Source organism: Pandoraea aquatica (assembly GCF_902459565.1).
In the GTDB taxonomy this organism is placed as follows: Bacteria; Pseudomonadota; Gammaproteobacteria; order Burkholderiales; family Burkholderiaceae; genus Pandoraea; species Pandoraea aquatica.
On the sequence record NZ_CABPSN010000001.1, the window covers coordinates 57672 to 115342 of the forward strand.

The 57671-nt window shown below is 63.1% G+C and carries 42 protein-coding genes (2 of these 42 cut by a window edge); 30 read left to right on the forward strand and 12 right to left on the reverse strand.

Features of this window, described 5'->3' with window-relative positions; genetic code table 11:
- The 7 genes from fdhF to PAQ31011_RS00255 form a co-directional block, all read left to right on the forward strand.
- A protein-coding gene (fdhF, locus tag PAQ31011_RS00225; protein WP_150573947.1) for a formate dehydrogenase subunit alpha crosses the window boundary here: on the forward strand, positions 1-116 show its end. 2770 nt of this gene lie to the left of the window's left edge; only the last 116 of its 2886 coding nucleotides appear in the window; its start codon lies beyond the left edge, outside the window; its stop codon occupies positions 114-116.
- A gap of 40 nt (positions 117-156) precedes the next feature.
- Positions 157-1089, forward strand: coding sequence for a formate dehydrogenase accessory sulfurtransferase FdhD (gene fdhD, locus PAQ31011_RS00230; RefSeq protein ID WP_150573948.1), 933 nt, complete (start codon positions 157-159; stop codon positions 1087-1089).
- A 33-nt stretch (positions 1090-1122) separates the two neighbouring features.
- On the forward strand, positions 1123-1356 hold the full coding sequence (locus PAQ31011_RS00235) for a formate dehydrogenase subunit delta (RefSeq protein WP_150573949.1): 234 nt from the start codon (positions 1123-1125) through the stop codon (positions 1354-1356).
- Between the two features lie 82 nt (positions 1357-1438).
- Positions 1439-1690 (forward strand): hypothetical protein, encoded by a 252-nt coding sequence (locus PAQ31011_RS00240; protein WP_150573950.1) that lies wholly within the window; start codon positions 1439-1441, stop codon positions 1688-1690.
- Between the two features lie 183 nt (positions 1691-1873).
- Entirely contained in the window at positions 1874-2242 is a 369-nt protein-coding gene (locus tag PAQ31011_RS00245) for a hypothetical protein (RefSeq protein ID WP_039398577.1), read from the forward strand.
- Positions 2243-2395: 153 nt separating this feature from the next.
- Positions 2396-3157: a phytanoyl-CoA dioxygenase family protein gene (locus PAQ31011_RS00250; RefSeq protein WP_150573951.1), complete on the forward strand. Its 762-nt coding sequence runs from the start codon at positions 2396-2398 to the stop codon at positions 3155-3157.
- 231 nt (positions 3158-3388) lie between these two features.
- On the forward strand, positions 3389-4777 hold the full coding sequence (locus PAQ31011_RS00255; RefSeq protein ID WP_150573952.1) for a sodium-dependent transporter: 1389 nt from the start codon (positions 3389-3391) through the stop codon (positions 4775-4777).
- A 76-nt stretch (positions 4778-4853) separates the two neighbouring features.
- Here PAQ31011_RS00255 and gor read toward each other — a convergent pair whose 3' ends face one another.
- A complete protein-coding gene (gene gor / locus PAQ31011_RS00260) occupies positions 4854-6215 on the reverse strand; it encodes a glutathione-disulfide reductase (RefSeq protein WP_150573953.1) in 1362 nt (453 codons plus the stop codon).
- 819 nt (positions 6216-7034) lie between these two features.
- Here gor and PAQ31011_RS00265 point away from each other — a divergent pair.
- The 4 genes from PAQ31011_RS00265 to PAQ31011_RS00280 all read left to right on the forward strand — a co-directional run bounded on the left by PAQ31011_RS00265 (position 7035) and on the right by PAQ31011_RS00280 (position 11011).
- The gene (locus PAQ31011_RS00265) at positions 7035-7559 is read left to right on the forward strand and encodes a hypothetical protein (protein WP_150573954.1); all 525 of its coding nucleotides are present in this window, start codon (positions 7035-7037) and stop codon (positions 7557-7559) included.
- Positions 7560-7988: 429 nt separating this feature from the next.
- Positions 7989-9479, forward strand: coding sequence for a DASS family sodium-coupled anion symporter (locus PAQ31011_RS00270; protein WP_150573955.1), 1491 nt, complete (start codon positions 7989-7991; stop codon positions 9477-9479).
- 36 nt (positions 9480-9515) lie between these two features.
- The gene (locus tag PAQ31011_RS00275; protein ID WP_150573956.1) at positions 9516-10568 is read left to right on the forward strand and encodes an Ldh family oxidoreductase; all 1053 of its coding nucleotides are present in this window, start codon (positions 9516-9518) and stop codon (positions 10566-10568) included.
- 17 nt (positions 10569-10585) lie between these two features.
- A complete protein-coding gene (locus PAQ31011_RS00280; RefSeq protein ID WP_150573957.1) occupies positions 10586-11011 on the forward strand; it encodes a F0F1 ATP synthase subunit epsilon in 426 nt (141 codons plus the stop codon).
- A 72-nt stretch (positions 11012-11083) separates the two neighbouring features.
- On the opposite strand, the gene PAQ31011_RS00285 is transcribed toward PAQ31011_RS00280, so the two are convergent.
- From PAQ31011_RS00285 to PAQ31011_RS00295, 3 genes are read right to left on the reverse strand one after another with little or no spacing between them, the layout of a single operon-like run.
- Positions 11084-13969 carry an RHS repeat-associated core domain-containing protein gene (locus PAQ31011_RS00285; protein ID WP_174989834.1) on the reverse strand — a complete coding sequence of 962 codons (2886 nt, stop codon included), beginning with the start codon at positions 13967-13969 and terminating at the stop codon, positions 11084-11086.
- A gap of 16 nt (positions 13970-13985) precedes the next feature.
- Positions 13986-17975 (reverse strand): SpvB/TcaC N-terminal domain-containing protein, encoded by a 3990-nt coding sequence (locus PAQ31011_RS00290; protein WP_150573959.1) that lies wholly within the window; start codon positions 17973-17975, stop codon positions 13986-13988.
- A gap of 13 nt (positions 17976-17988) precedes the next feature.
- Positions 17989-18915, reverse strand: coding sequence for a hypothetical protein (locus PAQ31011_RS00295; RefSeq protein WP_150573960.1), 927 nt, complete (start codon positions 18913-18915; stop codon positions 17989-17991).
- Positions 18916-19241: 326 nt separating this feature from the next.
- On the opposite strand from PAQ31011_RS00295, the gene PAQ31011_RS00300 reads away from it, so the two are divergent.
- From PAQ31011_RS00300 to PAQ31011_RS00330, 7 genes are all read left to right on the forward strand, one after another.
- The gene (locus PAQ31011_RS00300) at positions 19242-20042 is read left to right on the forward strand and encodes an enoyl-CoA hydratase/isomerase family protein (RefSeq protein ID WP_150573961.1); all 801 of its coding nucleotides are present in this window, start codon (positions 19242-19244) and stop codon (positions 20040-20042) included.
- A 153-nt stretch (positions 20043-20195) separates the two neighbouring features.
- A complete protein-coding gene (locus PAQ31011_RS00305; protein WP_150573962.1) occupies positions 20196-21278 on the forward strand; it encodes an ABC transporter substrate-binding protein in 1083 nt (360 codons plus the stop codon).
- A gap of 73 nt (positions 21279-21351) precedes the next feature.
- Positions 21352-22449: an ABC transporter ATP-binding protein gene (locus PAQ31011_RS00310; RefSeq protein WP_150573963.1), complete on the forward strand. Its 1098-nt coding sequence runs from the start codon at positions 21352-21354 to the stop codon at positions 22447-22449.
- A 41-nt stretch (positions 22450-22490) separates the two neighbouring features.
- The gene (locus PAQ31011_RS00315; protein ID WP_150573964.1) at positions 22491-24242 is read left to right on the forward strand and encodes an ABC transporter permease subunit; all 1752 of its coding nucleotides are present in this window, start codon (positions 22491-22493) and stop codon (positions 24240-24242) included.
- Between the two features lie 17 nt (positions 24243-24259).
- Entirely contained in the window at positions 24260-25939 is a 1680-nt protein-coding gene (locus tag PAQ31011_RS00320) for an AMP-binding protein (protein WP_150573965.1), read from the forward strand.
- 156 nt (positions 25940-26095) lie between these two features.
- A complete protein-coding gene (locus PAQ31011_RS00325; protein WP_246179245.1) occupies positions 26096-26908 on the forward strand; it encodes an IclR family transcriptional regulator in 813 nt (270 codons plus the stop codon).
- 325 nt (positions 26909-27233) lie between these two features.
- Positions 27234-28508 carry a GGDEF domain-containing protein gene (locus tag PAQ31011_RS00330; protein ID WP_150573966.1) on the forward strand — a complete coding sequence of 425 codons (1275 nt, stop codon included), beginning with the start codon at positions 27234-27236 and terminating at the stop codon, positions 28506-28508.
- A gap of 13 nt (positions 28509-28521) precedes the next feature.
- Here the strand turns inward: PAQ31011_RS00330 and PAQ31011_RS00335 are convergent, their stop codons facing one another.
- On the reverse strand, positions 28522-29310 hold the full coding sequence (locus tag PAQ31011_RS00335) for a hypothetical protein (protein WP_246179247.1): 789 nt from the start codon (positions 29308-29310) through the stop codon (positions 28522-28524).
- Between the two features lie 251 nt (positions 29311-29561).
- Between PAQ31011_RS00335 and PAQ31011_RS00340 the strand changes: the two genes are divergently transcribed.
- Positions 29562-31028, forward strand: a complete 1467-nt coding sequence (locus PAQ31011_RS00340) for a DUF1254 domain-containing protein (protein ID WP_217424819.1) — start codon at positions 29562-29564, stop codon at positions 31026-31028.
- Positions 31029-31110: 82 nt separating this feature from the next.
- Complete coding sequence (locus PAQ31011_RS00345) at positions 31111-32628, forward strand: DUF1254 domain-containing protein (protein WP_150573967.1); 1518 nt, start codon at positions 31111-31113, stop codon at positions 32626-32628.
- Positions 32629-32672: 44 nt separating this feature from the next.
- On the opposite strand, the gene PAQ31011_RS00350 is transcribed toward PAQ31011_RS00345, so the two are convergent.
- Positions 32673-35378 (reverse strand): autotransporter family protein, encoded by a 2706-nt coding sequence (locus tag PAQ31011_RS00350; protein WP_150573968.1) that lies wholly within the window; start codon positions 35376-35378, stop codon positions 32673-32675.
- 167 nt (positions 35379-35545) lie between these two features.
- On the opposite strand from PAQ31011_RS00350, the gene PAQ31011_RS00355 reads away from it, so the two are divergent.
- Positions 35546-35935 carry a hypothetical protein gene (locus PAQ31011_RS00355; RefSeq protein ID WP_150573969.1) on the forward strand — a complete coding sequence of 130 codons (390 nt, stop codon included), beginning with the start codon at positions 35546-35548 and terminating at the stop codon, positions 35933-35935.
- A gap of 44 nt (positions 35936-35979) precedes the next feature.
- Here PAQ31011_RS00355 and PAQ31011_RS00360 read toward each other — a convergent pair whose 3' ends face one another.
- Both PAQ31011_RS00360 and PAQ31011_RS00365 read right to left on the reverse strand, forming a co-directional pair.
- Complete coding sequence (locus tag PAQ31011_RS00360; protein ID WP_150574815.1) at positions 35980-37503, reverse strand: MDR family MFS transporter; 1524 nt, start codon at positions 37501-37503, stop codon at positions 35980-35982.
- A gap of 131 nt (positions 37504-37634) precedes the next feature.
- Entirely contained in the window at positions 37635-38123 is a 489-nt protein-coding gene (locus PAQ31011_RS00365; RefSeq protein ID WP_150573970.1) for a MarR family winged helix-turn-helix transcriptional regulator, read from the reverse strand.
- 388 nt (positions 38124-38511) lie between these two features.
- Between PAQ31011_RS00365 and PAQ31011_RS00370 the strand changes: the two genes are divergently transcribed.
- The 8 genes from PAQ31011_RS00370 to PAQ31011_RS00405 all read left to right on the forward strand — a co-directional run bounded on the left by PAQ31011_RS00370 (position 38512) and on the right by PAQ31011_RS00405 (position 53698).
- On the forward strand, positions 38512-39411 hold the full coding sequence (locus PAQ31011_RS00370) for an N-acyl amino acid synthase FeeM domain-containing protein (RefSeq protein ID WP_150573971.1): 900 nt from the start codon (positions 38512-38514) through the stop codon (positions 39409-39411).
- Positions 39412-39628: 217 nt separating this feature from the next.
- Positions 39629-42643, forward strand: coding sequence for a putative bifunctional diguanylate cyclase/phosphodiesterase (locus PAQ31011_RS00375; protein WP_150573972.1), 3015 nt, complete (start codon positions 39629-39631; stop codon positions 42641-42643).
- A 510-nt stretch (positions 42644-43153) separates the two neighbouring features.
- Complete coding sequence (locus tag PAQ31011_RS00380; protein ID WP_150573973.1) at positions 43154-44176, forward strand: hypothetical protein; 1023 nt, start codon at positions 43154-43156, stop codon at positions 44174-44176.
- A gap of 188 nt (positions 44177-44364) precedes the next feature.
- Entirely contained in the window at positions 44365-48150 is a 3786-nt protein-coding gene (locus PAQ31011_RS00385) for an FtsK/SpoIIIE family DNA translocase (protein WP_150573974.1), read from the forward strand.
- Positions 48151-48613: 463 nt separating this feature from the next.
- Positions 48614-49840: an ABC transporter substrate-binding protein gene (locus PAQ31011_RS00390; RefSeq protein WP_150573975.1), complete on the forward strand. Its 1227-nt coding sequence runs from the start codon at positions 48614-48616 to the stop codon at positions 49838-49840.
- 229 nt (positions 49841-50069) lie between these two features.
- Positions 50070-50948: a branched-chain amino acid ABC transporter permease gene (locus tag PAQ31011_RS00395; protein WP_039398550.1), complete on the forward strand. Its 879-nt coding sequence runs from the start codon at positions 50070-50072 to the stop codon at positions 50946-50948.
- A gap of 2 nt (positions 50949-50950) precedes the next feature.
- Positions 50951-52939: a branched-chain amino acid ABC transporter ATP-binding protein/permease gene (locus PAQ31011_RS00400; RefSeq protein WP_246179250.1), complete on the forward strand. Its 1989-nt coding sequence runs from the start codon at positions 50951-50953 to the stop codon at positions 52937-52939.
- A 36-nt stretch (positions 52940-52975) separates the two neighbouring features.
- Complete coding sequence (locus PAQ31011_RS00405; RefSeq protein WP_150573976.1) at positions 52976-53698, forward strand: ABC transporter ATP-binding protein; 723 nt, start codon at positions 52976-52978, stop codon at positions 53696-53698.
- Positions 53699-53767: 69 nt separating this feature from the next.
- Here PAQ31011_RS00405 and PAQ31011_RS00410 read toward each other — a convergent pair whose 3' ends face one another.
- Positions 53768-54391, reverse strand: a complete 624-nt coding sequence (locus tag PAQ31011_RS00410) for a LysE family translocator (RefSeq protein WP_150573977.1) — start codon at positions 54389-54391, stop codon at positions 53768-53770.
- A gap of 115 nt (positions 54392-54506) precedes the next feature.
- On the opposite strand from PAQ31011_RS00410, the gene PAQ31011_RS00415 reads away from it, so the two are divergent.
- On the forward strand, positions 54507-54959 hold the full coding sequence (locus tag PAQ31011_RS00415; protein ID WP_150573978.1) for an Lrp/AsnC family transcriptional regulator: 453 nt from the start codon (positions 54507-54509) through the stop codon (positions 54957-54959).
- Positions 54960-54995: 36 nt separating this feature from the next.
- Here PAQ31011_RS00415 and acuI read toward each other — a convergent pair whose 3' ends face one another.
- The 3 genes from acuI to PAQ31011_RS00430 all read right to left on the reverse strand — a co-directional run.
- Complete coding sequence (gene acuI, locus PAQ31011_RS00420) at positions 54996-55982, reverse strand: acrylyl-CoA reductase (NADPH) (protein ID WP_150573979.1); 987 nt, start codon at positions 55980-55982, stop codon at positions 54996-54998.
- 105 nt (positions 55983-56087) lie between these two features.
- Positions 56088-57200, reverse strand: coding sequence for an NAD(P)H-dependent flavin oxidoreductase (locus PAQ31011_RS00425; protein WP_150573980.1), 1113 nt, complete (start codon positions 57198-57200; stop codon positions 56088-56090).
- A gap of 14 nt (positions 57201-57214) precedes the next feature.
- Positions 57215-57671: the 3' end of an NAD(P)H-dependent flavin oxidoreductase gene (locus PAQ31011_RS00430; protein WP_150573981.1), read on the reverse strand. 677 nt of this gene lie beyond the right edge of the window; 457 of the gene's 1134 nt are visible here — the last part of the coding sequence; its start codon lies beyond the right edge, outside the window — the gene reads right to left on this strand; the stop codon is at positions 57215-57217.

Here is a 57671-nt window from a genome sequence, read left to right on the forward strand (position 1 = left end):
TGCTGCCGGTGGTGCAGCCGTCGGCATGGCAGGCCAAGTATTCGTCCTTCAACCGCACCCAGCTCGAATTGCTCGATGCGGCCCGCAATCCTGCCGAGCCGGTGTCGGCGAAGTAGGGGCGCGAACCTAGGAATGACCTGGAGTCAGTGTTTGACGATGTCCAACCCGTTACTTGAAGTGGCTGAAGCCCGCGAAGCCATTGAATCGGCACGCGATGTCAGCGATGAGATCGATGGCGTCGTCGCGCCCGTGTGCGACGTCGCGCCGACCGCCATCGACCCGGAAAGCCTCTCGCCGCACGCAACATTCGCCGTTCGGCGTTTCCGTCATGGCGCGTGGCAGGCGGCGAGCGACGAACTCGCCGAGGAAGTGCCCGTCGCGCTGGAATTCAACGGCATTTCGCACGTGGTGATGCTGGCGACGCCGGCCGATATCGAAGACTTTGCGCTGGGGTTCGCGTTGTCGGAGGGCATTCTGAACGACCGGCGCGAGTGTTACGGGGTGGACGTCTCGGCGACCTCGCTGGGCATTACCGCGCACCTCGAAGTGTCGTCGCGTGCGTTCGCCGGACTCAAGGAGCGGCGTCGCAACCTGACCGGGCGCACCGGATGCGGACTTTGCGGCACCGAGAGTCTCGACCAGGTGTTGCGGCCGTTGCCGTCTGCGGGTGAGCCGTTGCGCGTGACCCATGCGGCATTGGCCGCGGCGCATGCGGGGCTCGCAGCGCATCAGGCGCTCAATGGCGTCACCGGCGCGGTGCATGGTGCCGCCTGGTGCTCGCCACAGGGCGAGATCGTCTGCCTGCGTGAAGACGTCGGCCGACATAATGCGCTCGACAAGCTCATCGGCGCACTCGCGCGCGAGGGGCGTGCGTTCGACAGCGGCTTTGTGCTGATGACGAGTCGCGCCAGCGTCGAGATCGTGCAGAAAGCGGCGCAGGTTGGCATTCCGATGGTGGCGGCCGTATCGGCGGCCACGGCGCTTGCGGTGCGTACGGCACAGGCCGCAGGTGTGGCGCTCGTGGGCTTCGTGCGTGGCGAACAGTGCGTGATTTACACCGGCGGGGCGGCGCTCGACGAGCGCGTCTGACGGCCTTGACCCTGACGGAGCGGGAGATTTTCGATGGACGGCAACAACCTCGTGCGTATGGCCAACCGCATTGCAGACTTCTTCGAATCCTTGCCTGATCGCGAAGAAGCGCTGGATCAGGTCGCCACGCATCTGCATAAATTCTGGGATCCGCGCATGCGTTCGCAGATTCTGGCCCTTGTCGACGCCCCAGATGGCGAAGAAATGCACGCGCTCGTGCGCGAAGCCCTGACGCGCCACCGAGCGCGTCTGACGCCGGCGGCCTGACACGACGCGCGGGTCTACGCTGCTCGCGGTATAGTAGGGGCGACGGTCGCGCACCGGCGCGGCTTTACCAGCGGAGGACTTGATGAGCGATACCCCCACGCGCAAGCCCGGCCCACAGCATCCTCACAAGGAGGACGCGGTGGAACGCGACCTCGACGAAGCGCTTGAGGAGACGTTTCCGGCGAGCGATCCCGTGTCCATCGAAGTCGACAAGCCGAGGCGGGTTCCTGCATCGCGACCCAGCGAGACGAAGCGTCTCGACAAGGGGTTGGAGGAAACCTTCCCGGCAAGCGATCCGGTTTCCATCGACACCGGTAAGCCGCCGAAGCCGTAACAATTGCTGTGCAATGCCGGGAGATTGCGTCCCGATGCTTCCACAACCTGCTCGCAGCCCCGTCCGGCGGGGCCGCGGGCGAAAAATAAATCTCCGCTTCGGCATGGGTTTGCTGCCCGGGCGGAGCGAATTCGTGGCAAAATGCCGCGCCTGACTCTCTCAGGCTGGGACTGTAGGAAATAAATGGCGGCAGGTACGGTAAAAAAAGTTCGACGCTACGCGCTGGAAACCATCGACGTGATGGGACAGAGCGGGCTTGGCGTCGTCGAACGCCCGGATGGGCGTTTCGTCATGTATCCGGAATACTGGACACAGACGCAGGCGCTCAGCCAGAAAATGCGCACGCTGTATCGCCGTAACTGCCAGCTCGAATACCAATTGGCAAAGCTCACGCGTGAGCTCGACCGTCTGCGCAGCGTGGTCGACACGCCGCGTCCCGCCGGCAATCCGCAGGCGTCGCTGCCCGGTACCGACGTGCCGCAGCCCGAACCCAAGCTCGAACGCAAGACGGCTGGCGATCTGCCGCCTCGACGACGTAAACGCGCCGCCTGAGCGCCATTGCCGTACGACGTCATGAAATGCAGTAACGACGTCAGCGGCCATGACCCTGCAAGTCCTCCCGATTCATCCCGTTACACAGAAAAACTCTCAAGTCCCCGTCATTTTCCATTAACAGCCAGCTTATTGCCCGCTTCGCCGACCATCATGGCGCTTACCGCATCGCAACTCGAAACCTTCCATAACGACGGTTATCTGATCCTTCCGCGCTACGTCGCGCAGGCCGACTGCGAGGCGATTCTGGCCGATGTGCGAGCGCAGTTGGCGGCGGCCACGCTACCGCTCGAGTTCGAAGCCGATGTGGGTTATGAGGGTGCACCGCAATCGCGCGACGCTGAGGGCGGCCAAACGGTTCGCCGTCTGCTCAAGGCTTACGATCGCGGCGATGCGCTTCGCAACTGGGCCACGCGCCCGGACCTGATCGAATCGCTTGCGCAGATCTTCGGCGAAGACGTGGTGCTGACGCTTGCGCACCACAACTGCGTGATGACGAAACACCCGCACTTCGGTACCGCGACCGGCTGGCATCGCGATATTCGCTACTGGTCGTTCCCCGAGAACTCACTGGTTTCGGTGTGGCTGGCGCTGGGGCCGGAGACGCGCGACAACGGCGCGCTTCGCTTCATCCCGGGCTCGCACCGCGAGCAGCTTCAGACACATCAGCTCGATTCGCTGGACTTCCTGCGTCCCGACGAACCGGACAATCAGCCGCTCGTTGCGCGTGGCAAGCAAGTGGAACTCGCACAGGGCGACGTCGTGCTCTTCCATAGCGGCCTGTTTCACGCGGCTGGCCGCAACGAGGGCGATACGACCAAGTTCTCGGTCGTGTTTGCCTACCGGGGCGAGAGCAACCCGCCGAAACCGGGAACGCGCTCTGCCTCGGCAGGCGAGGTTGACCTCGGCCACTGATGCTGATTTGGGTGCTTTCCTAAACCGGTAAGCACCTTTTCCCGCGTAGACTCTCCGGCCACCCTTGTGGTGTCATGCGCTGGCTCACGTGAGCCGCATCGTGTCGACATCGATGCCGTGCCGCGCCAGTAATCTGCCTGACGCCATTCCATGAACCAGTGACGTGTCGCTCCCGCGCGGTGCAAAGCCGCGTGGAACGAGCCGCTGCACGTCCGTTTCCGGAGGAGACACGTGTCCCATTTACCCATCTCACCTGCTGCCCCAGCGACATCGCCCGCTGCAACCGATGCTTCGGGGGGAGCGAGTCGTGCCACCTGGGGATCGCGGCTGGGTTTCGTTCTTGCCGCCGCTGGCTCTGCTGTTGGCCTCGGCGCGGTCTGGAAATTTCCGTACGTCGTTGGGCAGCACGGCGGAGGTGCGTTCCTCGCCGTCTATCTAGGCTGTGTGCTGACGCTCGGCGTCGCCCTGTTGCTGGCAGAGATGACGGTGGGCCGTTTGACGGGGCAGTCCATCACGACCGCGTTGCACACGCTCGGCGGACGCGCCTGGGCCTGGGTCGGTCGCATCGCCACGTTCAATGCGTTCGCGATTCTCTCGTTCTACGTCGTGGTTGGCGGTTGGACGGTGACCTACCTGATGCGCGCGTTCACCGGCTCGGTGCTGGCGAACGACACGCAACGGCTGGTCACCGAGTTTTCGGCGTTCACGGCGAATCCTGTGGCGTCGCTCGCGAGCATGGGCGTGTTTCTCGGTCTGACGGCACTGATCGTCGCCGCCGGTGTGCAGAAAGGCATCGAGCGGGCGGGCAAGTGGCTTATGCCCGCGCTGTTCCTGCTGATGTTGCTGGTCATTGCCCGGGCGCTCACGCTGCCCGGCGCGATGGCGGGCGTGGCATGGTTCCTCACGCCTGACTTTTCGATGATCTCCGGCGACACGTTGCTCGAAGCACTGGGACTGGCGTTCTTCTCGCTGTCGCTGGGGGCGGGGATGATCGTGGTCTACGGATCCTATCTGCCTCGCGACGCACGGCTCGCCGGTTCGGCCGTCTGGGTGGCCACGCTTGCCACGCTCGCGTGCTGCCTTGCTGGCCTGATGATCCTCCCTGCCGTTTTCGCCTTCGGCGTACCGCCCGACGCCGGTCCCGGCCTCACATTCATCACCATGCCGGCCATTTTCGCGCAGATGCCGTTCGGCCATGCGATTGCCATCGCATTCTTCCTGCTGTTGCTGTTCGCCGCGCTCACCTCGGCGGTGTCGCTGTTCGAGCCGGTCGCGGCCTTTCTGATCGACGAATATCAATGGCAGCGTGGTCCGGCGGTCCTCGCTGTCTTCGTCGCGACATTCCTGTTCGGTGCGCCGGCGGCACTGTCGTTCGGCGTCTGGTCGGACGTGCGACTGTTCGATCGCACGATCTTCGATCTGATGGACTATGTCACCGTCAATCTGCTGATGCCGGCGGGCGGGCTGTGCATCGCGATCTTCGTCGGTGCGTTCATCTGGCCCAAGGCGCGTACCGTGCTGGATGGCTCGCGCGCGCAGTGGTTCGTGCCAGTCTGGCGCGTGTTGTTGCTGGTGCTCACCCCGATCGCCATCTTCGGCGTCTGGTACCAGACGTTCTAAAGTTCTAAAGCTTCGACACGGATAACCCGTCGCGGGCGCTGATCACGACAGTGACTTCAGCGCCCGATCAACCGATTTACGCCACGGGTGTGCGCATCGTCACCCATTCTTCGGCGGCCGTCGGGTGCACGGCCAGCGTGCGGTCGAAGTCGGCCTTCGTGGCACCCATCGACAGCGCGACGCCCAGCAACTGCACCTGTTCTCCTGCGTGATCCCCGACCATATGCGCGCCGACGATCTTGTCGGTCGCGCCGTCGACGAGCAGCTTCATCAGCATCTTTTCCTGACGGCCCGACAGCGTTGCCTTGAGCGGGCGGAAGATGGCCTTGTACACCTTGAGCTGTGCGTATTGCGCACGCGCCTCACTCTCGGTGAGTCCCACCACGCCGATTTCCGGTGTGCTGAACACCGCCGTCGGAATCAGTTTGTGATCCACGCGTGTGGTGCGCTCCCCGAATACCGTATCCGCGAACGCCTGACCTTCGCGAATCGCCATCGGCGTGAGATTGACGCGATCGGTGACATCGCCCACGGCGAAGATCGACGGCACGTTCGTGCGCGAGAACTCGTCGACGATCACTGCACCCTTGTCGTTGAGCGCCACGCCACTGGCCGCGAGTCCGAGTCCTTGCGTGTACGGCACACGCCCGGCAGCGCTCAGCAGCACATCCGCATCGTGCGCGCTGCCGTCCGACAGCGTAATGCGCAATCGGTCCTGAATCTTCTCGGCTCGCTGAATCGTGCGCTCAAGCAGGATCTCGATGCCTCGCTCGCGATACGCGGCTTCGAGCGACGTCCGGACTTCCTCGTCGAATCCGCGCAGCAAATGCGGCCCGCGATGCACGACCGTCACCTTTGAGCCCAGTCCAGCGAAAACACCCGCGAATTCCAGCGCAATGTAACCGCCGCCGACGATCGTGATCCGCTCGGGGAGCGATTCGAGATGAAATACTTCGTTTGACGAAATGGCGTGCTCGCGTCCGACGAAGTGCGGCTGATCTGCCGGACGGCCGCCTGTTGCGATCAGGATGTTGCGTGCGGTAATGCGCTCACCGGTCGCGGGCAGCACGACCGTATGCGGGCCTTCGACCACGGCGCGCGCGGCGACGAGTTTCGCACCCGCACGTTCGAGGTTGGTCTTGTAGATGCCTTCGAGTCGCGCAATCTCGGTGTCTTTGCGGGCGATCAGCGTTTTCCAGTCGAACTTGGGAGAGGGGACTTCCCAGCCGAAACCGGCGGCATCTTCGAACTCGTCAGCAAAACGGCTGGCGTAGACGAACAGCTTCTTCGGTACGCAACCGCGAATGACGCACGTGCCACCCACGCGAAACTCTTCGGCGACTTTCACGCGCGCGCCGTATTGCGCAGCGACGCGCGCGGCCCGCACGCCGCCCGAACCGGCACCGATCACGAACAGATCCACATCGAACTGGGACATTGCTGACTCCTTTATGTCATTGGGCTCACCGGACAGTCGGTCGATGGCCCTGTGCTTCTAGGGTCTGTTCACATTAATACGGGTTCGTGAACGTGTTCTACCGGCTGGCTGGCAAGGCGCCCGCAGCGCCGCTTGGTCACTCCAAGCAAGCTGCGGGCAACGCCGCCAGACGGCCGGTAGGGCACGTTCCCTTCGGGTTGTCCACCCAAAGGGGCGATCGCGGCGTCATGATCCTCGCGAATATTCCCGATATTCGCTTCGGCTCATTCCTTGCGCTCGCCCCTTTGGCCGGGCAACACGAGCCCGTATTAATGTGAACAGACCCTAACGTTGAGCGATTGTGCCAGAGACATGCTCCCTACATCGGGCGGCCGTCGGCATTTTCGGAAGCGTCCGAGTCCCGGGTGAGTCAACGCCGCATTGACCACCGTGACTACCGTTACTACCGTCGAAACGCCGTCGGCCCTCGCCATAAGGCACATCGTCCGTCAATTCGGGTTTTCGCGCGGTCGTACGCTTTTCTTGATCCACATCAATGCGTCAGATGAAACGCGGGACGACAATCGAAGCGTCGAAAGTCGATCAATGCTTCACCGGCGAGCGCGGACACCGGCCCACAAGGCGGTCAAAGCGTATCGTCGATGATCAATCGCGGCTGCCGGATGTTTCTGAAGTGAAACAGATCTCGGGAATTCTTCGGACATCTGCGAATGGTGGAATAAGAAGTGCATAAGAATCAAACGGTTGTCTCTCATGGTCCGAAATTTGCTCTGACTATCCCAAGACAGGCGGGGATCACCGCCGATACACGAGGATGTCATGACGAAGTCGCTTACCCGCCTGATGGGCGCCAGTGCGGCGCTGGCGTTGTTGTGTTGCTTCTGGATGGTGGCATCGGCACATGCCGCCAGTCCGCCGCACACCGTGAATCCCACCGGTGTGACGGCGGCGACGAAGGCCGCAACGGCGCAAGCCAAGCCTGGCGTCCGGCCGACACGGGCCGCACGTTCGAAGCGTGCGGCCCGAGCGTCGGCCCGAGTGTCGCCCCATACGCCGCCGGGTTCGCCGCCGGCGGCGCTCGTTGGTGTGGCTCCCGCACCGTGGCACGACGTTTTCGCGGATGCAGGCGCGTGGGCGTCAGACCCGGTCATCGTCAGCGGTCGGACGTTAAGCGGCACGCTCGGCAATGCCGGGCTGACGTCGGGCACGGACGCCATGGTCACCGGACCGCGCGCTGGTCTGACAGGGCTGTATCAGACGCTCTGGCATCGCGCGTTGACCAATCCTGTCCTCAATACCCAGCTTTTTGCGGGTGCACCGGAATACTTCGGACTGCATTTCTAAGCGTTTGCGCTTCGCGGATCGCATCGCCGTTTCATTTGCGATGCATTTCCGGCACCCCGATCGTCCGGATCTTCGAAGGCCCGGTACACCCTGAATACCTCGCGTGCGGCATTCACCGCCGCGTTGATCGTCGTCCCGTGCACCCGAATGCACGCTGGACTGCCTCACTTCGCCTCGCACTTCGCCTCGCACTTCACCTCGCACTTCACCTCGCATTTCGCCTCGCATTTCGCCTATTCCCCGCCACGCTTGCCTATGCCGTGCCCATGCTGCCTCACGTTGAGTTGGGGCCGGCCGCCAGCGGTACACGCCTATGCCCCGTGCTTGCCTCGCCAAGTTCAATGCGGGTAGGATTGATCCGCAGTTCAAGCGTGGCATTTCCTCAAGACATGCCGACTGCCGGCATGCCATTCCGTTCTGGAGCCCCCTATGAGCACGCCTGACGTTTCTGTGCAAAGCCCTCCCCAGAAGAAAGCGATACCCATCGGGCTGATTGCCGGTGTGGTCGTGATGATTGCCGTGCTCTTTATTCCGATGCCCGACGATCTGCCGGTCGCAGGCCATCGCATGCTGGCGATTCTCGCCTTCGCCGTGGTGGTGTGGATTACCGAGGCCGTGTCGTACGAGGCCAGCGCCATCATCATCACGTCATTGATGGCGTTTCTCGTGGGCACCGCGCCCACGGTGCAGGATCCGAGCGTCGAGTACGGCACGTCACGCGCGATCAGCATGGCGCTTGCCGGGTTCTCCAACTCGGCGCTCGCGCTGGTGGCTGGTGCGCTCTTCATCGCTGCGGCGATGACACTCACCGGGCTCGATCGTCGCATCGCACTCGTGACCCTCTCCAAAATCGGGACCAGCACGCGCCGCGTGATGATCGGCGCCGTTGCCGTCACCATCCTGCTCTCGCTTGTCGTGCCCAGCGCCACCGCCCGTAGCGCCTGTGTGGTGCCGATCATGATGGGGGTGATTGCCGCGTTCGGCGTCGACAAGCGCTCGAACATCGCCGCCGGCATCATGATCATCGTGGCGCAGGCGACCAGTATCTGGAACGTCGGTATTCAGACGGCGGCCGCCCAGAACCTGCTGACCGTGGGCTTCATGGACAAGATGCTCGGCGACCGTATCACGTGGGCCGAGTGGCTCGTCGCCGGCGCGCCGTGGGCGATCATCATGTCGGTGGTGCTGGTGGTGCTCGTGCTCAAGCTGATGCCGCCCGAGGCGGACGCCATCGCCGGTGGCAAGGAAGCCGTGGAAGCGCAGCTGCGCGAAATGGGCCCGATGACGAGTTCGCAGAAGCGTCTGCTGGCCGTGTCGATCGGACTGCTGCTGTTCTGGGCGACGGAAGGCAAGCTGCACCGCTTCGATACCACTTCGGTCACGTACGTCGGTCTTGTGGTGCTGATGTTGCCGCGCTTTGGCGTGATGACCTGGAAGGACGTGCAGTCGCGCATTCCCTGGGGCACCGTGATCGTGTTCGGGGTCGGTATCAGTCTTGGCACCGCATTGCTTACGACGCAGGCAGGGCAGTGGCTGGGCAATCACGTGGTGGCCGCAACGGGCCTCGATTCTCTGCCGACGCTGTCGATCTTCGCGATTCTTGCCGCATTCCTCATCCTCATTCACCTGGGTTTCGCGAGCGCCACGGCGCTGACGTCGGCCATGCTGCCGATCCTGATTGCCGTGTTGCAAACCTTGCCGGGCGACTTCAACCGGTTGGGCATGACCATGTTGCTCGGCTTCACGGTCAGCTTCGGTTTCATCCTGCCGATCAACGCACCGCAGAACATGGTGTGTCTGGGCACCGACACGTTCACTGCCAAGCAATTCGCCAAGGTGGGGATCATTGTCACCGTGGTGGGTTACGCCTTGTTGCTGGTGTTCGCTGCGACGTACTGGCGCTGGCTGGGCTGGTTGTAATGCGCGCCTGCTGCGCTCGATGAATAAGGAGTCACTATGCGAATCCCCCTGAAAGACGCCGTCGACTTCGGCAAACAACTGCTGCTCGCGCAAGGCGTGCCGGACGACATCGCGCTCGACGTCGCCGAGCATCTCGTGGAATCGGATCGTGTCGGCTATGCGAGTCACGGACTGTCGATTCTGCCGACCTATCGCAAAGTGCTTGAGGACGGTCAGGTCAACCCGACCGGACGCCCGACCGTGCTCACTGACCACGGCAATCTGTTGTTGTTCGAGGGCAATCGCGGCTTCGGTCAGCACGTGGGCAAGTTCGTGGTGGAGCATGCGATTGCGCGCGCCTTCGACAAAGGCGTGGCGATTCTGACGCTGCGCAACAGCCACCATCTGGGCCGCATGGGGCAGTATGGCGAGATGGCTGCCCATCAGGGGTTGGTGTTCATGGCGTTCACGAACGTGACGAACCGTCAGCCGATGGTTGCCCCGTTCGGCGGCAGCGAGCCGCGTCTCACGACCAATCCGTTGTGTTTTGCGGGGCCGTTGCCGAACAATCGTCCGCCATTGGTGGTCGACATGGCAACGAGCGCCATCGCCATCAATAAGGCGCGTGTGTTGGCGGCCGAAGGCAAACAGGCCCCGCCGGGCTCGCTGATCGACGGCTACGGCAATCCGTCCACCGATCCGAATGCGCTCTTCACCGAACCGTTCGGTGCATTGCTGCCGTTCGGCGGTCACAAGGGCTACGCGCTAGGCATCGTGACGGAGCTGTTGGCGGGCGTGCTTTCGGGGGGCGGTACGATTCAGCCGGAGCATCCGCGCGCGGGTGTGGCGACGAACAACATGTTCGCCATCGTGCTCAACCCGCAGGTCGACTTTGCGGCGACGTGGCGCTCGCATGAGGTCGAGGCGTTCATCGATTATCTGACGTCGTGCCCACCGCAGCCGGGCTTCGACCGTGTGCAGTATCCCGGCGAGTACGAAGCGGACAATCGCAAGAAGCACCACGATCACATCGATCTGACGACGCCGATCTGGGAGTCGCTGATGAAGATGTCGACAGAGCTTGGTGTCGCTACGCCACGAACGCTGTGATGGGAGAAGTGAAATACATGGCATTACTCAAGGTAGATGTGGTCAGTACCGAGCGTGCGATTTTCTCGGGCGAGGCGCGCTTCGTCGAAGTGCCCGGCTCGTCGGGGGAGTTGGGTGTGTTGCCGGGCCACACGCCGTTGCTTACAGGCGTGCGGCCGGGCACGGTGCGCATCGAGGGCGCAGACGGGACCGAGACGTTTCTCTACATCGCCGGTGGTTTCGTAGAAATCCAGCCGGATCGCGTGACGGTGCTGGCTGACACGGCGATGCGCGCCGACAGCCTCGATCACGCGCGTGCCGAGCGAGCGCGTGAGGCCGCCGCCGCATTGCTGGAGCAGCAGACGGGCGACATCGACTACGCGAAGGCGCAGGCCGAGTTGGCGGAAGCGGTCGCGCAATTGCAGGCGATCCGGCGTGCGCGCAAGCAGAAGGCGTCGTCGTAGTGGCGGCGTGCGCCGATGCGTGTTCATCTGCGCACCCAGTTCACGTCGATTCGATTTGTTCCCCCATCACGGTCACCACCATTTAGGGGGCTTCATTCCGCCGCGCTCCTTGTGATAGTCGCCAATACCGTGAACCAGCACTTGCTTCGACGCGTGGTCTCGCGTGTAGATGAGTCGCTGCACACCACGGCCCTTGTTGGTCAGTCCGATGACGTCCTCGGAATAGAAACTGTCGTGCCCGGGAATGATCCCTTTGACGTTCTCTCGTTTGCCGGGCGTGTCGCCAGTCAGCAACTTCTTCATGATCGCTTCGATGTTCTTCTGCGCGGTTTCCGGAGTTTTATCCTTCTTTTTGGGGCTCCGCTGCTTGATGAATTTTGGAGATTCGACGATATGCCATAGGCTGCCCGGCGGTGTCTTTGGGCGATCCTGCTCTTCTGGAATCGGCGTAGGTTGCGATGGCCGGGGACGCTTCTTTGAGGCGGGGGCGGCTCCTGCGGCTGCTGCGGCAGCCTTCCTGTAACTGTGCCCCGACATTGCGCTGCGGCTAGACGTGTCCGTTTCGAAGCCGATACTGAGATCGGTAGATTGAAGGCTGCTGTGAGAGCCGATACTGGACTGACTGGCGATGCTGCGGATGGAGCCCCGCAGGTTGTCGCGTTCGAACTGCGACAGGGACGATTCACTGTCGAGACGCTTGCGTCTCGATGGCGGTGTGTCGACGATTCCACTTTGATGCGTGGATGCCAGGGCGTTCACGCGGCTTTGTTGGCCGCTTGCTCCGGATTCCCCGGCGCTGGACGCGGCGTTGGGCATATCCGGAGATGGACGTTTCGGAGAGTCGTTATCGCGTGCTTTCCCCTTGGAACGGAAAAACGCCACGGTGGCAATCACGCCGACCAGGAAAGCAGCGAGCATATACGCGGCCACCTGCGCGCCGCTGAACGCTTCGCCGCTCAATCCCTCCCGGTCGGTCATCGTGATCGGGTTGTTGCTGACCAGGGCAAACACGTTCAGCCCATCGATATCCCCCGCAGGGTCGGGGTTGATCCAGCGATGCAGCCACGGCGCTAAATATCGGAAGCCGTAGTAGTAGAGCCCGGTGGCGTCTCGCTCACGTCCGGCATAACGCAGCACCCGGTACTTCACTTCCACGGCATGACGGCTCGCCTGCCACGCGGTGCCGCCGAACGGATAAAAGCCCTCGCGACTGGTGACGTTCGCGTCGGCATCCACCTCACAAACCCCGCTTCCAAGATGATCGTCGAGCCGGTAGCGCAGGCTATCGTTGTCGATGCCCTCGGGCGCGTCGCTTTCCCAATGCAGCAAACGAACTGCCGTCATGCCTCCCGAGATCGATACGACATCCAGCGTGGTGCCGGTCGCCGTATCGGTGCGGTGCTCGAGCCCCGGCAAGTACCGGACCTCGGCCGTATGCGTGACCCGCTGCGCCAGTCGTCGCGTGATCTTGCGTACGCGTTGTCCGCCGCCGTCATAGACGTAACGTTCATCGTCGTCCTCGTTCGCCGTGCCCGGCGTGTCCGATGTACGCGTGATCTGCGTCACGCGGCACAACTGGTTGCGCGTGGTCCATTGCATCGCTTGTCCGGGCGCAAGGGTTTGCAAGTTGCCGTTCGCGTCGAAACTGGCGTCGAAGTCCGGCGGCGCGGTGTCTTCGATGCGTTGTAGCGCGCGGTTGCTGCGGGGGGCGACATCCATCGTGCTCGTAAACGACCGCGCGCCCGTGTGATGCATCTTCGTCAGGTTGTCGCCGTCGTCGTATTCGTATTCCCGCACATACGGCATGAGTTGCGTCTCGTCTCCGGGATCGGGCAGACCCGGGCCATGGCTGGGGCGATCGCTTTCCCGGCCAGTCGCCGAGGCGAGTCGCGAGAGCGTGTCGTACGCGTACGTGATCACGCCATCGGTTCGACGGTGACGGTGAAAGCGCGCTTCGACGTTCATATCCTCGACGCGAACGACATTCCCGGCGGGGTCATAGTCGTAGACCAGCGCCTGCAAACCGGTGCCATCCGCTTTTCGTGAATGCAGACTGACGAGTCGTCCGTCCGCTTCGCTATAGACGCGTTTGCTGAGCACGCCGTTGCCCGCCAACTGTTGGCACAACCGGCCCGTCGCGTCGTAGACGAGATCCCGAACGACGATCTGTTCGCTGGCATCTCCCGCCAATTGCAGCGCGACGCTTGCCAACTCACCCGACAGCGTCAGTGTTTGCGTCGAAACGTTGCCGCGTGCGTCGGTCTGACGCAGCGTCGTGCCGAGCGCGTCATACGCCCATGCGGTCGTCCAGTTGGCGGTCTCGAGCAGTGCGTCGCGCTCGGGGACGGAGGGTGGCCAGTCCGGCGCGTCGGCTTCAAGCAGGAAGCGTCGTGTCTCGGCCAACGGCTGTCCGTCTAGCGAAAAACTGGCGAAGGTCAGTGTGCCGGCGGGATCGTCATGACGCGTGCGCTGTCCACAGGCGTTCGAACTGGCACCTTCAGGTCCGCCGTAAGTCAGGCGCTCGGCACAACGTTCGGTGGTCTCGCCGGTTGTCTGTTCGAACACGGCAGACAGCCGCCCGAGGGGGGCATGTTCGGCACGCTCATGCGTGCCGCGCGCGTCCCACTGGTGGCGGGGCAGGCCGGCATCGTCGAAGAGGCTCAGCCGCCAACCGGCATCGACGCTCTGCGTGCGCACTGCACTCCCGGACAGGCTGTGCCATGACGCCTGATTGGGCGGCACATCTGTCTCGCCGTCGTTTGCCATCTGCCAAAGTCGCGGATCCTGTTGTGACGCGATACGTCCGCCTACGCTCACGGTCTGATGCGTGACGAGACGCGTGGCGTCGTCTCGCGTCGTTCTGCGCAAGTACTCGATGGTGCGCAGGGCGAGGCCTCGGGCGTCGACGCACGAGACTGACGGCGTATTGGCGTGGAGGATGGCCTGAGCAGTGTTCATGGCATTGTGTCTTCCTTCACCCGACCCCGTCCGACGTTGCATCGAGTTCATGCGCCGTATCGTTCTCGTCTTCCGATACCGTGTGCCACGGCCAGTAAGTTTCGCGACGCATATAGCCGTGGGCTGTCAGCGTCACCGTGGGACGGCCCAGCGGATCGTAATACTGGCGGTCGCAGTAGCCCGATTCGCGCAATGCCGTGTCGTTGACGTACCGGTGCGTACTCGCGAAGTAGGGCCGGTACACGCGCACCGTCAGCCCCTTGTTGTTGTACTCGACGCGCTCGCTCACACGCCAGCGCGGATCGGCGGGCGACACGACGGGCCGGCCCTCGTCATCGAGGGCGAGCGTGCCGTCGTCCTGAACTTCATAAGCGTCGCCCGGCGGAACGAGTTGCTTCTCTTGCAGCACGCGACCGAAGCCGTCGGAATCGACGATTTGTATGCGGATCTGACGTTTCGGATCGTTCGGATAACGGTCGGCCTGCAATTGCAGACCGTGCGGTGGCCGCCGCGTGGCACCGAGCAACGTTTGCGCGACGTCGTTCGACATGGCGGGGGTGGCGTCCGTCGATGCGTGTTCGCTTGCAGAGGTGCCATCCACGGCTCGCGAGGCGAGTGCTGCATGAGCCGCAAGACGTCCGCTGGACCTGACGCGCCCATCCGGCATAACCCAGCGGCGCTCGACCCAACTGCTTAACGACGACCGCGAGCTTTCTTCCACGCTCCCCATCCATGCCAGCGCATCGAAAAACCACGCGCTGGCCACGTCTTGCAGTGCGGACTCTGGCTCGGCGAGCGCGTCGTCCGGCGAGTCGAACTCTCGCACGTAGTCGGATAACGGCATGAATCCGGCGGGTTCCCCGTCGACGGTGCCATGAAAGCTGCTCGCCACAGGACGTCCGAGGCCGTCGTATCGCATCTCCTGACTGTTCCCATTGGGGTCGACAATGTGCGCCGGTTGCATCGCGCGATAGTCGAGTGTGGCCTGCGTGGCGCAGCCGTCCGGCGCGATGACGCGCTTCGGCGCGCACCGATAGGCGTCGTACTCGACGGCTGTGTCGCCAAGCGAGCGCGCCGCACGCCACGCGCTCGGCAGGTAGAAGGCGTCCAGCCCGTCATAGATGAAGCACTCCCGATGGACCGACCAGAGTGTCATCGGCGTGTCGGGAAGAAACGGCGTCATGCGGTGATAACCGGCGGCTTCCAGTTCGCTTTCGAGTTCGGTGGCGGCGAGGACATCTTCATAGGCAAGCAGCGCGAGGTCGTCGAGTTCGGCGTGCTCCTGATACTCGACGAGACCGGCGAGCGCAAGCCACTCGCTGGGGTCTTCCAGCGGGTAATGGTTTTCGGACATCGCGACCAGCGCGCGTTCGTCACCGCCGTTCAACGGTCCGTCCGTCGCAATGAACGCTTCGTAATGGATTTTTGCCGGATCCAGACTGAGGTCGTGGAACGCGATAGCGTCGGCACGAGTGCGCGCGGGCAATGCGGGATGCCACCGGTCGTCGTGATCGACCGCGCGCCACGTCTGTTGAGTCTGCGTGACGTACGTCGTGCGCTGGGCGTCGTCGTGGGCGTCTTCCCACCATTTGATCTGCCAGACGTCTTCCGCGTCGAAAGGCGGTGGGCCGTTGCGACGGGCATAGTGCACCTGCGCGGCGAGCAGCGGTAAGCCCATTGCATTCCAGCGCAATCCGATGACGTGGTCACACTGCGGATCGGACGGCTGGCGTTCATAGCGATGAGTACGGGACTCGACAGTCAACGGCCGGACGACGGCGTATCGGGCGTGCGCACTGCGCGGTTGCATGACGCGTACCAGATAGCGGGTCTGTGCGACGGCATACGGCGGCCGACTTGCATCGTCCAGCCCGAAGGTTTCGACGCGCCGCACCGACCCGCTCAACGCGCGGGCCATGTCGCGCGCGGTGTCGTCGTCCCAATCGTCGGACGGCGTATCGGTGTTCGTGTCCGGTGCGAATGCGCATCGCAGGACGGGGCGGAGCGGCAGAGCGTCCGGATCACTGGTGTCGAAGCCGGGGTCGGAGTTCGGTTCGGTGTCACGCCCGACGTGATGCCAGGTCCGCGTCTGCACCGGCGCGGTGAACCCGTCCTCGGGCGGCAAACCGTCCGGTGGCATCTCGGCATCGCTTTGCAGCAGCAATCCGAAGCCGCGCAGTTCCCGCTCATGTGGGTCGTAATAACCGTGGCGGTATTGGAATTGCTGGCACAGCGCGTTACCGGTGATCTGATCGAGCTGCGTTTGCTGCGCGACAAGATGCAGCGCGAACGGAATGCCGCTGACCGCTGGCAGGCCCTGTGCTTGAAGCGCATGCTTCTCGTCGAGCCATTCCTGCGCAGAACTGCGGTAGCGAAGGGTGCTCGACAGGCCCATGTTGTTGTCCGTCGCTTCGAGCAGATAGGGTTTGACGTCCGTCACGAAGTCGCAGCGCCAGTGGCGTGGCGTCATATGTGGCACCGTGAGGACGAGGCTCGCGCAGCCGAGGCCGTTCAGGTCGGCGAAGGTGACTTCGCACGTCGGGTCGTACATCACACCCTCCGGCCATGGCACGCGAAACGGTCTTGCCCAGCCGTTGCCGCCGGCGTTGTGGAGGATCTCGATCTGGGTGGGGTACAGGTAGATGAAGTCGACTGCGCCAGAGCCGTCGAGGTCGGCGAGCCGTACGCGTGCGGCGTCGAAGTCCGTTGCCTTGTACGGCAGTTTGGCGAAGAGGCGCGGTGAGCCGAAGCGGCCGTGACCGAGATTGGGCCACAGCGTCACTTCACTGTGACGGATACGTACGAGTTGCGGCTGACCGCATCCGAGGAAATCTGCGAACGCTACAAGCTCGCTGCGGGCATCCGCCAAGCCGGGCAGGGGCGAGTCCTGAGCGACGTCGACGGGCGGCGCGAATCCATCCTCGCGACGATTGGCGTACAGACGCACGCTGCGCGGCCCGATCATCGCAAAATCTTGCAGACCTTCACCCATCAGATCGGCGAGTTGTCCGTTCAGATGGGTGAACTCGGTCGGGAACGCCGCGAAGGGAATGAAGTTCGACCACGTGCGGTCCGGCGCAAGCGTGAAATAACCCGCGAATCCGGGCTGCACGACGAGCCAGTCGAGCCGTCCGTCGCCGGTGAAATCCGTCAGCGTTTGCCGGAGCGCGCCGTCCTCCGCTGATGGCCAACGTGAGGGCGGCACCTGTGGCAGCGCGACGGGCGGACCGAAACTCACGTCGTTTGCGTGTGCGGTATCGGCGCGTATCGGTTCGCGGTAATACCACGCGCCGGCTGCACGGTGCAGGACACCGGCCATGCCGTCACCGTACAGGTCGACGAGTTGATATTGCTCGCCATCGTTCAGACCGGGCATCGCGGGCATCTGCTCGCCATTGGGTGCGACGGACTCGTCAAGCCACCATTGCGCAATGCGAGGGGTATCGTTCGGTGCGATGCCCGGGGCTTCGGTGCGCGTCAGCTTGCCGTAGATGTGAACGGCACCGCCATCGTCGTGGACGACCCAGAACTGCTCGCCATCGTCATCGCCGTGCCAGAACTCGATACGCTCAGCGCTGCTGAGCACTCGGGCGAAGTAGCGCGTGACGGTGTAGCGCTGCGCAAGTTCGACGCCACGGAATTCGCTCATCGGATGGGTGACGGGTTGCCCGCTGCGGTCGATCTCGGGCACCAGCACCTCGCCGCCGGGGCCGAGGATGTCGTCGGTGTCGTCGAACACCGGCGTGCCCTTGCCGGTACGACGCGCGAAATGCGGCACGACCATCTGCCAGCCCTGACCGAATGCAGATTTGCCTGACTGGCTGCTGTAGGCAAGCGCAAGCGACGGCGCGAAGCCCCGGCCAGCCGAGACCGGCAGCGCGACGGAAAGCGTCGCCGCACCGGTCACGCCTACAGTGCCCAGTGTATTGCCGATGCTCTGAATCGCGCCGCCACCCTTGGGGAGGGCGGGAGGGGCAATGGCGATGTTGGCTGAGGGATCGTTCATTTCGTCCTCTACATCATCCGCGCCAGCTGTTGCCTAGGTCCATTGCAGTTGCATGCGGGCGAATGGCACGCCGGTGTTTTCGATCCAGCGACTTAGCGTTATCGTCGTCGTTAGCGGGGCCGAGTGCATGATTCTTACGCCTGCACTCCATCGGGTATCGCGTGGCAGTCTCATTGCCGATGATTGTGAATTCACTCAGCGGATAAAGAGGCTTATTAGTTACATATCTGATCGGGATTTCCGCTCGCCCTTCGGCGTCTGTGAGTACGGTCACACCGAGCGGCAATTGCAGCGCGCCTTCGACCACCGCAGTATCTGGATATACCTCGCCAATGCCGCAGGGGATACGCGGTATCGGCATGCCGTTGAGCGAGTCCCTGGCTTCGATAATGATCCCGCGCACGGATCCGTCGAGATCATAGGTCGGGCCGAAAACGAAGACGTCGTCGCGCATACATGTATTGGGCATCGGTAGCGCGCGGAGTTCGAAGGCGGTGGAGTGTGCAATGCCGTATGCCGTAGGTCCCACCTTCCACGGAGCGCAGTCGAAGCCAATCTCAAATGGAAAAGCCGAAATGTCGGCGTTTGCACTCACGGTCCATTCGAGACCCTCTGCGGTCAGTGTTCTTGCCACCCCGGAGGGAGGGTCGAACGTCAGATCGCCGTCGGCTAACGAATCTCCGGGGGGGGCATAAGTCAATGCACAGGCTTTGTCGAGGGAGACGCTGGTTGATGTGGGCTTAAGCACGAGCTTAGGCGTACGCGCTTCAATGAGAATGCCGCGGTCGGCACCGTAAGTTGGCCCAAACACGAACATCTCTCCCCACATGAAGCTGGTCTTCGGCATCGGCTTCGCGGTGACCTGGTAAATCAGTGACTCGGTCCACAGCACTGTCGAACTGGTTTGGTTTTTTGTCTTGCGATCGCTTTCGGTCGTCATGGCGTCCTCCGATGAAAAGCCCCACGGTTTTGCGCGCTTGTCCGTAGCAATGGTCCGGCATCGCCAGATTGCGGCTCACAGCCAGCGCTCAACAACTGTCAACGTTGACAGGTCACCCACAGCACCTCCTGCCTATGACCCCAGGTGCAACCGCCTGAGGTAAACCCTGAAACGATTCCGCTTGCACCATTTTTTTGGAATAACTATATTGCTTTCAGATAACAGTTATTGCACTGAGATAACTGTTTAGCGATAAATGCGTTGATCGCATTGTCGCCATCTCAATGCACGCGTGATGTCCACGCGTCGGTGCCCTTGGAGTTCAAATGAGCGAGACAGCAAAGCAAACGGAGCAGGAAGTTCTCTTCACGCAGGTTGGCAAGGTGGCCGTGATCACCTTGAATCGTCCGCAGGCGCTTAACGCCTGGACCATCGCCATGCGTGAACTGATCATCGATGCGCTCCAGCGTTTCAATGCCGACGACAACGTGGCGGCCGTGATCATGACCGGTGCCGGTCGTGCGTTCTCGGCCGGTCAGGATCTGGCCGAAGCCAAGCACTTCGACGGCGACACCGCCATCGAGTGGATCAAGGGCTGGGAGCATTACTACGACGTGATTCGCAGCCTGAAGAAGCCGCTGGTGATGGCGCTCAACGGCACGGCCGCAGGCTCGGCCTTCCAGGTCTCGCTGCTGGGCGACATTCGTGTTGGCCACCCGGGCGTGCGCATGGGCCAGCCGGAAATCAATGCCGGTATCGCGAGCACGACCGGCCCGTGGATCATGAATCACATGCTGGGGCTGTCGCGCACGATCGAGCTGACGCTGACGGGCCGTCTGATGGATGCCGACGAGAGCCATCGTCTTGGCCTGATCCATCACCTCGTGCCGGAAGACAAAGTATTCGAAAAGGCGCTGGAAATCGCGACGGAACTCGCAGAGAAGCCGCCGGTGGCGATGCGTCTGGACAAGCAACGCTTCCGCGAAATGACCGAAGGCACGTTCCAGGACGCCATCGAAGCCGGCATGCGCATTCAGCGCGAGTCGTACGAGTCGGGCGAGCCGGCACGCATGATGGCCGCGTTCTTTGCCAAGCGTGCCGCGAAGGCCGAAACGGCAAAGGCCTGACGCGCTCACCCCGGCCGATCCGCAAGAGGTCGCCATCGACTCAAGCGTGACCCCCGTCGCTGCCTGCGAACACATCGTCACAACGGCGCGACGGGCGGCAACCCACACAGGGCAGGCGTGCAGCGTCTGTCCATCGCACAAGCGGAGTTCTTTATGTCTTACTCGCACGACCCGCAAAATCCGTCCCGCCGCCGCCTGCTTCAAATGGCCGGTGTCACCGCATTGGCCGGCTCGGTGCCGATGCTGACGTCGCACTCGGCGTTCGCTCAGGCCAAGCAGTTGATCGTCTCCGATCCGGGTGGCCCGTACACCGCCGCATATCGCCGGGCGTTCTACGACCCGTTCGAGAAGGCGACCGGCATCAAGGTCGTGAGCGTGGCGCGCGATTCGCAACCGGTGGCGCAGTTCGCGGCCATGGTGCAGACGAAGAACTTCGTGTGGGACGTGACCACGCTCACGCTGTCGGCCGACATTCCGTATCTCGAATCGAAGGGCTTTCTCGAGCCGGTCGGCATGAAGGCTTCCGACTTCCCCGGCATCATGCCCGAGGCCGTGACGGCCGACTGGCTGGGTGTCGACGTCTACTCGACCGTGCTGGCGTATCGCACCGACAAGTTCCAGAAGGAAACGCCGCAGACGTGGGCCGACTTCTGGGACGTGAAGCGTTTCCCGGGTCGCCGTTCGCTGCGCCGCAGCCCGCTCGACACGCTGGAACAGGCGCTTATGGCGGACGGCGTGCCCATCGACAAGCTGTATCCGCTCGATCTCGACCGCGCGTTCAAGTCGCTCGACAAGATCAAGCCGCACATCAACCTCTGGTGGACCTCGGGGGCACAGGCCATGCAGGCCATCCAGAGCGGCGATGTCGACATGATGTCGACGTGGAACGGACGTGCGCAGGCGGCGATCGACAACAAGGCACCGGTGAAGATCGTCTGGAATCAGGGGCTGTATTCCATCGAAGGGTGGGGGATTCCGAAGGGCACGCCGCGCGCCGAGTTCGCGAAGCAGTTCGTGCGCTTCTGCGGCGACCCGGCCCGACAGGCACTGATCACGCAGGACCTCGCGTACGGTCCGACCAACCTCAAGGCATTCGACGGCATTCCCAAGGAACGCGCGCCGCTGCTGCCGACCGCACCGGCCAACCTCAAGGGCATGCGTCTGCCGAGCCCGCAGTGGTGGGCCGAGAACCGTACGAAGGCCACCGAGCGTTTCAACGCCTGGCTGCTGTCGTAAGCGTCGATGCAAGTGTTGTGAATGTTGTCGTGTTGTTAGGCGTTGCGAATACCGGAGCAGGATGAGCACGAATATGAGCACCAAACTGGAAACCATCGGTCTTGCCAAGACGTACCGCGAGACTCCCGCGCTTCTGCCGACGGATCTGCGCGTCGCGGCAGGGGAATTTCTCACGTTGCTCGGGCCTTCGGGCTCGGGCAAGACCACGCTGCTGCAAATGATCTCGGGGCTGGTCGAGCCGAGCGCTGGCCAGTTGCTCATCGACGGGCGCGACGCCACGCACGACGCACCGGGCAAACGTGGCATCGGGATGGTGTTCCAGAGCTATGCGCTCTTTCCGCACATGACGGTCTGGGAGAACGTGGCGTATGGCTTGCGCATGCGCAAGCTGCCGCGCGCCGAACTCGGCCCGGCGGTCGACTCGGCGCTCGCCATGGTGAAAATGCAGGCGTTCGCACAACGCCTGCCGTCGGAGTTGTCGGGCGGTCAGCAGCAACGTATCGCGCTGGCACGCTGCTTCGCGTTTCGTCCGTCGATCATCCTGCTCGACGAGCCGCTCGGTGCGCTCGACAAGAAGTTGCGCGAGCACATGCAGCTCGAGATCCGGCGTCTGCATCAGGAGCTGGGTGCGACGTTCATCTACGTGACGCACGATCAGGACGAGGCGCTGACGCTGTCGGACCGCATCTGTCTGATGAACCAGGCGCGCATCGAACAGATTGGCACACCGGCGCAGTTGTACGACCGTCCGGCCACGCGCTTTGCCGCCGACTTCCTCGGACATTCGAATCTGCTCGACGGCGTGGTGGAACGTCTGGCGGACGGGCGCGTTGCGCTTCGCGTGGGTGATCGTCTGGTGCCCATTGGCCCGAGTCCCGATTTGCCTGCGGCCGGTGCGGCGAGCCTGCTCGTACGCCCGGAAGCGGCACGACTGACCACGCCGGAAGACGGTGCGCTCGCCGGCACGATTCGCGAAGTGGTCTTTCTCGGCTCCGACACGCGCGCGATCGTCTCGCTGGGGCAGGGCGGTGAATCGGCCTCCGCTGCCGACGCCACCGATGCCGAGCGTGCGCATTTCACCGTGCGTTGCCCGCGTGAGCTGACGCCACGCGTGGGCGAGCGCGTCGGGCTCGCGTGGGATCACGGCCGCGCCACATTGCTCACGCGCTGAGTCTTCTTTCGCCCAAGTCATCCGCTTCAGGAGTATTTGCCATGTGGCTTGTTCAACGCCTGCCTCAGGCGGGGGCCCGTATTGCCTGGCCGAAACATCTGGCCCGGTGGTTGCCGGCGCTGCCCGCGTTGCTGTTCCTCGCTGTGTTCTTCATCGTGCCGGTCGTCGAGATCTTGCAAGGCGGCCTTTACGATGGCGACGGCGTGCTGTCCGTCGCGCAATTCGCGCGCATGACGCACTCGGCCGTCTATATCAAGGTGCTTGGCTCGACCTTCTGGATCGCGTTTCTGACGGCCGCGTTGTCGGTGCTGCTGGGCTATCCGGTGGCGTATTTGCTGGCCCGGCTGTCGGCACGTTCGCGTGAGCGCTGGCTGTTGTGGATCGTGCTGCCGTTCTGGACGAGTTATCTCGTCAAGACCTACGCCTGGATGTTGCTGCTCTCCAAGACGGGCCTGCTCACGACGCTCGCCACGCACCTCGGCCTGCTCGACAGTGCGGACACGCTCGCACCGTCGATGACGGGCGTGCTGATCGGCATGGTGCACGCGATGCTGCCGCTCGCGGTCATGACCATGCTGCCGATCATGCGCGGCATCAACATGCAACTCGTACAGGCGGCGCAAACGCTCGGCGCGGACCGCTCGACGGGGTTCTTCACGGTGTTTCTGCCGTTGTCCGGACCGGGCGCGGCGGCCGCCGGGTTGCTCGTTTTCATCACCAGTCTCGGCTTCTTTATCGTGCCGGCGCTGCTTGGCTCGCCACGCGAATCGATGGTGGCGCAACTGGTCATCTCGTCTGTGCTGGAGTTGTTCGACCTGCGGTTTGCGGGCGCACTGTCGACGGTCCTGCTGCTGTGCTCCATCGTCGTGTTCTTCGTGTACGACCGTGTGGTCGGCCTGTCGTCGCTGGCCGGAGAAGCGCCGGAACGACGCGCAGGGGCGGGCGGCCGCATGCTGCCGGTGCTGATGGCCGTCGGACGTCTCGCGGGCAAGCTGTCGTTCTCGCGCGGCGGCGAGCAGGCAGGGGGCGGTCTGGGTCTGAAGGCCTATACATGGGCAGTCGTGCTCGCGCTGGTGCTGCCGATTGTGTTCGTTGTGCCGCTGGCGTTCACGAAGCAATCGTTCGTGTCGTTCCCGCCGGAGCTTTTCACCTTCAAGTGGTTCGTGGCGTTTCTCGAATCAAGTGTCTGGCAAGCGGCGTTGTGGCGCTCGCTGGGCGTGGGCTTCGCGACGGCTGCGCTCGCGCTCGTGCTCGGTTTCGGGGCGAGTCTGGCGCTCGTCCGGTTGCCGTCGCGCTGGCGCAAGCCGTTGTTCGCCGTGTTCATCGCACCGCTGATCGTGCCGCGCATCGTCGTCGCCGTCGGTCTGCTGTATCTGTTTGCGCGGTGGGAACTGGCGGGCACCAATGCGGGCCTCGTCATCGGTCACACCGTGCTGGCGATTCCGTACGTGGTCGTCACCTTGTCGGCGAGCTTCAAGCGCTTCGACTGGCGGCTTGACGATGCGGCCAAGATGCTCGGCGCGTCGGCCTTCACCCGCGTGCGCACCGTGTTGTTGCCATTGCTCGCGGCAAGCCTCGGCTCGGCGTTCCTGTTCGCTTTCATCGTGTCGTTCGATGACCTGACGATTGCCATCTTCGTGTCCGGTGGGATCAACACCACGCTGCCCAAGCAGATGTGGGACGACATCCAGCTGGCCGTCACACCGACATTGGCCGCTGTCGCCACGTCGCTGGTCTTCCTGATGGTGTTCGTCGTCTGGTTGTCGTCCATTTTCAAACGCAAGAGCTACTGATACCTGCGGATTTTCGTATGTCCATGTCTAACGTTGCCCGAGTTGCGCCGGTGAGTGCGCAGACGTCTTCGACGTCGGAATCGTCACATGCTTCACAACCGTCGTCGCATCCTTATCTTCAGTATTTCCCGCAGCGGGCCGAGGGCGACCGGCTCGATGTCGTGCCGCTGCTCATGGCGGGGCTGAATCGACGTGAGGTTGGTGAGGGGGCTTCAGCGAAGCCGGTCGTCGTGTTCGAAGGCGAGGCTATCGACCGTGCGCAGATGGCCGCACGGGTCGGCGCGATGCAGGCGTGGTTTGCCGCGCAGGGACTCGTGCCGGGCGATCGCGTGGCGGTCATGCTCGGCAACAGTGCTGCGCAAGTCGCCTTGATCTACGCACTCATGCTCTCGGGGCTCGTGTGGGTGCCGGTCAACACGCGTCTGAAGGGCGACGGCATCGAGTATCTGCTGGGGCATGCCAAACCGAAGCTGCTCATCGCCGAGCCGTCGTTTGCCGAGGTCCTTGATGCCGGCGTTGCGCTGGCCGCCGGGCAGCCGGAGCACCACGGCACGCAAGTAGTGCGCTACTGGCTGTCGGACGTCATGGCGCAGGCCGCTGTACATGCGGGGAAGGCACCGGTTGCGGCGGCCGTCACCCCGGCATCGGTGCTTTGCATCATCTACACGTCGGGGACGACGGGTGCGCCCAAGGGCGTGCTGTTCACGCACCGCATGATGCGCATTGCCAGCGAGGCGGCCATGCAGGTGGCCGACGCGGGCGACGGCGACCGCTTGTTCCTGTGGGAACCGCTGTGTCACATCGGCGGTGCGCAAATGCTGTTGCTCCCATTTCTGGCAGACGTCGAGATGCATGTGGTCGAGCGATTCTCCGCAAGCCGCTTCTGGCAGCAGTGCGAGCAGTCGCAGGCCACGCACCTCCACTATCTCGGCGGCATTCTGGACATCCTCATGCAGTTGCCGCGTGACGCGCAACCGGCGACGAATTCCCTGCGTGTGGCGTGGGGGGCGGGCGTTTCGGCGAGCGCCTGGCAGGCGACGCGCGAACGTCTGGGCTGTGTGCTGCGGGAGTGCTACGGCATGACCGAGTGCTCAAGCTTTGCCACGCTGAACGACGCCGATCAGCCCGGCTCCATCGGCCATGCGTTGCCCTGGTTGACGTTGGAGTTGCTCGATGACGCAGGCGAGCCGGTGGCGGATGGAGAGCCGGGAGAAATCGTGCTGTCGAGCGACGTCGAAGGGGTGTTCCTGCCGGGGTATCTCGATAATCCGGACGCCACGGCGAAAGCACTTCGCGACGGCAAGCTTTACACGGGCGACAGCGCGCGTCGCAATGCCGATGGCAGTCTGGTGTTCATCGGACGTCGAACCGACAGCATGCGCGTGCGGGGCGAGAACGTCTCGGCATGGGAAATCGAGCGGGTGTTTGCGCGACATCCGGCCGTCGCGGCATGTGCGGCGATTGGCGTGGCAAGCGAGATCGGCGAGCAGGACGTCATGTTGTATGTGCAGTTCCGCGAATCGGCCGTCGACTGGACGGCGTTGTCGAGTTGGGCGGCGGAGCGTCTCGCCAGCTATCAGCGGCCGCGCTACTATCGCGAGACCGCGCAATTCGAAACGACGCCATCGGAGCGAATCCGCAAGCACCTGTTGTCGCGAGACACGCAGGACGCGTGGGAGTGGGTCGCAACGAAATGAGGCAGCGCGTGCGCGAGGGCTGACCGTGGATTTAGAGTTATCGCATAAAGATAGATGTCTATTTTTATGCGATAATCAAGCCAAATCTGTCAAAACACCCATCTGACTGTGGCCACCACCAAAACCCCGCGCAGCCGCGCGAAAGACAAGACCGCCGTGACGTCCGTCTCAGCAGAGACGCCTTCGGTGGCGTCGTCGACGGAGTCTACGCTGTACGTCAATTCCGTCGAAAAGGCGATGAAGGTGCTCACCGCGTTCGACGGATCGAAGCGCCATCTGTCGCTGTCCGAGATTGCAGTGGCGACCGGTCTCGACATCAGCGCCGCGCAGCGTTTTACGTTCACGCTCTCGGCATTGGGCTATCTGCTCAAGGATCCGCAGAGCAAGAAGTATGAACTCTCGCCCAAGCTGCTGGACTTCACGTATCACTATCTCGTCTCGAACGAACTGGTCAGTCGTGCGGCACCCTATTTGCAGCAGTTGGCGGCGGAGACGGAAGAGGCGACCAATCTGACCGTGCGTCTCGATACGGATATCGTTTTCGTGTTGCGTATCGTCAGCCGGAGCGTGTTCAATGCCAACGTCATCGTCGGCTCACGCCTGCCGGCGTATTGCACGGCACCGGGGCTGGCGATGCTCGCCACGCTCGACGACGCCGAGATGGACGATATCCTGGCGCGCACCAACCTCGTCCAGTTCACCCCATCGACGGTGTCGCAGCCGCGCAAGATCAAGGAGCGGCTCGCCCGCATCCGCAAGCAGGGCTACGCCCACACCGAAGACGAGTTCTTCATGGGTGACATTTCCACCGCTGCGGCCGTCGTCAATCAGGATGGCCGGGCCATCGGTGCAATCAACATTGCCGTGCCGCGTGTGCGCTGGAATGCAGAGCGTGACGAGCGCCGCTTTGCCGATCTCGTCATTCAGACGGCAGGCGCATTGTCGGCGCGGCGGCGTCAGGAAATGTGAGAAAGGCAGTGTAAGGAAGGTTGAGACGTCTTTGTCTGGCGGGGCTAAGCGTCCCTTGCCGTCTCATTTTGACGTGCTAGAATCCCGCCGCATGGACATGGAGCAGTGCTGAATTCAGGGAATTCCTTTAGAGAAACCGATGGCCGGACCGGGGCGGCCAGACGGTGCGCCGCATACGGCGCGCAAGCGGCTGCCGCGTTTTGCCATCTCCAAAATAACGAACCGCTGATCATTCAGTCAGGTTTTACTCCCCCGTATTTCAAACTGCGCATGTGCCCGGGACGGTAATGACCGCCCGTCGGCTGTGCGTACGGGGGACAGAGCCATGGCTCTTGGTTTGTCGCTGCCGGCGCTAGACCTGCCGACGCTACAGTTTGTGACCTTCTTGTTGAGTATTGCGACAGGCATCCTGTTCATGCTCGACGCTTTGCGCCGCGACGAAGCCGAATCGCCACGATGGTGGAGTCTGGCCTTCCTGCTCGCGACATTCTCTCCCGTGCTCTATCTGTTGGCCTCCCGAAGCGCTCAGCTCGCGGTGCTCTATCCGCTGGGCAATGCCGTCGCCACACTGGCGTTCGCCATGGTGTGGAGCGGCGCGCGGCGCTTTTACGGTCGAAGTGTTCAGTGGGTCGCGGTCTTCGGTGGCCCGGCAGCGCTGCTCTGGGGGACATGGCTGTTCGCGCGGCCGCTCGATTCCTGGAGCGGCGGCGTGCTGTTCTTCTCGTTGCTGGCGTTATACAGCCTGATGGCGGCCAGAGAGTTCTGGCAGGCCTCGGGGCTGCGGTTGCCGAGTAGCATCGTGCTGGCGGTCGTCGCGGTCCTGCACGGGTCGTTCTACACGGCGCGGGCCGTCGCGCTCGTGTGGCTCGGTCCGACCGACTCGCAATTCCTTGCCTGGTTCGGACCGCAGGTCTCCACGACCGAGATGCTCGTGCTGATCGTCGTGGCGAGCTTCCTGATGGTGTCGCTGGGTAAGGAGCGCTCGGAAATTGCGCTGCACCGCGCGGCGACCCGCGACGGCTTGACGCAGGCGTTCAACCGGCCTGAGTTCACACGGCTAGCCCGCGAGCAGTTGCGACGCCACGGGGCAGCGCGAGCGCCCGTTGCACTGCTGCTGCTCGATCTGGATCACTTCAAACGCATCAACGACACTTACGGCCATCCGTTCGGCGACACGGTGCTGCTGCTGTTCGCACGCACGGCGTCGCAACAACTTCGCGCGGACGATATCTTCGGACGTTACGGCGGCGAGGAGTTTGCGTTGTTTCTGCCGGGCGTGGGTGCCAACGAAGCGCAGACCATCGCGGAGCGCGTGCGTGAAGCGTTCGAGCGCTCGGCACGGATGGTGCAGGGCGAGACGGTCGCCGCGACGGTCAGCATCGGTATCGCGTGCGACGAACGCTCACGTGGCGAGCTGTCATCGCTGGTGCAACGGGCGGATCGTGCGTTGTATCAGGCCAAGGCTGCCGGACGAAATCGCTGTGTGCGCTACACGCCGGAGGCGGCGATGCCCGTCGTCGATCCGTCTACCCACCGCACTGACCGTGCTGAAACCGCCGGGGCGGCGACGCCCTCGTTGCCGGCGGTGGTGGGTGGCTGAAGGTCACGTGGGCTCAATGCCCGAACGTGAAGTTCACGCCCGCGAAAATCTGCCATTTGGGGACGTTGCCCGAGTGCGCGACGGAATACTGCGGTTCAATGAAGGCATTGACGATGGTCGTCCCCATTTTCCACGCCTTGCCCGCGCCCAGACCCACGGGAATGTAATAGCTTCCGTGCTGTAAATCGAATGTCCAGATACCGGTCGAGCGCAGATACCAGCCTTCCGGCAGGTTGAAGATGAGGAACGGCTGACCGGTGAGCGTTTCTACCGTCGGACGATCTCCCTGACCGGCGAACGAGTGTTGCCACTGCACTAACGCACCCAGCAATCCCGTCTTGCTCGCGTGTATCCCCACGGCGGCCAGACCCGCCTGCCACTTTCCTGTCCCCAGAGATTTGTCCGTCGCCGTGGGTATCGTGACCAGCGGACCGACGCCGAATTGCACCGCGCCGCCCGGGTTCAACAAGAAGATATCGAACAGGTTGATGTCGCCTAGCCCTGTCTTGTAGCCCCCATTGGGATCGGGGCGGGTACTGATCGGAATCGTGCCGCGCAGAATTTGCGGTACCGGCACGATGCCATTCGGGCCAATCGGCATCGTGGGACGTAAAAGGAAGTCGTTCGAATGCGTGTCGGTCCCGAAGAGGGACGGCGTGTAGTAGTTCTGCACATTGAACGAAGCCGCCAGATTCAGCGGGTTATTGCTCTTGTTGGAATCCTCGGCAGAGGTCTGGGCCTGAGCCGCGGCCATGCCCAACATCAACCCTCCCGCAACAAGGTACCGACGGTTTGGCGTCATCGTGGTCTCCTTCGATGAATGACCGGTTTTGTTTATGTCGATGGAGTCGGATTTTAGATTTGTTGATAATGAATTGCGACGCTTATTTAAATTTTATGATCGAGTAATAATTAAAATTATCAAGTGTTGTGTTTGACTTTTTCTTTTCTTTGTCGGAATATTGATCGGCGAAATTAATTTAAAGAATGTAATTTAAATTACTTTAAAAATTATCCGGGATTTATATTCCGATAAAAGTCAAAGGATCCTCCATGCGCCGAATCAATCGTTGTGTCTGTACGCTTGTGACCCTCGGAATGTTCGGCGCAACTGCGCCGTCGTATGCGGCCGAAGCCAACCCTTACCCGTTCAAACAGGGCTATCCGACACCGGCTGCGTCGCAGCACGTCCGTGCCGACGAGGTGTTGCAGCGCGCCATCGTGGCATATCGGTTCTGGTATCCGACGGTGTCGGTAGAAGGCATCTTCAACGGCAATCGCGCAGTGGGCATCGAAGACGGCAAGCAGTGGGGGATCGCGGCGGCAGGGCCGAAACAGGTCGGGTTCACGCTGAATTCGGATACGCCTTACGGATCGGCAGTGCTGGATCTGTCAGGCGGCCCGGTGCTCATCGACTTGCCGCCGGGGCCGTTTATCGGCCTCGTGAACGATCACAACCAGGGCTGGGTGGCCGACTTGGGATTGCCGGGGCCGGATGCAGGCAAGGGCGGCAAACATCTGGTGCTGCCACCGGGATATCAGGGGAAAGTGCCGGACAAGTCCGAAGGGTATTTTGTCTCTCGATCGCCCTCGCTCAAGAACCTGCTCGCCGTGCGCTCGATGCCCGTCGGTGGCGATGTACCCAAAGCAATGGCTGCCTTCGAGGCGATCAAGATTCAGCGCTGGACGCCGCAGGGCGTGACCGGTCCGGCATTGCAAGTCGTCGATACGACAAAACTTCCGCTTGATAGCTCTTCATTGAAGTGGGAAGACAATTTTCAATTCTGGCAAAAGCTCGACAAGATCACTCAGGAAGAACCGCTTCAACCGGCGTTTCTTCCCATGTATGGCTTGCTTGCCGAACTCGGCATTCAAAAAGGCAAGCCGTTTGCACCCGATGCGCACATGAAAGATGTGCTCTCCCGGGCGGCGCGTCTCGGTCGGGATCAGATGCTGGTCTCGGCGTTCGATAGTCAGCGCCCTGAGATCAAGAATTGGCCTGACCGTCATTGGGAGTGGGTGGGTCTGGTGCCGGGCGCGGCGCAGTTCGAAACCCCGGCGGGCGTCGACCTCGACGCGAGAGATCGCTGGTTCGCGCAAGCGATCGTGACTTCGCCCGCGATGTTCCGTCGCGATGCCGGTGCGGGATCGCTCTACTGGTTGAGCGCCCGCGACAGCCAGGGTGTTTATCTCGACGGCGGCAAGCAGTACACGCTGACGGTGCCGCAGCCTGTGCCGGGCAAGCTGTTCTGGTCGGTCACGCTGTACGACGCGCAGACGCGCTCGCAAGTGCAGACCGATCAGGACAAAGCGGCGTTGCGCTCACTGTTCGAGCTGAAGGATATCGATACAACGAAACCGGTGGTGCTGAGCTTCGGCCCCAATCCGCCGAAGGGCGACGCGTCGCACTGGATCAAGACGGTGCCGGGCAGGGGCTGGTTCGCCTACTTCCGGATTTACGGGCCGGAAGCGGCAGCGTTCGACAAGTCGTGGAAGCCGGGGGACATCGTGCGTCAATGAATGGCGATGACGCGGTCATGGGCGGGAGCAAAGGCTCCCGCTACCGTCCCGATCTTTCCGCACGGAGTCCCCTGGAGCCATCATGACGACCCGAAGAATTCCGCTTCGCCTTTGTGCGACGCTTGCTGCACTGACGCTCGCCGCTTGCGCAGGAACACCCCCGGCTTCGACTTACCGGATGACGACGCCGATTCCGTCGCAGATCACGACACCTTCATCTGTCGACACCCGTATCGGTACCTTGACTTACTTCGACGGCGTGCCGACGCCGCAGACCGCCGCGCGCGTCTACGACAACCTCGATTTCCTGCGAGGCGTGGGAGTCTTCCTCAACGGTGTGCCCGGTGCGTCGATGGTGGCGATTCGCGCAGGTCTGCGTGACGCTGGCGCGACAGGCAGCACGGTGGGCGTGTTCGAGTCGTTGATGGACTCGAAGTCGCTATTTCTCACGGCTAATTCGGAAACTGTCTATTTCTGGAACTGGATGGACCTGAAGCAGGGGCCCGTCGTTGTAGAGACGCCGCCGAACATTCTCGGTGTCGTCGACGACTTCTGGTTCCGCTACGTGACCGACATGGGGAATGCCGGACCGGACAAGGGCAAAGGGGGCAAGTATCTGTTCGTGCCGCCTGGATACACCGGTCCGTTGCCTGCCAGTGGCTATTTCATCGTGAAATCGCCAACCTACGGCAACCTGCTGTTCGGCCGGGGATTCATGCAGCACGGCGACCCGAAGCCTGCCGTGGCGAGCCTCAAGGCGGGCCTGCGCGTGTATCCGCTGTCGCAGGCAGGCAACCCACCGCCGACACGATTCCTGAACTTGTCGGGACGTGTCATGAATACCGTGCACGCGAACAACATCGAGTTCTTCCACGAGATCGATCAGATCGTGCAGGAGGAGCCTGCCGGGGCTTACGGGCCCGATATGACGGGATTGTTTGCGGCGATCGGCCTGGAGAAGGGAAAGCCGTTCGCGCCCGACGCCCGCATGACGCAGATACTGACGGATGCCGTGGCTGTCGGTAACGCGACGGCGCGCTCGATCGACTTCGCGAATCGCAATCCCGCCGCCTATATTTATCCGGACCGTAAGTGGACGACGCCATTCATCGGTGGCAGCTACGAGTGGCTGAACAACGGTGCGCGTAACTTCGACGCACGCACGATGTTCTTTTACGCGGCCACCATCGATACCCCGGCGATGGCGGTGGCGATGCCCGGCATAGGCTCGCAATACGCGGCGACCAATACCGACCGGAACGGGCAGCCGTTCGACGGCGGCAAGCACTACGTGCTGCACGTGCCGCCGAATGTGCCCGTCAAAGACTTCTGGTCAGTGGTGGTCTACGACACGCAAACGCGTTCGATGCTGCAAACCGATCAGCCGTTCCCGAGTTTGTCGAGTGAGAAAGACTTGCTGAGAAATGCCGATGGCTCGGTGGATGTGTACTTCGGGCCGACGCCGCCGCAAGGCAAAGAAAAGAATTGGGTGCAGACGATTCCCGGCAAGGCATGGTTCACGATCTTCCGGCTCTATGGGCCGCTTCAGGCGTGGTTCGACCGAAGCTGGAAGCTGGAGGACATCGAGGCCAAGGGGTAGTGCAGAAGAGGGAGGGGCGGGGCAAACCGCCCCTCCGAAAGGGATTACCATCTCCAGCGCAATCCCAGTGTTGCCGACACGCTTTGCTGACGGGTGTCGTCGATCTGTGTGAGGTAAGCGAGCGTGGCGTACACGCTTGCGTGCTTGTTGAAGCGTCCGGCGACCCCGATGCCGAACTGCACCGCGGTGGTGTTCGCGCTGCTGACGATCGGTGTGGTGCCGCCGAAGATCGCGCGGCCGTCGCTGCCGAACGTATGGATCAGGTTGAACAGAAGGTAAGGCCGCAGCAACCCGCGTGCACCGTCGTAATTGCCCTCCAGACGCGCGCCGATGCGTGCAAGCCAGCCATTGGTGTTGGCGAAGGACACCGAAGAAACGGCGTCCGTCACATCGTTGAGCGACTGATGTTGATAGACGATCTGCGCTTGCGGTTCGAGCATGAGGCCGGGCGTCAGCCGAATCGGCCAGCCAGTTTCTAGCGACGCCGCCACTGCTTTGCCGTGCGTGCTCGTGTTCATGCCGCTGATGGGCTTCGATTCATATTGGAGCGCAGAGCCGAGCACGACTGCGTCGACGTAGGCGAAGTTGGGCATCACGTGGGTCCAGTACAGACCCGCGCTGTACATGTCCAGTCCCAGTGTCCCGGTGTGTGTGTCCATCGCTCCCAGCGCGCTGCCCTGCGTGTCGCCAAAGGCGCGCGTCCATCCCGCAATGACGCCGATGTGGTCGTGATGGCCGCTGTCTGTGCTGCGTGAGAAGAGATCGTGGCCGACTTGCACGCCGCCGATGTTGCCATCGAACTGTGGCGACACGTCGCCCTTTGACCGGAACTGTTCGGTTTGTCCCCACACACGAGCCCAACCGGCCGGTAGCACACCATTCTCCGTGAGCAAGCCCTGTTGTCCCTGACGTTCGTGGAACGTGCCCATCTGCGCGAAGCCGGCGACGCGGGCGATGTCCGGCATCGCCGAATATCCGGGGACTTCCACGCGATAGATCGGCATAGGCGTCGAGCCGACGGCAGCCGTCGGTGGGCTGCCCGCCGCACCCACTGGCGAGAGCACGGTGCTGACCGTTTGACCGGTCACCGGATCGACGTAGGTCACGGCTGTGGCCACCGGCACTGTCGAGCGCAGATACCAGTTGTTTTCCGTCCCTGGGGTCGTACCGCCGCGATACAGGTAGTAGGTGTACGCCCCTTGGCTGACCGTCCCGCCGAGGGCGAACGCGCTGGTGCTCGATGTCGCGCCGCCCACAGCGTTGACCATCGGAATGCCGTTGCCGGTCGTGAGCCCGCCCGCGCCGCCCATGTTGTTGACGGCAATCGTCGTGCTGCCACCGATCGCGCCGCCGCTGACCGTCAGCGGGGCCACTTTGGACGAATCGTCGCCCAGCACCGTATCGATGGCGAGCTTGCCGCCGCTACCGGTGTAGTTGCCCGCGACGGTCAGCGTACCGTTGCCGCTGCCATCGCCCGGGTGAACGGTGCCTGCATTGGTGAGGTTGCCGGTGAGCGTGCCCGTGCCCGCGAGCGTAGCCCCGGCAGCGACTTGCGAGGTCGCACCGCCCAGCGAGCTGTTCAGATTGAACACGCCGCTTTGAAACTGCGCAGTCGTGAAGTTGCCGCTGCCGGTCCACGTCCAGTTATCGCCCTGCATGTTGAGCGTGCCGAAGTTCGTGAACGCATTGCTCGCTGTGCCGGTCCCCTGTAAGTTGACGCGGCTGACCGCGCTGTTGCCGCCATCTGCCGTGCCGATAATCTGCGAACCGCTCTGCAAAGTGAGGGTGTTGGATTTCGCTGCCGCGTTCATGGCGATGGCGGTGCCGACGTCGCTCTCGATCAGACCGGCGTTAGTGATCGTGATCGTGCCATTAACCGTGCGAACGCCATAGCCCTGGCGACTGATGATCTGACCGCCCGACTGGTTCACGATGGACGACGTGAAACCCGAAGCGGTGTTCGATACGACAGCATCGCTGTTGATGCCGCGCGCTTCGATGTAGCCGCTGTTCGTCAGGTTATTGTTGTTGCCTTGCATGAAGACGGTGAACGACCGGTTGGACGCCGTGCCGCCTGTGGTGATGAGCGTGCCGCTGTTGGTCACGGTGCTCTGTCCGCCCACGACGCTGATCGCACGACTGCCGCCGCCGTTGGCGGTGATCGTGCCGGTGTTGACGAACGTGCTATACAGGCCGAGGCCGGACGATTGTCCCCATGCTGCCGTCATGCCGAAGGCGTTCGGGCCGTTGACGGTAATCGTCCCGTTGTTGGTCAGCGAGCCATGGTTGCCGTTGACGGCCATGCCGTCGTTTTCATAGCCCGATGTCGATATGACGCCGGTGGATGTGTTGACCAGCACGTTGTAGTCGTGTGCGCCGAGAATGGCGGCACCGCGTCCGGCCTGCGGCGAATTCGTCCCAGTGATGCTGACGGTGCCGCTGTTGGTGATCGTGCTCGATGTGTCGACGGTGATGGTGGCGACGTCGGCGGTGGTCCGCACAGAACTGATGTTGGCCCCTTGCTGGACGTTCACATTAACGCCCGTGCTGCCGGCTTGCGCGGCCACCACGCCGTCGGTGCCCGTGCAGGTCACGGTCGTCCCGCTGGCCGGTGCAACGTTATCGCATGCCGCGCGTGCCTGAGCAGTGATGCATAGCGTCAGCGCGATAATCAGGGGTTTGAGAGGCAGGGGCGGCGACTGACACTGCGAATGCCGGGCGAACTCAACTGCACGTGGCGAGATTGTCATATCGCCCTCCTGAGGGTGACGTTTTTTATTTCATCTTGCGCAATTCGAGTGAGTTCAAATTAGATGTTCAAATCGACAATTACAAATGTCGGCGTTGTATTTTGGTGAGTTGTAATAAGTTGTTACCGTTATCTCGACTTTCTAAGTGTTATTGAGGCGATCAGCGTATGCCATCCACTATTCGTAATTCGCTTCTCTGGATTTTCGATGCGTTCGAACGTGACGACACCTTCATGCACAAGCGGATGTTCGGTGCTGAAGCGGCGTATCTGAACGGCCGCCAATGCGTTGCGGTGATCGACCGGGATCCGCCATGGGATGGCCTGTTGGTGTGCACGTCGCATGAACATCATGCGTCGCTCATTGAAGAGATGCCGGCGTTGCGCCCGCATCCGGTGCTCGGGAAATGGCTTTATATCCCGCAATCGGAAATTGAATTCGAGGCGGTCGTCGAGCGCGTGACGAAATTGGTACTTGCCGGAGATTCACGTATTGGTATTGAGCCAAAGCCTCGAAAGCCACGTAAATCGGTAAAGAAGCGCGCGTCGAATTTATAAGATATTTATTAATAGCTCGCGCGCTTCGGTTCGCCAATATCGCTTCAGTCGGCCGCGACGTGAACCATCTCTTCGGTTTCGCCGGGGGCCTTCTTCTTCATGCGGATAAACAGCAACAGCGGCATGACGATGATCGTCAGGAACAACATAAGACGGAAGTCGTCGAGATAGGCGATCATCGCCGCCTGACGCGTTACCTCCGCGTTGAGTGCAGCCATTGCGGCGGCCCCATACGTTTGCACATACGTTTCGACGCCTTGTGTAAACGGCGTGATGCGTTCTGACAGCACCGCATGGTTGACCTGCGTGTTCTGCGTGAGCAGCGTCTGCACGACCGAGATGCCGATACTGCTGCCGATGTTGCGCGACAGACTGTAAATCGCTGCCCCGTCCGCGCGGAACTGGCCGGGGAGCGTGGCGAACGTGACGGTTGTGAGCGGCACGAACACGAAACCCAGCCCGAAGCCCTGAATCACGCCCGGCCAGACAATGTCCGACGGACTCAGCGTCAGCGAGTAACCGGCCATCATGTGGAGCGAATAGGCGGTCAGCGCGAAGCCGAAACCCAGTAGGTAGCGAACGTCGACCTTGCCGACCAGTCGCCCGACGATCAGCATGGCGGCCATCGTGCCTGCGCCCGAAGGGGCGGTGACGAGCCCGGTCAGGATCGCGGGGTAGCCGAACAGGCTTTGCAGCATGGGCGGGAGCAGGGCCCGCGTGGCGTAGAGAATGATGCCGACCACGAAAATGTAGACGACGCCCGTATTGAAATTCCGGTCGCGCAGCAGTGCGCGGTTGAAGAACGAGTGCTCGCCCGCTGTCCATGTGTGAACGATGAAGTACGCGAAGCAGATGATCGCGCCCAGCATCTCCAGCCAGATTTCCGTCGAATTCAGCCAGTCCTGCTGTTCGCCCCGGTCGAGCAGAAGTTGCAGCAGACCGATGGCAAGACCCAGTGTGACGAAGCCTAGCGCGTCGAACTTACCCGCCTTCTGTTCCGGCGGCTCCTTCAGATAGGCAGCAATGCCGAGGAAGGCGATCAGCCCGATGGGCAGGTTGATGTAGAACACCCAGCGCCAGTTGTAGCTGTCGGTGAGCCAACCGCCGAGCGATGGTCCGAGAATCGGTCCCACCATGACACCCATGCCGAAGACGGCCATCGCCGAGCCGTGTTTGCTCGGCGGGTTGATGTCGAGCATGGTCGCTTGCGAGAGTGGCACCAGTGCTGCGCCGCAGATCCCCTGAAACAGACGCGCTGCCACGATCTCGGTAAGCGAGTGCGCCATGCCGCACAGCGCGGAGGCGATGGTGAAGCCTGCGACGGACCACAGGAAGACGCGTCGGCGTCCAAAGCGCGCGCACAGCGTGCCGGTGAGCGGCGTGGCGATGGCGGCGGCCACGATATAGGACGTCAGAACCCATGTGATCGAGTCCTGCGATGCCGCCAGACTGCCTTGCATGTGGGGCAGTGCAACGTTGGCGATGGTGCTGTCGAGTGTCTGCAACACCGTTGCCAGCATGACGGACACGCTGACGAGCGCCCGGTGTTTGCCCGGGTCGTCAGCCATTTTGGGGGATGCCACGGTAATTCCTCTGGTAGATCGTCGTTCTGCTCGTGCCCGACGTTGTTATGTGTCGCTCAGCGCTGGAATCGCGCCCGTCTCCTCTTGCTTCCTCCTGCTGCCGTGTTCTGCGCCGTCTACTCCGGATCTGCCTCCTCACGTCGACGCACCGGTGCCGGGCATTCCGCCTCGGCGCGCGTCAGATTGGCCAACACTTTGCCGAGCAGTCGGGACAGCTCAGCGCGCTCCGCGGGCGTGAGATCGGCGAGCGCCTCACGTTCCGTGACGTTGGCGAAGGCGACGATCGTGTCGATCTTGGCTTCGGAGTCGTCCGTCAGATAGAGCAGATGGGCGCGTTTATCCTTGGGATCGCGCTCGCGACGCACCAGTCCCTTTTCCCGCAGACGGTCCAGCAGGCGCACGAGTGCCATCGGCGTGAGTTCCATGCGCTCGGCGAGTTCGGCCTGCGTCTGCACGCCATAGCGATGCAACATCACCAGTACGCGGCATTGGGCGCGCGTCAGATCGAAATTACCCCGGGCGCGCCGGTCGAACAGGCGCGAATAGACCCGTGCCGTGTCATGCACCAGCGTGCCAAACCGGGAAGACCAGTCGATTTTCGGCATGTGTGGAATGTCGTGGTCGATCGCCGGCCGACGTCAAGCGGTGCAGCGGCACGCCGCGTCGGTTCGGCAAATTAGTAAACAGGTTTAGCATTTTGCCAGAGTCTTTCTCCGGACGGCAACTGTCGCAAATAGGTGACAAATGGATGGGAAGGCAAGGGCGGGGACGCCGGGTGATGGGGCGTTTCATACGGCGCGACGGGGGTTCCCGGGCGGTTGGCAGGACGAACCGACGGGCAGGCGAAGCCGTACCGTCAAACTGTGAAAAACCTAACGAAAATAAGCACTTGACACTTCGCCTCGGCGGGTCAAGAAAGGAATTGTGCGATGCACCGGCGACAACGCCCGTGCACGGCACCCGCCCTTTCATTGACCTTAAGGAGTGTCAATCATGTTTGACCTTGCACAAGCTTCAGATGTCCTTTCGATTACCCATGCAGACCGGCCGGCCGGGAACCTCAATCTTGCTTCGTCACCGGCGACTGCCCGGGCCGCCGTATCCGCCACGCCCGGCATCGGGGCGCTGCGCGAAGAACGTCTGCCGTTTGTCGTCACCATCGCAAGCGACGAGTCGTCGTTGCGCGACGCCGTTGCCATGCGCCAGGCGGCTTATGGCCGCCATCTGCCTGAGCTTGCGGCAACGCTGACCGAGCCGGAGGTCAGCGACCGGGAGCCGGGCTCCGTTGTGCTGGTGGCGCGCGCCCGGCTCGATGGTGCGGTGCTCGGCACGATGCGGATCCAGACCAATCGCTATCAGGCATTGCATCTTGAGGATTCCGCACCGTTGCCCGAATGGCTCGACAGCACCGCACTGGCGGAAGCCACACGTCTTGGCGTGGTGGCGGGGCCGGTGGGGCGAGTCGTCAAGACCGCGCTTTTCAAGGCGTTCTATCAGTACTGCCTGGTCTCGGGCATCGACTGGATGGTGATTACGGCACGCCCGCCGCTGCATCGGCAGTACGAAGCGCTGATGTTTGCCGACGTCTTCCCTGCGCAGGGTCTGATCCCGATGGCGCATGTCGGCGGCATCGGGCATCGGGTGCTGGCGCTGGATGTGGCGCAGGCACGCACGCGCTGGCAGTCGGCAGGTCACCCGTTGTTTGCCTATATGTGCCTGACCCATCACCCCGACTTGCGTCTCGGCATGCCGGGCGAAGGGGAGGTTGGGCAAGCGCGGAACGACGGCGGGTCAGTGCCGGTTGAAGCCAGTGTTGGCGCGCATTTGCGGGATTTATCTTTTGGTGCCGACGAGGTACGATGCGTAGCAGCAGGCTACAGCCTGGCGGTGTAATGCCGTTATTCGAAATAACGTTATCCCGTCGATTGCAACAGGCAGTTCATTGCACGACGGCGGTAACGCGTAGGACGGGCGAGAGACACCTGCCCGTGCCCGCCGGAAGACGGCGGCACGGGACAGGGCCGGCCCGACCGGAGAGGCGGGCTTCGATGCTCGCCTTGTCCGGGGATCAACACGGGGGCGACCAACGAGATAAGGGCACAAAAGTCATATGGCGGGGGAACTCGGCAACGAGCGCGACGACGGCCGTAACACGAACGATTTCTCCGATGAGTTGAGCGAACTCACCGGCACGCGGCGCCGTTGGCGCATCACGGCCCGGCTCGACGAACTCTTTCGCAGCATTTCCCTTTACGCGGTGCCCGCAGCGATCATGCTGCTGTCCGGCATCGTGCTCATGTTCCAGGAAAGTCAGTACGCCGTGCGCGGTGCCACCCCGGTGAGTTTTCAGGCGCAGGGCGATTTTCCTGCGACGTTCAATCCGCCGATGGCACAGGGTGCGCTGGAGCGCGCGCCGCTGGTGCAGCAATTCAGCACGCATCTGTCCGAAGCGCCAGTGTGGTTCCGGTTTTCCGTGCCGCCGGTCGGCGGGCAGGAGCGAACCGTCATCGAATTTCCCTCGCGGCACGCGCAGACGCTTGCCTGCTGGCGAAGCCCCGACACACCGGCGATCGGTCGTGCCGACCGCGGCGATGTCAGCGGCGCGATTCGCATGTCGAAGGCGGGCTTCGCGATCGACCTCGGTCATCTGGTCGAGCCGGTCACACTGCTGTGTCAGGGCACGTTCTCCGGCCCTGCGCATCTGACGCTCGTCGCGTGGCCTGGGCCCGAGTTGCGCATCTCGGAGAAGGAATTCCATCGCAGTAACGGTTTGCTCGAAGGCGGTCTGCTGACGCTCTCGGCGTTCGTGCTCGTCACCGCCATCATCAACAAGGAATGGTTGTATGTGCTGTTCGCCGCCTGGCTGATCGGCAACCTGCGACTTGCCGCCAACTCGCTCGGCGCGGACACGCAGTGGCTGGAGCGCGCCATTCCGATGGACTGGGACGCGCTGGTACGCAAGGCGACGTTTGCCATTTACTACGTGCTGACCTATTCGCTGTTCACCCAGCTATTCAAGAAGGAACTGCGCCTGATCGGCCTGCGCTGGATGGTGATGGTGCTGCAATGGGCGGGTGTGGTGCTCTGCTGCGCGGCGATTGCGTTGCCGTACGCGCACTTCATTCCGGTGCTGTGGGCCGTGGCGGCGCTGGGCATCGTGATCGTGCTGGTGCTGCTCGTGCGCATTCTGGTGCTCACGCGTTCTCGTGTGGCGGTCTGGTACAGCGCGTCGCTGGCCATCGTTCTGTTCGCGACGTTCTCCGAGGTCATCGCCGCCGCCTTCAATGCGCGCGCGTTGTCGTCGGCGCTCAACAGCGTGACGGCTGCGCTGTTCTCGAGCCTGATGGCCGCGCTGGCGATTGCCGAGCAGATGCGTCTGGAACACAAGGGCAAACTCGAAGCCCAGACCGAGCTGCGCAATGCTTACGACGTGACGCCGGTCGGCCTGTTTACGCTGAACGATCAGGGGGTGTTCGTGCGGGGCAACGCGGCGCTGCACACCATGCTCGGCATTCCCAACACCGAGGGACGCACGTTCCGCTGGGACCAGTACTTCGGTCAGAGCACGTGGCGCATGCTGCTCGACGTCGCCCAGCACAGCGATGAGTCCGAGCTTGAAATCCTCTCGTTGCCTCGCGACGACGGGCGCATCAGCCGTTACCTCGTCAAGGCGATTTTCTCCGACGGGCGTATCGAAGGGTCCTTGCAGGACATTACGGAACGTGCCCGCACGATGGAGCAATTGCGCTATCTGGCGGAGAACGACCCGCTTACGGGCGTCTCGAACCGGCGCGGCATCGAAAAATCGCTGGGCGAAGCCATCCGGACGCTCTCGGACGCGCGTCCGGCGGCGCTGGCGTATCTCGATCTGGATCGCTTCAAGCTCGTCAACGATCTGTTCGGGCATGCTGCGGGCGACGAGGTGCTGCGTCAGGCCTGCGACCGGATGCGTGCGCGGTTGTCGACGGAACAGAGCGTGGGACGTACTGGCGGTGACGAGTTCATCGTGGTCTTCCGCGACGCCACCATCAAGGAAGCGGCGGCGGTGGCGCGACGGCTGGTGGACGCCATCGCCGGGGAGCCGTATCAGATCGGAGAGCGGGCGTTTCAGGTGCGCGCGTCGGCCGGTGTCATCGAATTGACGACCGACATGCGTGTGCCCGACGCGATTTCGTCTGCCGACCGGGCGTGCCGTGAGGCGAAGAAGAGCCGTCGCGAGCTGGTGGTCTACGAACGCGGCGCGGCGGCGTTCCGGGAGCGTCTGGCAGAGTTGCGTCTGATCGATGCGCTCGACGCCGGCCTCACGCCCAACACGTTGTTCCTGGAAATGCAGCCGATTATGGAGATGGCATCGCCGGGCGACTCGCTGAACTTCGAAGTGCTGCTGCGCATGCGCGATTCCGACGGCAATATCGTGCCGGCGTCGCGCATCATCAGCGCGGCCGAAGAGAACGGCACCATCGGCATGATCGACAAATGGGTGCTCACGAATACGTTGGCGTGGATCGATACGCATCGGGATCAGTTGTCCAAGACGCGCTTCGTTTGCGTCAACCTCTCGGGGGCGTCGCTCAACGACGAGCATTTCGTGCGGGATATCTTCGCGACGCTGGCCGCGCACGAGCGTTCGGTGGGGCTGCTGTGCATCGAAATCACCGAGACGGTCGCGTTGCACGATCTGGACAATACGCGACGCTTCGTCGACCGCATCCACCAGCTGGGCGGGCGCATCGCGCTCGACGACTTCGGCGCGGGCTTCAGTTCGTTTTCCTATCTTAAGGACCTTGCGGTCGACGCGATCAAGATCGACGGCGCGTTCGTCAAGAGCATGGCGGGGCACCCGGCCAATCTGGCCATCGTCGAGGCCATCGTGGCGCTCGCCAAGAACCTCGGCATTCGCAGCGTGGCGGAGTGGGTCGAAGACGCCGCAACGCTCGAAGCGCTCTCCGAGCTAGGCGTCGACTACGTGCAGGGCTTTCTCATCGCCAGGCCGCAAACGCCTGAAGCGATCCTCGCCGCCGACTCCGCCGCAAGCTTCATTCGCGATCCGCAACTGGCGACGTTACTCGGTGAATTGGAGCAATCGTTTTACCGACGCCCCGGCACGAGTTCGGCGCTGCACTGATCGTTTTGTCGGACGCCGGCCGCTTTGCGTGTGCGTGAGGCGGCCGCCGATACTTCGCCAATTCCCTCTTGACGACGCTTACGCGCGACGCATCAATCGCAGAAGTGTGCTGCGCATTGTGTGCATTTCGCACAATGCTCTATTTCTCGCCGAATTTCCTTTCCTTCGCTGTCTTGTCACACGTAACGTGCTGGAAACCCGCATGGAACGGGGATCTCGCTGTCAAGCATGTCGTTCGAAAACGGCCCTCAAAGGTAACTCGACGTAAGAATTCCAACTGGAATAAATCTTGTCCGGCACGAAGTCGAAATGGCAGAATTTGTGCATCGACGTGATGGAGCCAGGTCTCCATGGCATCGTGAGCTATACCGCGAGACAGGGGAGTCGCGGGTGTGCAGTCGGCTCACAGGCGCTCGGCAATCGACCGACACGCGATACGAACGGGGTTAGGACCGTACCACCGTGAGGTGAGCGCGGCGCAACCAGAACACCTAACCAAGAACAACGACAATGCTCTCGACATTCCTCAAACTTGCCTACCGCTTCAGTCATTCGGCAAAGTGGCGCCATAACGAACGCCTGTGGCCGCACGCGCAGATCGCGCGCGATGCGATGGGGGCCATCGAACGATTCACCTGGCGCGGACGTAATGTGCCGCTCGCGCGTCGCGCCGAGCTGCAACGCCTGCGCCGGCTGCCTTGCCACATCATCGCCAGCGGTCCGTCAGTTGCCGACATCGACTACGACGCGTTGCCGATGCATCACGTCATGGGCGTGAACGGGGCCATCGCGCTGACTGAACGCGCGCCCGTCAAATTCAATTACTACTGCATTCTCGACGCGGGCTTCGTGCGCCAGCGTCCCGATCTGGCGCGCCGTATCGTGGCGCGCGATCTGGTGCTGTTCGTCACGCCGGTCGTGCTGGCGCGTTTGCTGGATATGTTCCCGATGTCCGCCTTCGGCTGCCGCTTCTATCTCGTGGACGACATTTTCAAGCGTGGGCTTGAAGCGGCCCGCACGACGCAGACGCTGCGCGCAGACCCGCAGGTCTCGGCGAGCGCGGCGTTCTTCGGCGACGAGAGCCGACTGGGTTTCAGCTTCGACATCGATAACGGCTTTTTCCACGGCGGCACGGTCGCGTACTTTGCGCTGCAAGTCGCGACATGGCTAGGTTTCACCGAGATGTACATGCATGGGCTGGATCTGCGCGACGCCGCAGCGACCCCGCGCTTTTACGAGACGATGCAAACCCGTGCGCCGACCCGTCTGGACGACGAATTTGCGACGTTGATCGAACCGTCATTCCGGCTGGCCGCTAACGTATTGCGCGCGCGTGGCGTGCGCGTCGAGAACCTCTCGCGTACGAGCGCGCTGGGCGAGGACATTTTCGCCAAGGTCGACTGGCGTTCGCTGCGTCGCCGGAATCTGAGCCTGGTCGTGCCCGACGAGGCGGTGCCGGTCGCAACGCTCGACAGCGTACCTGCCGATGGTGCGCCGTCCCTGCGTCCGACGGGAACGCACGGTCACGCCTGACGCGTGGCATCTGCTGTCTGTCATCTGACTTCTGCCTTCTGCCTTCTGAGGTCTGCCGGACACATCATGCGTGCGATGCGGCACACGCCTTGGCACGCATGATGCGCAAAAGTCCGTGCGCAGGGCCGCCGCGCGGTGGCCTACCTGCTACAATCGCTCTCCGGGTTTTCCTGAAGCAATGAGCGATTATGGGGTTTGGCTGGTTCGGACTGTCGACGTTTTGGTTGCTGGCACTGTGCTGGCCTGGCGTACGGGGTCTGCTTGGCGGTGAGATACGCATCTTCGGCCCCGGCACGCTCCGTATGCTGCTTGGCGTTCCGCTGGCGATGGTGTCCAGCGCCACGCTGGCTGCGCTGACGGGCGGCGACGGCAACTCCGCCGGTGGCAGCATCGGTCAATCGCTCTCCCACGGTTTGAGCGTCGCGCTCGGCGGCACGCTTGCCATGGGTCTCTCCGGCTTCGTCCTCCTCTTTTCTCTTCCGCTTGTCTTTGGCACCACCTGGTGGGGCATGTTCTCGCGTCGCCCATCGGCCGATGACGAGGACGATGCCGCTGCGTTCGAGCCGCGCGATGCGCGGGACTCGCGGGAATCTCGTTTCGATACCGGCGCGCGTGAGCCGGTCCGCGGTTTGTCCCAGATGTCGTTCGACACGAGTGACCGTGGCGAGCGCGGCAGTTACACGCCGACGGTTGGACAGGGTCACCACAACGTCGGCAGTCTGATCGAAGAGCCGGTGCCGCGTCGTCGTGGTCTGGCGGCACAACCGCGCTGGAAGCTGTCCGACGAAGAGCGTGCGCGTCTGGATGCCATGCAACCGCCACCGCTGACCACGCGCGGTGCGCCGCGTGCCGAGCCGACGTTTGCCGCGAGTACGGCGACGCGTCCGGCAGGGAAGGGGACTGCGGTCGGGCGTACAACGCCGGTGGTTGCGGTGGCAGTGGGTGCTGCCGGTGCGGTCGCGTCATCGGGTAGCGCTGCTGCTGCAACGGGTGCAGCGACGCGCACCGCTCTCCCGCGTGGTGCGTATTCCGCAAAACTGAGTCGTGGCGAAGCGCTGCGGACGACGGAATTTGTGCGCGCCGAACCGGGCATGGTGCCTCGCGAGCCGCGACCGGCCGTGCCGCCGTCGTCGACGGCTTCGCATCCGACCCCGTCTTCCGGACTGCAGGATTCCGCATCGACGCCAGGCGCGACCGGCTATCGTCGCCCTGTCGGCATGGCCCCCGCGCACCTGCGCGGCACGGTCGTGCACAGTCCGTTCCGCAAGCCGCAGTTGGGCCTCGAAGACATTCCGCCGCGTGGTGCACCGCCGCGTCCGCAAGCGCCGACGTCGACGACATCGCCGATGGCGTCTGTGGCTGGCGATGAGGGCTTGACGCAGCGTGCAACGACGGTCACAGCGTCGACACCGGCTGCCCCTGTCACGCCGGCAACGCCCGTCATGCGTGGCGCGGCCTCATGGTCGGCGGCCGATGCCGCTGTCCCTTTGGCGTCCGACGTTGCCGAGTTTTCGCCCATCGACTGGTCGGTCAACGACGTTGCGGAACCATCTGCCGAGCCGGTGCCCGAAGGCCCGAGCCCGGAGATGCTGGCTGAACAGGAAGCTGCGCGAGAGGCTGCGCGCGTGGCCGAGCAGGCAAGGATCGACGCGATGATGGCGCTGCGCCAGGAAGCGGAGGCATTGCTGCGCGATTTGCGAGACTGGGCATCGCCTGACGCCAGTGGCGCGCAGGCGCCGGCGCAGCCACCTGAACCGGTCGAGGTCACGGACGCGGTGACGACGCACGACGCGATGTCGACGCCGCTCGATAGCGATCTCGACACTACGGTCCCTGAGCTTCCTGCGCTGGCAGCGTCAGCTGAGGTCGTCGTGGCTGAGCCGCCTACGCTACCTACGCCGCCGACCGTTGCGCCGCTGACGCCCGCGGAAGTCCTCAATTTGCCGCCGCTGATGCCACTGCGGCAGCCGGTCGCTCCGGCCGCCGGCGCAGCGATGCCGTCCGCTGTGCCGCCGCGTCCGTTCGTCTTTGCGGATGTGCTGGCGAGTGTGGAGGCGTACGACTCTGTCGTCACGGCACCTGCAACTCAGACGGTCGTCGCAGAAGCCGCTGTCGCATCGGCGGAGGTTGTCACCGAAGCCTCGGATGAAGACGAGGCACTTCCACCTTTCGACGTTGCTGAAGGTGTCATGCCATCGGACATCGACGAAGCGCATGAACCTTCCTCGAAGCCACATTACGTTCTGCGTGCCGATGGCACGTGGGCGAGGGCGGATGGGTTGCCGCTGACGTCGGACGATACGACGTCACTCGCACAGCCCGCGCCTGAACACGTGCTGCCAGCCACGCCGGTGATCCCCGCGATCCCGTCGTTCGGTGCCGCACCCATGGCGTCGTCAGCCCCCTTCGGTGCAGCGCCTTCCACGGCGATGCAAACGGCAAGCTTCACCGCAGACACGCCTTACGAGCTGCCGCCGCCGCGTGTCGCCATCGACTACGACTTGCCTGCCGTGGACCTGCTGGCACCGGCCACGGCCAGCGACCATGCCAATGTCGTCTCGGACGAAGCGCTCGCCGCAGTGAGCCAACTGATCGAGCAGCGCCTTGCCGAGTTCAAGGTACCGGTGACGGTCGTCGGCGCATCCGCCGGACCGGTCATCACGCGCTTCGAAGTGGAGCCTGCGGTCGGTGTGCGCGGCGCACAGGTCGTCGGTCTCATGAAGGATCTGGCGCGCGCGCTGGGTGTCACGTCCATCCGCGTGGTCGAGACGATCCCCGGCAAGACGTGTATGGGGCTGGAACTGCCGAATGCACAGCGTCAGATGATCCGACTTTCGGAAATTCTGACCGCACCGGTATTCGACACGCATCGCTCGCGTCTCGCGCTGGCGATGGGCAAGGACATCACGGGAGAGCCGATCGTGGCGGATCTGGCACGCGCGCCGCATTTGCTCGTGGCCGGCACCACCGGCTCCGGCAAGTCGGTGGCGGTGAATGCCATGATCCTGTCGCTGCTCTACAAGGCGACACCGGACGACGTTCGCCTCATCATGATCGATCCGAAGATGCTGGAACTGTCGGTCTACGGCGGCATTCCGCATCTGTTGGCACCGGTCGTCACCGACATGAAGCAAGCCGCGCATGCGCTGAACTGGTGTGTGGGCGAAATGGAGAAGCGCTACCGGCTGATGTCGGCGCTTGGCGTGCGCAATCTGGCTGGCTACAACGACAAGATCGATGCCGCGAGCGCCGCTGGGGATAAGGTCAGCAACCCGTTCTCGCTGACGCCGGACGCACCCGAGCCGCTGGGTCGCCTGCCGTTCATCGTCGTGGTCATCGACGAACTGGCCGACCTCATGATGGTGGCGGGCAAGAAGATCGAAGAACTGATCGCACGTCTGGCCCAGAAGGCGCGTGCCGCCGGTATCCACCTGATTCTGGCGACGCAGCGTCCGTCGGTCGACGTCATCACGGGTCTCATCAAAGCGAACATTCCGACGCGGGTTGCCTTCCAGGTCTCGTCCAAAATCGACTCGCGCACGATCCTCGATCAAATGGGGGCAGAGTCGTTGCTGGGGCAGGGCGACATGCTGTTCCTGCCGCCGGGCACGGGGTATCCGCAACGTGTACACGGCGCGTTCGTCGCCGATGACGAAGTGCACCGGGTGGTGCAGCACTGGCAGCAGTACGGCGAGCCGGACTACGACGAGGCCATTCTCGCCGGCGATCCGGCCGACGCAGCGTCCGCCGATCTGTTCGGCGACACGGCGGGCGACGCCGAAGCCGATCCGCTGTACGACGAAGCGGCGGCCTTCGTGCTGAATTCGCGACGCGCGTCGATTTCCGCCGTGCAGCGGCAATTGCGCATCGGCTACAACCGGGCGGCACGTCTGATCGAGCAGATGGAAGCGGCCGGACTTGTCACCCCGATGGGGCGCAACGGTACCCGCGAAGTGGTCGCGCCGGGCGAGTAGCGCGTCTGGGGCGTCTGGGGCGTCGGGCGCGTCGGGTGTGTCGATCGCGCGTCGCCTGCGCGCTGAATAATCGCCTTCGCTTACAACTCGCTTACGACCCGTCATACGAGTCGAACTCTTTGGCACTCCGTGCCGTTCTCCTGACACGCGCCGTACATGGGCGCGTGACCCAAAACCCCTTGGAAACCCGCGCCAAATGGCGATAACGGGGCGCAAACCCGCGTCCCCGTAGGGGTATTCCCGCCTTTGCGGGCGAAACTCAGCGATCACATAATCGGCGCGCTAGGTTGGTCGTTCGACGCGTGCATGACGGTATCGCCCTGACACGAATTACAAGGACCGGGGCGGTGCGACGGGGGGGAGACATCCCGGGATTCGCGCATCCACGGCAGGGCCTGCGACACCAAGGAAATCGCAGCAAAAAAGCGTCATATCGAAACGCATCGCACCGAAGGAGACCCTTATGCAATTCCGATTCAAGCTCATGGCTGGCGCCGTCGCGTTCGCCCTGTCCGCCTCGATGGCCATTGCGGCCGATCCGATCAAGATCGGCGTGTCCGGCCCGTTCACCGGCGGCTCGTCGTCGATGGGCGTTTCCATGCGCGACGGCGTGCGTCTTGCCGCTGCGGAGATCAACAAGTCGGGCGGCGTGCTCGGCCGTCAGATCCAGCTCGTCGAGCGCGACGAAGAAGCCAAGAACGAGCGCGGCGTGCAAGTCGCGCAGGAACTGATCAACAAGGAAAAGGTGGTGGCCACCGTCGGTTACATCAACACCGGCGTGGCGCTCGCGTCGCAGCGTTTTTATCAGGATGCCAAAATTCCGGTGTTCAACAACGTGGCGACGGGCACGGTGATTACCGACCAGTTCAAGCCGCCTCAGTACCCGGACAACTACGTCTTCCGCAACTCGGCCAAGGACAGCATTCAGGCGCCGATGATCGTAGAAGAAGCGATCACGCGTCGCGGTTTCAAGAAACCCGCGATTCTCGCCGACTCGACCAACTACGGTCAGCTCGGTCGTGAGGATCTGGAAAAGGCGCTCAAAGCCAAGGGCATCACACCGGTGGCCGTCGAGAAGTTCAACATCAAGGACGTCGACATGACGGCCCAGTTGCTCAAGGCCAAGCAGGCTGGCGCCGACGTGATCCTCACGTACGGTATCGGCCCGGAACTGGCGCAGATCGCCAACGGCATGGGCAAGCTCGGCTGGAAGCTGCCGATCGTCGGTAGCTGGACGCTCGCGATGGCGAACTACATCGACAACTCGGGCGCGAACGGCGAAGGCGCACGCATGCCGCAGACGTTCATTCAGGAACCCAACACGCCCAAGCGCAAGGCCTTCATCGACGGCTATCTGGCCATGTTCAAGCCGAAGAACAACCGCATCGACTCGGCGGTTTCGGCTGCGCAGGGCTACGACTCGATCTACCTGCTGGCGGCGGCCATGAAGCAGGCCAACAGCACGGACGGCCCGAAAGTGCGCGCAGCACTGGAAGACCTGAAGGCGCCGGTCGAAGGCGTGGTCACGACCTACGATCGTCCGTTCACGCATGACGATCACGACGCCATCACGGCCAACATTCCGGTGTTCGGCGAAGTGAAGGGCGGTCGTGTCGTGTATGCCTACGACAGCGATCTGAAGGCCGGCAGCAAGGTCCGCGAGAAGGCGGGCACGACGGCCTCCAAGTAAGCCGACCTCCGCCCAAGGCTGCCGTTGCAGCCATGACGGGTGAACGACGGCGCGCGTCGCCTCTTCCGCCTCTGTCCCGAGCCACTGGCTTCGGGGCCTCCGCGCGGGGCGCGCGTGCCGTCTTCACGCAACTGTCGCCTGCCGCCGGCACTCGGGACCGGTGTGCGGCACAAGTACCGAATGCCTCCCGAGCATCGCTCGTAGGCTCGCACTCGCGAGAGAGGACCGCATGACCATCCTGATTCAACTCATCTACAGCGGTATCGCGCTGGGGATGATCTACGCCGTGATCGCCTTCGGTTACCAACTGACGTTTGCGACTTCCGGCACCCTGAACTTCGGCCAGGGCGAAGCGCTGATGCTCGGCGCGCTGGTCGGCCTGACGCTCGTCGACACCCTCGGGCTGAATTATTGGCTGATGATTCCCATCGTCTGTCTGTTCGGTCTCGTGCAAGGCGCATTCGTCGAACGCATCGGCGTGAAACCCGCCTTGCGGATCAAGTCGGAATTCGGCTGGATCATGTCGACCATTGCGCTGGGCATCATCTTCAAGAACGTCGCGGAAAACCTCTGGGGCCGTGACGACCTCAAATTCCCGTCGCCGCTGCCCGAAGCCCCGATCAATCTGCTCGGCGCGAACGTGCTGCCGATGGAACTGCTGGTGGTCGTGGGCGCGCTGCTCATGATGGCCGCCGTCGAGTTCTTCAACCGTCGCTCGATCTACGGCAAGGCCGTGGTCGCTACCGCGAACGATCGCGACGCCGCCGGGCTCATGGGCATCAACACCAGTCTGGTGATTACGTTCTCGTACGCGCTGTCGTCGATGGCCGCTGCGTTTGCGGGCGTGCTGGTCGCACCGCTCACGCTGACCGGTGCCACGATGGGGGCAGTGCTCGGCCTCAAGGCATTCGCCGTGGCGATCATCGGGGGTCTGTCGAGCGGCATGGGCGTGCTCGTCGGTGGCGTGATCCTCGGCGTGGCCGAAACCACGACCGCGTTCTACATTTCGACCGGCTACAAAGACGTGCCGGGTCTCGTACTGCTGCTGCTCGTGCTGGCTGTGAAGCCGGCAGGCCTGTTCGGCAAGACCGCCATCAAGAAGGTGTAACCATGACCGCACAGACCTCCACTGCACGCGGGGCCGGCGATCTCGGCGGCACGCGCGCGTTGACGAAGATCGCTGCCGTACTCGGCATCGTCGCGCTATTCGGCTTTCCTCTGGCCATCGGCAACCCGTATTACATCCACATGATCGAGACGATCATGATCTACGCGATCCTGCTCTTCGGGCTGGACATCGTCGTGGGTTACACGGGGCAGGTGTCGCTGGGCCATGCGGGCCTGTTTGGCATCGGCGCCTACGTTGCCGGTGTGTTTTTCGCCAAGCTGGGACTTTCGCTCTGGCTCGCACTGCCTGCCGCAATTCTGATCACTGCGGCCTTCGGCGCAGTGCTCGCACTGCCAGCTTTGCGCGTGATCGGGCCGTATCTGGCGATGGTGACGCTGGCCTTCGGCACGATCATCCAGATCCTGATCAACGAGATGGATTTCCTGACGTCCGGTCCGATGGGCATCAAGCTCACGAAGCCGGTCATCGGCGGTCATCCGATCGACGAGGTCGAGTACTACTGGATCGTCGCCGTGCTGCTGCTGTTGAGCATGCTCGTGGCCCACCGCATTCTGAAGTCACACCTCGGTCGCGCGTTCGAAGCGTTGCGCGATTCGCCGGTGGCGTCGGACTGTATGGGCGTGTCGGTGTATCGCTACAAGGTGTACGCGTTCGTGATCAGCGCTGGGTTCGCCGGTCTTGCCGGCAGCCTTTACGCCTACTCCGAGCAGTACATCTCGCCGAACACGTACAACTTCGAGCTGACGATTCTGTTCTTGCTGGCCGTCATCATGGGTGGACGCAAGACGCGCAGCGGTTCGCTGCTGGGCGCGGCGATCATCGTGTTGCTGCCGCAGTTGCTCGACGACATCAACATCTTCCGCATTGTCGCGTCGGCCATCGCTGCCGTGACGACGGTGGCAGCGGTCGCAGCCGTCGCACGCGGTCGGACTACGCTCGCCAAGGCTGCTGTGCCGGTGATCGGCACCATCGCACTGGCCGGTGTGACCTGGTGGCGCGACAGCATCACCGACTGGCGTCTGACGATCTTCGGTCTGATGATCCTGTTCGTCGTGTACTACCTGCCGGACGGCATCATCGGCTTCCTGCGCTCGCGCGTGCTGCATCGTCGCCGCACGCTCACGGTGTCGGCCACGCAAGTGGACGAAACGGCTGCCAGCAGCAACGACCCGGTGCTCATGGCGGCGGCCAGCGGTCCGGAGGAATTGCTGAAGGTGCGTCAGTTGCTGATGCAGTTCGACGGCCTGAAGGCGCTCAATCAGGTCGACCTGACGGTCAAGCGAGGCACGATTCACGGCCTGATCGGCCCGAACGGTTCGGGCAAGAGCACGATGATGAACGTGCTGACGGGCATCTATGTGCCCACGGCGGGGAGCATCGAGTTCGCGGGCGAGTCGCTGGCCGGACGCACGTCCGCCGACATTGCGCTCTCGGGCGTGGCGCGTACGTTCCAGAACGTGCAGCTCTTCGGTGAGATGACGGCGCTCGAAAACGTGTTGGTCGGTCTGCATCACACGTTCCATTCGACGCTGGTCGACGTCTCGCTGCGTCTGCCGCGTTACAAGCGCGAAGAAGACGGTGCACGTGCGCGTGCCATGCGTCTGCTGGAGTTCGTGGGGCTGGCGTCGCTCGCTGACGAGGAGGCGCGCAACCTGCCGTACGGCAAGCAGCGTCTGCTCGAAATCGCCCGCGCACTCGCGCTCGATCCGCGTCTGTTGTTGCTCGACGAACCGGCGGCTGGTCTGACGGCACCTGACATTCGCGAGTTGCTCGCCATCATTCGCAAGATTCGCGATCACGGCATCACGGTGATTCTGATCGAGCACCACATGGACGTGGTGATGAGCACCTGCCAGACGGTGTCGGTGCTGGACTTCGGACAGAAGATTGCCGAAGGGCTGCCCGCGCAGATTCAGGCCGACGAGAAGGTGATCGAGGCGTATCTGGGCGGCGCATCGACCGCGCACTGACCGGGATAGACGGATAAACGGATAAACGGAACCACAATGCTTTCCATTCGTAATCTGCAAGCGGGATACGGCAAGGTGCAGGTGCTGCACGGCATCGATATCGATGTGCCGGGCGGTCAGGTCGTCACGCTCATCGGCTCGAACGGTGCGGGCAAGACGACCACCATGCGTGCCGTGTCCGGCATGATCAAGCCGTCGTCGGGCGAAATCACGCTCGGCGAGAAGCGTATCGACGGGCTGGATTCGCATCGCATCGCGAAGCTTGGGCTGGCGCATTCACCGGAGGGGCGTCGCGTGTTCGCCACGATGTCGGTGACGGACAATCTGCGGCTGGGCGCGTTTCCGCGTCTGACCGGCAGCCGCCCGCGCGGCGACGTGGCGGCGGATCTTGACCGCGCGATGGACTTGTTCCCGCGCCTGAAGGAACGTCGCAATCAGTTGGCGGGGACACTCTCTGGCGGCGAGCAGCAAATGCTGGCGATGGCCCGTGCGGTCATGCTGCGCCCGGACATCGTGCTGCTCGACGAGCCGTCGATGGGCCTGGCGCCGATTCTGGTCGACGAGGTGTTCCGCATCATCAGCAACCTGAAAGCGGAAGGCGTGACGATGCTCCTCGTGGAGCAGTTCGCCGCCGCTGCACTGGCTGTGGCCGACTATGGCTACGTGCTGGAGAACGGCAGCATCTCCGTGCACGGCCCGGCGGAGAGTCTTCGTAACGACGACAAGGTGCGCGCCGCGTATCTGGGGGGAAGTCACTGACGCAGTGCTGCTGCGTTCAGATGCAACGTAGGAAACGAAGGCGTGCCGCAACTCCGCGGCGCGCCTTCGTCATATCTGGACGGGCACTTGCTCTGCGATGAGGACGAGCGCGACGGCGATCATGGCGATGCCGGACAGGCGGCTCATGGTTCGCGCGAATGCAGGCCGGGATCGGAGCACCAGCTTTGCGCCGAGCGCCACCACGGAATAGACGACCAGACAGTTCAGCATGTGGACGATGCCCAACTCCGCAATTTGCCCTTCGATCGGCAACGTACCGCTTTGGCTCGTGAACTGAGGCAGCAAGGCGAGGAATAGCAGCAGCGCCTTGGGATTCAGACCGCTGACCGCCAGCCCTTGCGTGACCCAGCGCGCTGGCGTCGACTGAACCTGCGTGGCATTCACGTCAGGTGCCGACGGGCGGACGATGGCGTTCGCACCGAGCCAGATCAGATAGGCGGCACCGACATAGGTGAGAACGGTCAGCACCATCGGCACCTGCGCGACCAACGCGCCCACACCACCGGCGACGACCAACGTGATGACGACATAGCCGAGCAGCAACCCTGCGATGGCCGGCACGATGGCGCGTTGCCGCATGCCTGCGGAAATGGCGTAAGCCCAGTCGGCACCGGGCACGACTACCAGCGATAGCGATACCAGCCAGAAGGCGGTCAGGGCACTCGTTGCCATAATGAAATCCCGTCCAGGAATATTGAAATGCGGACTAGGAATGGTACGAGGATGCCGCCCGAAGGTGCTCCCTATTGTTCCTCCAAAAGCGGCGATTCCGGGTAGAATCTCCCGCATGGACGACATCGACAGAAAGATTCTTGCCGAGCTTCAGAAGAATGGACGACTTTCTATCACGGAGGTCGCCGAGCGCATTGGCATCAGTCTGTCGCCGTGCCATCGCCGGATCCGTGCGCTGGAAGAGGATGGAGTGATCTCGGGATATCGGGCCACGATTGCGCCGACAGCGGTCGGGCTGACGTTCTCGGCCATCGTCTTCACAACGCTTCGCGAGAGTACCCACGCCACGCTCGCCGCGTTCGAGGCGGCGGTGCTGGCGTTGCCGGAAGTGGTGAGTGCCGAGCGGCTGTTTGGCGAGCCCGATTACATGCTGCACATCGTTACGCGCGATCTGGCGTCGTTTCAGCAGCTCTACGACCGTCATCTCGCGTCGTTGCCCGGCGTGCTGAAGATGACGTCGACGCTCGTCATGAAAAGCCTTTGCCAGAATCGCCCGCTTCCCCTTTGAAGTGACGGGCGCGATGCGGCAAAGGCCGGACAAGAATCAACGATTCACATTCACGACCACGCGTCCGTGGATTTCGCCTTTGACGATGCGTTGACCGATGCCAATGGCGTCTGCGAGACCGACGTCGTGAGAAATGCCGCCGAGCTTTTGCGGTTCGAGATCGCGCGCAAGCCGTTGCCACGCTTCCTCGCGCAACTCGCGCGGCGCCATCACGCTGTCGATGCCGTGCAACGTCACACCGCGCAGAATGAACGGTGCCATGTTCGCCGGAAAGTCCATGCCTTGCGCGAGACCGCATGCCGTCGCCACACCGCCGTAACGCAACTGCGCGATGGCATTGACCAGCGTGTGCGAGCCGACGGAATCGACGACCGCCGCCCAACGTTCCTTCTGCATGGGCTTACCCGGGTCGGACAACAGACGGCGGTCGATGACCTCCGATGCGCCGAGCGCCTGCAAATACTCCGTCTCATGCAACTTGCCGGTGGACGCCACGACGCGATAGCCGAGCGAGCTGAGTAGCGCGATGGCTACCGACCCGACACCGCCCGAAGCGCCTGTCACGAGCACATCGCCGTGATGCGGCAGCACGCCGCTACGCTCCAGCGCCATCACCGAGAGCATGGCGGTATAGCCCGCCGTGCCGATGATCATGGCGTCGCGCGGCGTGAAGCGTTCGGGGAGTCGCACAAGCCAGTCGCCGCGCAGCCGCGCCTTTTGCGCGAGGCATCCCCAGTGCGTTTCGCCGACACCGTAGCCGTTGAGCACCACGCGATCGCCCTTGCGCCACGCGGGGTGCGACGATTCGAGCACGGTGCCGGCCCCATCGATGCCAGCGACCATCGGCCACGCGCGTACGACGGGCGCTTTGCCGGTGATCGCGAGGCCGTCCTTGTAATTGATGGTCGAGTAATCGACGGCGACGAGTACGTCACCGTCCGCAGGCAGTGCATCGTCTTGCAGTTCGGTCACCTGAGCGTGGGTGACACCGTCCGACTGCGTCAACAGGATTGCATTGAACATGCCTTGAAGTCTCCGAAGCGGGTGGGCTGGTGGGCTGTTGGGCTTTAGGCAGGCGGTAGCGACGGCCTTCGCGGGATGCGGGACAACCGTCGCTACGAAGTGGCTTCAGCCGGAGATGGCTGCCGTGATAGCGTCGCGTGTTTCCCGCGAGAGAACGTCGATCAGTTCCGCTGCGGGAAGTGCGCGCGCGAGCGGTGCCGCCTGACCGGCCCATTGTGCCGCATAGCCGCTTTCCTTGTGCGCCTTTGCGGCAGCGTTGAGCGTCTTGCCCGCGTCGTAGGTGATGGGATAGTCGGGAATCGCGGGGCGGTCGTCCACTTGCTCCAATGCCCAGAAACGATTGGCAAATCCGCGCGCCGGACGTCCCGAGATGGCGCGGATAAGCGCCGTGCGTGGTGGATGCCCGCTGAGTAGCGCGTCACGATAAGCCGCGTCGGCACCGGACTCCGGGCAGGTAATGAAGGCCGTGCCCATTTGTGCCGCTTGTGCGCCGAGGGCAAGCACGGCGGCGATGCCTGCACCGTCCATGATGCCGCCCGTCGCAATGACCGGCAGTGAGGTGCGTGCGACCAGTCGCCGGACCAGCGCGAAGGTGCCGAGTTGCTCGTCTTCACTGAGCTGACGGTCGCCTTCATCGTTGAAGCGTCCGCGATGACCGCCGGCTTCCCAGCCTTGCGCCACGATGGCGTCGATGCCAGCCGCTTCGATGGCGTCGGCCTCCGCTTCATTCGTGGCCGACGCGAACAGCACGATGCCTGCGGCTTTCAATGCGTCGATCCACGCCTGCGACGGCAAGCCGAAATGAAAGCTCACCACCGCCGGACGTTCTTCGAGAAACATCTCGTACATCGCAACGTCTTCGACAAAGCTCAGATAGATCTCGCGCAGGGCTTCCGGCGGCTTCGCGTCGTAGCGCGCGAATTCCGGTGCGAGATAGGCGAGCCATGCGGTTTCCCGAGCGGCGTCAGTATGCGCGGGCGCATGGGCGAAGACATTGACATTGAACGGCCGGGCGGTCAGGGCACGTGTTTGACGGATCACTTCGCGCGCGGCTTTGGCATCCATATTGCCGACGGCGAGCGAGCCGAGCCCGCCCGCGTCGGAGACAGCGGCAGCCAGCGCTGGCGTCGAAGCCACGGCCATCGGCGCCTGGATGATCGGCGTCGACATGCCGAGACGTTGGGTGATGCGGGCGGATGAGGGCACTGTTGTCGTCATGAGGTGGTCCCGACTCAGAAACTGGCCGCGAGTTCGCGCAGTGCGTCGAACGTCTCATGCACTTCCGCACGCAGCACCCCCACGAGTTCGGCGGCAGGCATGGCCCGCGCGAGCGGTGCCGCCTGACCGGCCCATTGCGCAGCGTAGTCGCTGTTGCCCTTGGCCTTGGCGGCGGCGTTGATCGCTTTGCCTGCGTCGTACGTCACAGGATAGGCCGGTAAATCGGGGCGCTCGGCGGTTTGCTCAAGGGCATACAACCGGTTGACGAAGCCACGAGCGGGGCGTCCGGAGATCGCGCGAATGAGGGCGGTGCGCGGCGGGTTCGGGCCGGTGAGTCGTTCGCGGTAGGCGGCGTCGGCCGACGATTCCGGGCACGCGACGAAGGCCGTGCCGAGTTGCGCGGCCTGTGCGCCGAGCGCGAGCACAGCAGCGATGCCCGCGCCGTCCATGATGCCGCCGGCGGCGATCACG

Coding starts and splice junctions, on each gene's coding strand:
- fdhD (WP_150573948.1), top strand. CDS start 157: ATGTCCAACCCGTTACTTGAAGTGGCTGAAGCCCGCGAAGCCATTGAA.
- PAQ31011_RS00235 (WP_150573949.1), top strand. CDS start 1,123: ATGGACGGCAACAACCTCGTGCGTATGGCCAACCGCATTGCAGACTTC.
- PAQ31011_RS00240 (WP_150573950.1), top strand. CDS start 1,439: ATGAGCGATACCCCCACGCGCAAGCCCGGCCCACAGCATCCTCACAAG.
- PAQ31011_RS00245 (WP_039398577.1), top strand. CDS start 1,874: ATGGCGGCAGGTACGGTAAAAAAAGTTCGACGCTACGCGCTGGAAACC.
- PAQ31011_RS00250 (WP_150573951.1), top strand. CDS start 2,396: ATGGCGCTTACCGCATCGCAACTCGAAACCTTCCATAACGACGGTTAT.
- gor (WP_150573953.1), bottom strand. CDS start 6,215: ATGTCCCAGTTCGATGTGGATCTGTTCGTGATCGGTGCCGGTTCGGGC.
- PAQ31011_RS00265 (WP_150573954.1), top strand. CDS start 7,035: ATGACGAAGTCGCTTACCCGCCTGATGGGCGCCAGTGCGGCGCTGGCG.
- PAQ31011_RS00270 (WP_150573955.1), top strand. CDS start 7,989: ATGAGCACGCCTGACGTTTCTGTGCAAAGCCCTCCCCAGAAGAAAGCG.
- PAQ31011_RS00275 (WP_150573956.1), top strand. CDS start 9,516: ATGCGAATCCCCCTGAAAGACGCCGTCGACTTCGGCAAACAACTGCTG.
- PAQ31011_RS00280 (WP_150573957.1), top strand. CDS start 10,586: ATGGCATTACTCAAGGTAGATGTGGTCAGTACCGAGCGTGCGATTTTC.
- PAQ31011_RS00285 (WP_174989834.1), bottom strand. CDS start 13,969: ATGAACACTGCTCAGGCCATCCTCCACGCCAATACGCCGTCAGTCTCG.
- PAQ31011_RS00290 (WP_150573959.1), bottom strand. CDS start 17,975: ATGAACGATCCCTCAGCCAACATCGCCATTGCCCCTCCCGCCCTCCCC.
- PAQ31011_RS00295 (WP_150573960.1), bottom strand. CDS start 18,915: ATGACGACCGAAAGCGATCGCAAGACAAAAAACCAAACCAGTTCGACA.
- PAQ31011_RS00300 (WP_150573961.1), top strand. CDS start 19,242: ATGAGCGAGACAGCAAAGCAAACGGAGCAGGAAGTTCTCTTCACGCAG.
- PAQ31011_RS00305 (WP_150573962.1), top strand. CDS start 20,196: ATGTCTTACTCGCACGACCCGCAAAATCCGTCCCGCCGCCGCCTGCTT.
- PAQ31011_RS00310 (WP_150573963.1), top strand. CDS start 21,352: ATGAGCACCAAACTGGAAACCATCGGTCTTGCCAAGACGTACCGCGAG.
- PAQ31011_RS00315 (WP_150573964.1), top strand. CDS start 22,491: ATGTGGCTTGTTCAACGCCTGCCTCAGGCGGGGGCCCGTATTGCCTGG.
- PAQ31011_RS00320 (WP_150573965.1), top strand. CDS start 24,260: ATGTCCATGTCTAACGTTGCCCGAGTTGCGCCGGTGAGTGCGCAGACG.
- PAQ31011_RS00330 (WP_150573966.1), top strand. CDS start 27,234: ATGGCTCTTGGTTTGTCGCTGCCGGCGCTAGACCTGCCGACGCTACAG.
- PAQ31011_RS00335 (WP_246179247.1), bottom strand. CDS start 29,310: ATGACGCCAAACCGTCGGTACCTTGTTGCGGGAGGGTTGATGTTGGGC.
- PAQ31011_RS00340 (WP_217424819.1), top strand. CDS start 29,562: ATGCGCCGAATCAATCGTTGTGTCTGTACGCTTGTGACCCTCGGAATG.
- PAQ31011_RS00345 (WP_150573967.1), top strand. CDS start 31,111: ATGACGACCCGAAGAATTCCGCTTCGCCTTTGTGCGACGCTTGCTGCA.
- PAQ31011_RS00350 (WP_150573968.1), bottom strand. CDS start 35,378: ATGACAATCTCGCCACGTGCAGTTGAGTTCGCCCGGCATTCGCAGTGT.
- PAQ31011_RS00355 (WP_150573969.1), top strand. CDS start 35,546: ATGCCATCCACTATTCGTAATTCGCTTCTCTGGATTTTCGATGCGTTC.
- PAQ31011_RS00360 (WP_150574815.1), bottom strand. CDS start 37,503: ATGGCTGACGACCCGGGCAAACACCGGGCGCTCGTCAGCGTGTCCGTC.
- PAQ31011_RS00365 (WP_150573970.1), bottom strand. CDS start 38,123: ATGCCGAAAATCGACTGGTCTTCCCGGTTTGGCACGCTGGTGCATGAC.
- PAQ31011_RS00370 (WP_150573971.1), top strand. CDS start 38,512: ATGTTTGACCTTGCACAAGCTTCAGATGTCCTTTCGATTACCCATGCA.
- PAQ31011_RS00375 (WP_150573972.1), top strand. CDS start 39,629: ATGGCGGGGGAACTCGGCAACGAGCGCGACGACGGCCGTAACACGAAC.
- PAQ31011_RS00380 (WP_150573973.1), top strand. CDS start 43,154: ATGCTCTCGACATTCCTCAAACTTGCCTACCGCTTCAGTCATTCGGCA.
- PAQ31011_RS00385 (WP_150573974.1), top strand. CDS start 44,365: ATGGGGTTTGGCTGGTTCGGACTGTCGACGTTTTGGTTGCTGGCACTG.
- PAQ31011_RS00390 (WP_150573975.1), top strand. CDS start 48,614: ATGCAATTCCGATTCAAGCTCATGGCTGGCGCCGTCGCGTTCGCCCTG.
- PAQ31011_RS00395 (WP_039398550.1), top strand. CDS start 50,070: ATGACCATCCTGATTCAACTCATCTACAGCGGTATCGCGCTGGGGATG.
- PAQ31011_RS00400 (WP_246179250.1), top strand. CDS start 50,951: ATGACCGCACAGACCTCCACTGCACGCGGGGCCGGCGATCTCGGCGGC.
- PAQ31011_RS00405 (WP_150573976.1), top strand. CDS start 52,976: ATGCTTTCCATTCGTAATCTGCAAGCGGGATACGGCAAGGTGCAGGTG.
- PAQ31011_RS00410 (WP_150573977.1), bottom strand. CDS start 54,391: ATGGCAACGAGTGCCCTGACCGCCTTCTGGCTGGTATCGCTATCGCTG.
- PAQ31011_RS00415 (WP_150573978.1), top strand. CDS start 54,507: ATGGACGACATCGACAGAAAGATTCTTGCCGAGCTTCAGAAGAATGGA.
- acuI (WP_150573979.1), bottom strand. CDS start 55,982: ATGTTCAATGCAATCCTGTTGACGCAGTCGGACGGTGTCACCCACGCT.
- PAQ31011_RS00425 (WP_150573980.1), bottom strand. CDS start 57,200: ATGACGACAACAGTGCCCTCATCCGCCCGCATCACCCAACGTCTCGGC.